The organism is Thioalkalivibrio sp. ALE22 (genome assembly GCF_000381445.1).
In the GTDB taxonomy this organism is placed as follows: domain Bacteria; phylum Pseudomonadota; class Gammaproteobacteria; order Ectothiorhodospirales; family Ectothiorhodospiraceae; genus Thioalkalivibrio.
The window spans coordinates 222,925-279,938 of record NZ_KB906502.1 but is presented as its reverse complement, the minus strand read 5'-3'; the positions used below and the strand labels follow the sequence as shown (position 1 = coordinate 279,938).

57 protein-coding genes (2 of these 57 only partly in view) are annotated in these 57,014 nt (G+C 66.2%); 45 read left to right on the top strand and 12 right to left on the bottom strand.

The features are described from left to right. From F793_RS0106135 to F793_RS0106125, 3 genes are all read right to left on the bottom strand, one after another. A protein-coding gene (locus F793_RS0106135) for a capsule biosynthesis GfcC family protein (protein WP_018878548.1) crosses the window boundary here: on the bottom strand, positions 1–483 show its 5' portion. It extends 282 nt beyond the left edge of the window; only the first 483 of its 765 coding nucleotides appear in the window; it begins with the start codon at positions 481–483; its stop codon lies beyond the left edge, outside the window. Positions 484–500: 17 nt separating this feature from the next. After that, complete coding sequence (locus F793_RS0106130; protein ID WP_026280825.1) at positions 501–1,040, bottom strand: YjbF family lipoprotein; 540 nt, start codon at positions 1,038–1,040, stop codon at positions 501–503. Between the two features lie 147 nt (positions 1,041–1,187). Continuing rightward, positions 1,188–1,526, bottom strand: coding sequence for a hypothetical protein (locus F793_RS0106125; RefSeq protein ID WP_018867559.1), 339 nt, complete (start codon positions 1,524–1,526; stop codon positions 1,188–1,190). A 275-nt stretch (positions 1,527–1,801) separates the two neighbouring features. On the opposite strand from F793_RS0106125, the gene F793_RS0106120 reads away from it, so the two are divergent. Beyond that, positions 1,802–2,257: an RT0821/Lpp0805 family surface protein gene (locus tag F793_RS0106120; RefSeq protein WP_038036983.1), complete on the top strand. Its 456-nt coding sequence runs from the start codon at positions 1,802–1,804 to the stop codon at positions 2,255–2,257. 142 nt (positions 2,258–2,399) lie between these two features. On the opposite strand, the gene soxB is transcribed toward F793_RS0106120, so the two are convergent. From soxB to F793_RS0106105, 3 genes are all read right to left on the bottom strand, one after another. Continuing rightward, on the bottom strand, positions 2,400–4,208 hold the full coding sequence (gene soxB / locus F793_RS0106115) for a thiosulfohydrolase SoxB (protein WP_018877062.1): 1,809 nt from the start codon (positions 4,206–4,208) through the stop codon (positions 2,400–2,402). 94 nt (positions 4,209–4,302) lie between these two features. Next, positions 4,303–5,724 (bottom strand): M48 family metalloprotease, encoded by a 1,422-nt coding sequence (locus F793_RS0106110; protein WP_026279301.1) that lies wholly within the window; start codon positions 5,722–5,724, stop codon positions 4,303–4,305. A gap of 76 nt (positions 5,725–5,800) precedes the next feature. Beyond that, positions 5,801–6,154 (bottom strand): hypothetical protein, encoded by a 354-nt coding sequence (locus tag F793_RS0106105; protein ID WP_018867555.1) that lies wholly within the window; start codon positions 6,152–6,154, stop codon positions 5,801–5,803. A 199-nt stretch (positions 6,155–6,353) separates the two neighbouring features. Here F793_RS0106105 and F793_RS0106100 point away from each other — a divergent pair, with 199 nt between their 5' ends. The 23 genes from F793_RS0106100 to F793_RS0105990 all read left to right on the top strand — a co-directional run bounded on the left by F793_RS0106100 (position 6,354) and on the right by F793_RS0105990 (position 26,894). Next, complete coding sequence (locus F793_RS0106100) at positions 6,354–6,683, top strand: rhodanese-like domain-containing protein (protein WP_018867554.1); 330 nt, start codon at positions 6,354–6,356, stop codon at positions 6,681–6,683. A gap of 137 nt (positions 6,684–6,820) precedes the next feature. Then, positions 6,821–7,051, top strand: coding sequence for a sulfurtransferase TusA family protein (locus F793_RS0106095; RefSeq protein ID WP_017941140.1), 231 nt, complete (start codon positions 6,821–6,823; stop codon positions 7,049–7,051). A 189-nt stretch (positions 7,052–7,240) separates the two neighbouring features. Continuing rightward, on the top strand, positions 7,241–7,915 hold the full coding sequence (locus F793_RS0106090) for a 4Fe-4S dicluster domain-containing protein (RefSeq protein ID WP_017941141.1): 675 nt from the start codon (positions 7,241–7,243) through the stop codon (positions 7,913–7,915). 43 nt (positions 7,916–7,958) lie between these two features. Next, positions 7,959–9,365: a heterodisulfide reductase-related iron-sulfur binding cluster gene (locus F793_RS0106085; RefSeq protein ID WP_018867553.1), complete on the top strand. Its 1,407-nt coding sequence runs from the start codon at positions 7,959–7,961 to the stop codon at positions 9,363–9,365. A 23-nt stretch (positions 9,366–9,388) separates the two neighbouring features. Then, positions 9,389–10,417 (top strand): FAD-dependent oxidoreductase, encoded by a 1,029-nt coding sequence (locus F793_RS0106080; RefSeq protein ID WP_018877060.1) that lies wholly within the window; start codon positions 9,389–9,391, stop codon positions 10,415–10,417. Further along, a complete protein-coding gene (locus F793_RS0106075) occupies positions 10,356–11,228 on the top strand; it encodes a hypothetical protein (RefSeq protein WP_019592785.1) in 873 nt (290 codons plus the stop codon). The genes F793_RS0106080 and F793_RS0106075 overlap by 62 nt, the downstream gene beginning before the upstream one ends. Before the next feature lie 49 nt (positions 11,229–11,277). Beyond that, positions 11,278–11,994 (top strand): 4Fe-4S dicluster domain-containing protein, encoded by a 717-nt coding sequence (locus F793_RS0106070; protein ID WP_018867550.1) that lies wholly within the window; start codon positions 11,278–11,280, stop codon positions 11,992–11,994. Continuing rightward, positions 11,987–12,898: a CoB--CoM heterodisulfide reductase iron-sulfur subunit B family protein gene (locus F793_RS0106065; protein WP_018867549.1), complete on the top strand. Its 912-nt coding sequence runs from the start codon at positions 11,987–11,989 to the stop codon at positions 12,896–12,898. The genes F793_RS0106070 and F793_RS0106065 overlap by 8 nt, the downstream gene beginning before the upstream one ends. A 110-nt stretch (positions 12,899–13,008) precedes the next feature. Beyond that, positions 13,009–13,455 carry a glycine cleavage system protein H gene (locus tag F793_RS0106060; RefSeq protein ID WP_018881837.1) on the top strand — a complete coding sequence of 149 codons (447 nt, stop codon included), beginning with the start codon at positions 13,009–13,011 and terminating at the stop codon, positions 13,453–13,455. 8 nt (positions 13,456–13,463) lie between these two features. Beyond that, complete coding sequence (locus tag F793_RS0106055) at positions 13,464–13,871, top strand: DsrE family protein (RefSeq protein WP_026279299.1); 408 nt, start codon at positions 13,464–13,466, stop codon at positions 13,869–13,871. Positions 13,872–13,907: 36 nt separating this feature from the next. Then, positions 13,908–14,345 carry a glycine cleavage system protein H gene (locus F793_RS0106050; RefSeq protein ID WP_081618657.1) on the top strand — a complete coding sequence of 146 codons (438 nt, stop codon included), beginning with the start codon at positions 13,908–13,910 and terminating at the stop codon, positions 14,343–14,345. A gap of 106 nt (positions 14,346–14,451) precedes the next feature. Next, on the top strand, positions 14,452–15,633 hold the full coding sequence (locus F793_RS0106045; protein WP_018877058.1) for a radical SAM protein: 1,182 nt from the start codon (positions 14,452–14,454) through the stop codon (positions 15,631–15,633). After that, entirely contained in the window at positions 15,626–16,720 is a 1,095-nt protein-coding gene (locus tag F793_RS0106040) for a biotin/lipoate A/B protein ligase family protein (RefSeq protein ID WP_018877057.1), read from the top strand. The genes F793_RS0106045 and F793_RS0106040 overlap by 8 nt, the downstream gene beginning before the upstream one ends. Positions 16,721–16,742: 22 nt before the next feature. After that, complete coding sequence (locus F793_RS0106035; RefSeq protein WP_018881835.1) at positions 16,743–17,825, top strand: NAD(P)/FAD-dependent oxidoreductase; 1,083 nt, start codon at positions 16,743–16,745, stop codon at positions 17,823–17,825. A 54-nt stretch (positions 17,826–17,879) separates the two neighbouring features. Continuing rightward, complete coding sequence (locus tag F793_RS0106030; RefSeq protein WP_018867543.1) at positions 17,880–19,052, top strand: radical SAM protein; 1,173 nt, start codon at positions 17,880–17,882, stop codon at positions 19,050–19,052. A 284-nt stretch (positions 19,053–19,336) separates the two neighbouring features. Then, positions 19,337–20,641, top strand: a complete 1,305-nt coding sequence (locus tag F793_RS0106025) for an OmpP1/FadL family transporter (RefSeq protein ID WP_018881834.1) — start codon at positions 19,337–19,339, stop codon at positions 20,639–20,641. 207 nt (positions 20,642–20,848) lie between these two features. Continuing rightward, entirely contained in the window at positions 20,849–21,802 is a 954-nt protein-coding gene (locus F793_RS0106020) for a hypothetical protein (protein ID WP_018881833.1), read from the top strand. Positions 21,803–21,956: 154 nt separating this feature from the next. Beyond that, positions 21,957–22,385, top strand: a complete 429-nt coding sequence (locus tag F793_RS0106015) for a hypothetical protein (protein WP_018867540.1) — start codon at positions 21,957–21,959, stop codon at positions 22,383–22,385. 3 nt (positions 22,386–22,388) lie between these two features. Continuing rightward, on the top strand, positions 22,389–23,432 hold the full coding sequence (locus tag F793_RS0106010) for a lipoate--protein ligase family protein (protein ID WP_018881370.1): 1,044 nt from the start codon (positions 22,389–22,391) through the stop codon (positions 23,430–23,432). Between the two features lie 51 nt (positions 23,433–23,483). Further along, positions 23,484–23,867: a hypothetical protein gene (locus F793_RS0106005; RefSeq protein WP_018881369.1), complete on the top strand. Its 384-nt coding sequence runs from the start codon at positions 23,484–23,486 to the stop codon at positions 23,865–23,867. A 55-nt stretch (positions 23,868–23,922) separates the two neighbouring features. Beyond that, positions 23,923–25,128, top strand: coding sequence for a glycine betaine/L-proline ABC transporter ATP-binding protein ProV (gene proV, locus F793_RS0106000; RefSeq protein ID WP_018881832.1), 1,206 nt, complete (start codon positions 23,923–23,925; stop codon positions 25,126–25,128). Position 25,129: 1 nt separating this feature from the next. After that, the gene (locus F793_RS0105995) at positions 25,130–25,972 is read left to right on the top strand and encodes a proline/glycine betaine ABC transporter permease (protein ID WP_018877051.1); all 843 of its coding nucleotides are present in this window, start codon (positions 25,130–25,132) and stop codon (positions 25,970–25,972) included. A gap of 52 nt (positions 25,973–26,024) precedes the next feature. Continuing rightward, the gene (locus F793_RS0105990; RefSeq protein ID WP_018879886.1) at positions 26,025–26,894 is read left to right on the top strand and encodes a glycine betaine ABC transporter substrate-binding protein; all 870 of its coding nucleotides are present in this window, start codon (positions 26,025–26,027) and stop codon (positions 26,892–26,894) included. A 605-nt stretch (positions 26,895–27,499) separates the two neighbouring features. Here F793_RS0105990 and F793_RS0105985 read toward each other — a convergent pair. Continuing rightward, a complete protein-coding gene (locus F793_RS0105985; RefSeq protein ID WP_018877049.1) occupies positions 27,500–27,817 on the bottom strand; it encodes a hypothetical protein in 318 nt (105 codons plus the stop codon). A gap of 219 nt (positions 27,818–28,036) precedes the next feature. On the opposite strand from F793_RS0105985, the gene F793_RS0105980 reads away from it, so the two are divergent. The 17 genes from F793_RS0105980 to arfB all read left to right on the top strand — a co-directional run bounded on the left by F793_RS0105980 (position 28,037) and on the right by arfB (position 47,070). After that, on the top strand, positions 28,037–28,897 hold the full coding sequence (locus tag F793_RS0105980; RefSeq protein WP_018867533.1) for a CbbQ/NirQ/NorQ/GpvN family protein: 861 nt from the start codon (positions 28,037–28,039) through the stop codon (positions 28,895–28,897). Continuing rightward, the gene (locus tag F793_RS0105975; protein WP_018881831.1) at positions 28,894–31,449 is read left to right on the top strand and encodes a nitric oxide reductase activation protein NorD; all 2,556 of its coding nucleotides are present in this window, start codon (positions 28,894–28,896) and stop codon (positions 31,447–31,449) included. The genes F793_RS0105980 and F793_RS0105975 overlap by 4 nt, the downstream gene beginning before the upstream one ends. Next, on the top strand, positions 31,446–32,663 hold the full coding sequence (locus tag F793_RS0105970; RefSeq protein ID WP_018881830.1) for an acetoin utilization protein AcuC: 1,218 nt from the start codon (positions 31,446–31,448) through the stop codon (positions 32,661–32,663). Before F793_RS0105975 ends, F793_RS0105970 begins: the two co-directional genes overlap by 4 nt. A 277-nt stretch (positions 32,664–32,940) precedes the next feature. After that, complete coding sequence (locus F793_RS0105965; RefSeq protein WP_018878535.1) at positions 32,941–33,837, top strand: hypothetical protein; 897 nt, start codon at positions 32,941–32,943, stop codon at positions 33,835–33,837. Positions 33,838–34,065: 228 nt separating this feature from the next. Next, complete coding sequence (locus F793_RS0105960) at positions 34,066–35,232, top strand: aldo/keto reductase (protein ID WP_018878534.1); 1,167 nt, start codon at positions 34,066–34,068, stop codon at positions 35,230–35,232. A gap of 149 nt (positions 35,233–35,381) precedes the next feature. After that, positions 35,382–36,965 (top strand): DNA mismatch repair protein MutS, encoded by a 1,584-nt coding sequence (locus F793_RS0105955; protein ID WP_018881829.1) that lies wholly within the window; start codon positions 35,382–35,384, stop codon positions 36,963–36,965. A 289-nt stretch (positions 36,966–37,254) separates the two neighbouring features. Beyond that, positions 37,255–38,973: a biosynthetic-type acetolactate synthase large subunit gene (ilvB, locus tag F793_RS0105950; protein WP_018878533.1), complete on the top strand. Its 1,719-nt coding sequence runs from the start codon at positions 37,255–37,257 to the stop codon at positions 38,971–38,973. Positions 38,974–38,995: 22 nt separating this feature from the next. After that, positions 38,996–39,490 (top strand): acetolactate synthase small subunit, encoded by a 495-nt coding sequence (gene ilvN, locus F793_RS0105945; protein WP_018867526.1) that lies wholly within the window; start codon positions 38,996–38,998, stop codon positions 39,488–39,490. Between the two features lie 85 nt (positions 39,491–39,575). After that, a complete protein-coding gene (ilvC, locus tag F793_RS0105940) occupies positions 39,576–40,592 on the top strand; it encodes a ketol-acid reductoisomerase (protein WP_018862774.1) in 1,017 nt (338 codons plus the stop codon). 61 nt (positions 40,593–40,653) lie between these two features. Next, positions 40,654–41,328 (top strand): phosphatidylserine decarboxylase, encoded by a 675-nt coding sequence (locus F793_RS0105935; RefSeq protein ID WP_018867525.1) that lies wholly within the window; start codon positions 40,654–40,656, stop codon positions 41,326–41,328. Next, a complete protein-coding gene (gene pssA / locus F793_RS0105930) occupies positions 41,325–42,149 on the top strand; it encodes a CDP-diacylglycerol--serine O-phosphatidyltransferase (RefSeq protein ID WP_018867524.1) in 825 nt (274 codons plus the stop codon). The genes F793_RS0105935 and pssA overlap by 4 nt, the downstream gene beginning before the upstream one ends. A 4-nt stretch (positions 42,150–42,153) precedes the next feature. Continuing rightward, the gene (locus tag F793_RS0105925) at positions 42,154–42,885 is read left to right on the top strand and encodes a uracil-DNA glycosylase family protein (protein ID WP_018878532.1); all 732 of its coding nucleotides are present in this window, start codon (positions 42,154–42,156) and stop codon (positions 42,883–42,885) included. Positions 42,886–42,993: 108 nt separating this feature from the next. Continuing rightward, the gene (rimI, locus tag F793_RS0105920; RefSeq protein ID WP_018878531.1) at positions 42,994–43,473 is read left to right on the top strand and encodes a ribosomal protein S18-alanine N-acetyltransferase; all 480 of its coding nucleotides are present in this window, start codon (positions 42,994–42,996) and stop codon (positions 43,471–43,473) included. Between the two features lie 169 nt (positions 43,474–43,642). Beyond that, complete coding sequence (locus F793_RS0105915) at positions 43,643–44,449, top strand: tetratricopeptide repeat protein (RefSeq protein WP_018867521.1); 807 nt, start codon at positions 43,643–43,645, stop codon at positions 44,447–44,449. Positions 44,450–44,581: 132 nt separating this feature from the next. Beyond that, entirely contained in the window at positions 44,582–46,174 is a 1,593-nt protein-coding gene (locus F793_RS0105910) for a peptide chain release factor 3 (RefSeq protein ID WP_018867520.1), read from the top strand. Between the two features lie 166 nt (positions 46,175–46,340). Further along, positions 46,341–46,646: a hypothetical protein gene (locus F793_RS0105905; protein WP_018867519.1), complete on the top strand. Its 306-nt coding sequence runs from the start codon at positions 46,341–46,343 to the stop codon at positions 46,644–46,646. 7 nt (positions 46,647–46,653) lie between these two features. Further along, entirely contained in the window at positions 46,654–47,070 is a 417-nt protein-coding gene (arfB, locus tag F793_RS0105900; protein WP_018867518.1) for an alternative ribosome rescue aminoacyl-tRNA hydrolase ArfB, read from the top strand. A gap of 261 nt (positions 47,071–47,331) precedes the next feature. On the opposite strand, the gene F793_RS0105895 is transcribed toward arfB, so the two are convergent. From F793_RS0105895 to F793_RS0105880, 4 genes are all read right to left on the bottom strand, one after another. Then, positions 47,332–49,152: an ABC transporter ATP-binding protein/permease gene (locus tag F793_RS0105895; protein ID WP_018881828.1), complete on the bottom strand. Its 1,821-nt coding sequence runs from the start codon at positions 49,150–49,152 to the stop codon at positions 47,332–47,334. Positions 49,153–49,264: 112 nt separating this feature from the next. Further along, positions 49,265–49,663, bottom strand: a complete 399-nt coding sequence (locus tag F793_RS0105890; protein WP_018881827.1) for a hypothetical protein — start codon at positions 49,661–49,663, stop codon at positions 49,265–49,267. Between the two features lie 78 nt (positions 49,664–49,741). Continuing rightward, positions 49,742–50,740, bottom strand: a complete 999-nt coding sequence (locus F793_RS0105885; protein WP_018881826.1) for a diguanylate cyclase — start codon at positions 50,738–50,740, stop codon at positions 49,742–49,744. A 13-nt stretch (positions 50,741–50,753) separates the two neighbouring features. Further along, on the bottom strand, positions 50,754–51,218 hold the full coding sequence (locus F793_RS0105880; protein WP_018881825.1) for a c-type cytochrome: 465 nt from the start codon (positions 51,216–51,218) through the stop codon (positions 50,754–50,756). Positions 51,219–51,394: 176 nt separating this feature from the next. Here F793_RS0105880 and recQ point away from each other — a divergent pair, with 176 nt between their 5' ends. After that, positions 51,395–53,284: a DNA helicase RecQ gene (recQ, locus tag F793_RS0105875; RefSeq protein ID WP_018881363.1), complete on the top strand. Its 1,890-nt coding sequence runs from the start codon at positions 51,395–51,397 to the stop codon at positions 53,282–53,284. A gap of 43 nt (positions 53,285–53,327) precedes the next feature. Then, on the top strand, positions 53,328–54,080 hold the full coding sequence (locus F793_RS0105870) for a DUF3581 family protein (protein ID WP_018867512.1): 753 nt from the start codon (positions 53,328–53,330) through the stop codon (positions 54,078–54,080). 252 nt (positions 54,081–54,332) lie between these two features. Here F793_RS0105870 and asd read toward each other — a convergent pair whose 3' ends face one another. Beyond that, on the bottom strand, positions 54,333–55,187 hold the full coding sequence (asd, locus tag F793_RS0105865) for an archaetidylserine decarboxylase (protein ID WP_018881824.1): 855 nt from the start codon (positions 55,185–55,187) through the stop codon (positions 54,333–54,335). An 84-nt stretch (positions 55,188–55,271) separates the two neighbouring features. Between asd and prmB the strand changes: the two genes are divergently transcribed. Beyond that, positions 55,272–56,165, top strand: coding sequence for a 50S ribosomal protein L3 N(5)-glutamine methyltransferase (gene prmB, locus F793_RS0105860; RefSeq protein WP_018867510.1), 894 nt, complete (start codon positions 55,272–55,274; stop codon positions 56,163–56,165). A gap of 96 nt (positions 56,166–56,261) precedes the next feature. Beyond that, on the top strand, positions 56,262–57,014 hold the 5' portion of the coding sequence (ruvB, locus tag F793_RS0105855; protein ID WP_018867509.1) for a Holliday junction branch migration DNA helicase RuvB. The gene runs 291 nt beyond the window's last position; the window shows 753 of its 1,044 coding nt (coding positions 1–753); it begins with the start codon at positions 56,262–56,264; its stop codon lies beyond the right edge, outside the window.

Below are 57,014 nucleotides of genomic sequence, written 5' to 3'. Positions count from 1 at the left end.
CGGCCGCCATTCGTAGCGCTGGACCCCCTCCATGGACCACAGCTCCACCCAGTCGGGTGGCTTGCAATAGCCGATGTGTGCCAGGTCGGCCGTGGCCGGCGCGTGGCGCAGGTTCGCCAGGAGCCAGGGCAGGTCGAGACGTTCCGCGCTGCGCGCCCTGGGTGCGGGCTCCATTGATTCGACAGTTCGGCTCCAGTCGTTGAGAGCGCGCGCCGTCTGCGGGCGTCCGGCGATATCCATGGTCTGTCCGATCAGTTCGATCTCGGCCAGCAGTCGCTTGCGCTCGTGGTCCACGGAACGTTTGTCGCGGCTGCGCAGGCCGAAGCTGTAGGCCCAGTCGATCGGTTCGGACCGCTCGCCCTGCCAGGCGACCCAGTGGTCGGGGAGGGGCGTCCCGGCCGGTGCCGTGTCGGCCTGGCCAGCCGCCGGGATCAGGACCAGCCCGCAAAGGACCGGCCAGAAAAGGCGCAATGGCTTCTGCATGAGGTCTCCAGCCGCGGCTACCACCAGGGGCGCGCCACCTGCCAGGCGATCGCGGGACCGTCCGGCCAGGCCTGACCTTCGTACTCCCAGAGATCGCGGGTTTCGGGATCGCGCCAGAATTCGGCGCGGGTGGTGCCGGCCTGTTTCCAGTCGATCCGTTCGCGACAGCGCTCGAGTTCCAGCGTGGCCAGGGGCAATTCCCGCGTGGTGGGGGCGCTGCATTCGAGCGTGCCCTCACCGACGTGGCGCACCACGGTCCCCGAGGCGTCGCGGACGTGGCGCTCGATGGCGTAGCCGGCGGGAGAGGTACTCCGCCAGGGGGAACCGTCCATGCCTGGGTAGTGGGTGCCGAGCAGGTCGCGACCCATACCGGCCGTGGCGAAGAGGCCCCCGTCGCGCAACTGGAGCGACAGTCCCTCGGCGCTTGGCCAGTACGTGTGCCCATTCGCCATCGCCCCAAGGATCAGCAGCCCGCGGTGGTTCTCGGTGTGGACCGCGAGGGATGCGTACGGGAGCTCCTCGGCGTGGGAGGTCACGTCCGGGCCTCCGGAAACCATCCCTTTCAGGGATGCCCCGAGCGGGGTGGGGCCCCCGCTGCCGCAGCCCGTGACCAGGCTCACGAAAATTCCCAGGCCCAGACATGCGAAAGCCGCCCGGAGGCGGCCTTCGCGAGGGAAGAGCGGATTGGTCCGCATGGGCTGGCGTTACCGGGTGCCCGTAGCCGGGGTGGTGCCGGTACCCGGGGTGGTACCCGTGCCCGGCGTGGTGCCGGTCGACGCAATCAGGCCGACCAGACGGCCGGAGCGGGTGGCGATGCGCGAGATCGCGCCCGGTTCGGACCGAGCGGCCGCGGAGATGCCGCCGGACGGAGAGCCGCCCGCCACCGGCGCATTGGCGCGGCCCTGCGGGGCGCTCGCGCTGGAACTGGCGCTGGACGGGGCAGCCGCAGCGGGGCCGCCCGTCGTACCGACGGATTGCGCCATCAGGGGGTTGGTTGCGAACAGGCCTGCAACGGCGGCCGTGGCAAGTATCTTCTTGATCATGGTCACGTTCCTCGCTTCACCGGGGGTGTCGGTTGTCGGGATGCAGTCTAGGAGGGGAGCGCACCCGCGGGCCAGAGCAGGGGGGTGATTTTGAGAGGTGAATACGGGGTTTCGCGTACGTGTTTTGATCGGGTTGGGAATTTTGCCCTCTGGAGGTCACATTCGGTCCCGGCTGCCGCATCGCGGGTCTCTTCACGAAGGGTTCAGCCAAGCAGGCCTAGGCTGGAATGGGTCAAGTGATCGCGTGGCCGGATGGCGGCGCAATGGAGGCACAGATGATGAGCAGAATCCTGATGATGCTGGCACTGGCGGGTGCGGTGGCACTGCTGGCGGGGTGTCAGACGATCAGCAAGCAGCAGACCGGGGCCCTGATCGGCGGGGCCGCCGGGGGCGCGATCGGCAGTCAGATCGGCGGCGGGCGCGGGCGTACCGCCGCGATTATTGCCGGCACCCTGGCGGGTGCGGCGATCGGCGGTTCGGTGGGGCGCAGCATGGACGATGTCGACCGGATGCGGGTGTCGCGCACGCTGGAGACGGTCCCGGACCGGCAGAGCTCGACCTGGCGCAATCCGAACACCGGGCATCAGTATCAGGCCACGCCCACCCGCACCTACCGTTCCTCGGGGCAGGACTGCCGCGAGTATCAGGTGCAGGCAACGATGGACGGATATCCGGAGACCATCACGGGCACGGCCTGCCGCGATGCCAGCGGGCGCTGGGTGAACGTCTGACGTCCAGGCGTGATCGCTCAGTCTTGGGTTCCGGTGGTAACCGGTCAAGCACGGCTGTCGAGAGCCGCGCAGCCACAAAAAAGCCCCGCATGAGCGGGGCTTTCTCGTTCCAGGCAAGGCCCGGACGGGTGCCGGCAACCGATCAGGAGCGGCGGTACATGTCCTCGGTGGTCGGAACGAAACCGAGGTTGTCCTCGCCGATACCCTTGACCTTGGGTTCGTTGAGGTCGCTGATGCGTACGTTGCCGTCCAGGCTGCGCAGGTATTCGGCGACACCATCCCAGATGTCGACCCCGACACCGCCCGGAACATTCTGCTGCACGCTGGCCCAGCCGGCGACGACGTATTCCTTGTCGGCATCCAGCTTGCGGCCGTCCAGTTCCATCTCGGAGATCCGGTTGCCGATCTCGGCGGTCGGATCGATGGCATATTTCAGGCCGCCGACGCGCACCATGTCGCCGCCCTGCTGGTAGAAGGGGTCGGCGTTGTAGAGGTTGTCCGCGACGTCTTCCAGGATGTCCTTGATCTGGGCCCCGGTGAAGGTGTTGCGGGTCATCTCCGGATAGGTCAGGCCGGTCTGGTCCATCACGTGCTCGAAGGTGATGGGCATGCCCGGCAGCACCGTGGTGCCCCAGCGGAAGCCCGGGGAGAAGGAGATCTGGGCGTCGTTGTATTCGATCAGGCCGTCGCAGATCAGCTGGTCGAAGGTGCCGTTGAAATTGCCGCGGCGGTAAAGCAGGTCGTCGGTGACCGCCAGTTCTTCGGACAGCTTTTCCTCCATGTTGAAGGTTTCGCCCTTCCAGGTGACCTCGCTGTTGCGCATGTTGTGGATGAACGAGGCCATGCCCGGGTGTTCCGGCAGCATCTCGGCGAACACCGGCACCAGGCGGTATTCCCAGTCCTGGATCGCGCCGTCGCGGAAGTCGAAGTCCAGCACGCCGACGAACTTGGCGTTGGAGCCGGCGTTGGTGACCAGGCAGGTGCCGCCATCGGGGCGCTCCACCGGCAGCGGCTGCGGCACGGCGTCGTGGGTGTGGCCACCCATGATGGCGTCCAGTCCCTCGACCATACCGGCCATCTTGATGTCCACGTCCATGCCGTTGTGCGACAGGGCGACGACGATCTCGGCGCCCTCCGCGCGGGCCGCGTTGACCTGTTCCTGCATGTCGTCCGGGCGGATGCCGAAGGACCACTGCTCCACCATCCAGCGCGGGTTGGCGATGGGGGTGTAGGGGAAGGCCTGACCTACGACCGCCACGTTCACGCCATTCATCTCGCGGATCACGTAGGGCTTGAAGATCCGATCACCCCAGTCCACGTCGCGCACGTTCTGGGCCACGAAGTCGATGCCTGCGTCGGCGAAGTCGCCGTTCACGACCTCTTCGACGCGGTCGGCGCCGTAGGTGAATTCCCAGTGGCCGGTCATGATGTCGATGCCCAGCAGCTTCTGTGCATCCACCATGTCCTGCGCGTTGGTCCACAGCGCGGAGCCGGAGCCGCCGCCCCAGGTATCGCCGCCATCCAGCAGGAGGGCGTTCGGGCGGGAGTCACGCAGCTTGTCGACCAGGGTCTTGAGGTGCGCGAAGCCGCCCACACGACCGTATTTCTCGGCCGCTTCCATGAAGTCGAGATTGGTGTAGGCGTGCGCGTAGATGCTGTCGCGCTCGATGTCGTAGTGCTTGAGGAAGTGCTCGCCCACGATATGCGGCGGGCGATTGCGCATGTCGGCCACGCCGAGGTTCATGTTCGGTTCGCGGAAGTAGATCGGCTTCAGCTGGGCGTGGCAGTCGGTGTAGTGCAGCAGGTGCACGTTGCCGAAGCGATCCAGCGCATCGTAGGGATCACCCGCGGTGCCGCCCTTGTTGTTGCTGCAGGCAGCGGTGCCCAGGGGGAAACCGGCGGCGCTGGCGGCGGCCAGCAACTGCATGAATTCTCGGCGTGAGATGTGCATGAGGAATCCTACCTCTCTATTCCGGGTTGGTGGTGAATGGCAGTAAAGACATTTTGCGACGCGAGGTAGACGATCCGTTGCCGGCGTGCATTCCCTAGCGCCGCCCCTCGCGGGCCTCGCGCGCGGTCTCGCGGGCGGAGTCACGCTTGTCCTCGATACGCTGGCGGTCCCGATCGCTGGCATCCGAGGCGTCCATGGCGGCCTCGAACTGGCGGACCGCTTCTTCATACTGAGCGCGGTGGAAGAAGTATTCGGCCATGGCTTCGCGGCTGATTGCAACATAGCCCGCGCCGTCCGCGATGTCGGCCTGCAGGCGCAGCAGCTCCGGGTTGGGGGCGGCCTCCTGGCGGACCATGTCCGACAGGATGCGGATCGCGCGATCGGGCTGGCCAAGATCCCGGTGTACGCGGGCGAGGCGTTCCCGGATCACCGGGTGGCCGGGGTACACCGCGTCCAGGTCCTGGAGCCGCTCGAGGGCCTGTTCATGTTCGCCCTCCTCGCGCAGCAGGGCGGTGAACGCCAGCTCGAGGGTCAGCCCGGGGGCATCGGCGGCATCGAGCCGTTCCAGTTGTTCGCGCGCGCGGGAGGCCTCTCCGCGCTCGAGATAGGCGACGGCTGCGCCATAGCGCCGCGCGGGGGATGGGGAGTCCGTCGCGCGAAAGCGCTCCAGGGTGCGGCGCGGGTCTTTCAGGGCCTGCACGCGGGCCTGCATCCATTCGAATTCGGGCCCGCGGGCGCGGGTTTCGGTCGCGGCCATCTGGCTGGCCCGGTTGCGGGCATCGGTGATGCGGTCGAGGGTTACCGGGTGGGTGCGCAGGTATTCCGGTACCTGGTCGCCGACCCCGCGCGAGAGCTCCTGCAACCGCTCGAAGAAATCCGCCATCGCGTGCGGGTCGAACCCGGTGCCTTGCAGGATCTGCATGCCGGCGCGGTCGGCCTCGGCCTCGTTCGCGCGGGTGAAGTTGATCTGCTGCTGGATGCCGCCGGCCACGCCGCCGGTGATGACCGCCGAGCCCAGCGTCGGGTCGACCGCGGAGGCGAGGATGCCCGCCAGGATCGCCAGGCCGGTGGTGAAGTTGATGTCGCGCCCGCGCGCGAACATGCGCGCCAGGTGACGCTGGGTCACATGGGCGATCTCGTGTGCCATGACCGCCGCCAGTTCGGCTTCATCGCGGACCTCGAGGATCAGTCCGGCGTGAATGCCGATGATGCCCCCGGGCATCGCAAAGGCGTTGACCTGGCCGTTGTCTACGGTCAGGAAGTAGAAGGGGCCGTCTGCACTGGGGGCGTTAGCCAGGAGCTGGCGCCCGAGCGAGTCCACGTAGAACACGACCTCGGGGTCGGTGACCAGCGGGGCGGTGCGGCGGATCTCGCGCAGCAGCGAGCGACCGAGCTCGCGTTCTTCGGCGGGGGTCAGGACGCCGCCGGAGGCCTCGCCGAGATCAGGGAGGGAGACCCCGCCGGAGTGGGCGGGCGGGGCCGCCAGTAGTGCCAGCGCCAGCAGCGCGGCGAGCAGGAAATGAGCAATAAACAGCAGGCCGCGAGGGCCGGCGGGCGCCGGCCCTGCATTGCGGCAATGCCGGGAGGCGTAGTTACTTGCCAAGCCCCGGGGCCGACGAATAGGTGCGCATGCTGTCACGGGTTTCCCACAGCTTCGGCTTGAGCATCGCCTCGGGCACCATGAACTTCTTGCGATCCAGTACCTTGTGAGTCCGGACCTTCTTGACGATGTCGTCGTAGCCCATCTTGAACAGCAGGCCGACGTCGCCACCGGAGGTGCGGCGCGCGATCATGTAGTCGTCCTGCATGTCGTGCACATAGATGTTGGCGGGGCGCAGCTTGCCGTTTTCGTCTTTCAGCGTGACGGCGTAATGGCCGTCCACCTGGAATTCGCTCTTGTCCACCGGGATATCCTCCGCGAAGCAATGAAGCTGATCAGTATGCATCAGCGTTTCCTGAAGCGGGAGCGACCATAGCAGAACTTTTCGCCACGGGCGACCATCCACCTGCCCGCCGTCGGACTTGTTTGCATTTGCGGCCGGTTTCGCTATGCTCCGCGCCCACTCTTGCGCTGTCAGCGCCGAAGGCATGCCGGCGGGAGTCGCGAGAGTTCGCATTCCACGACGAGACGACCCGGAGCACAGCGTGTACGGATTCAGCGAGATCACCCCGGACGAACTGGAGCAGTGGCGCAGCGAAGGCAAGACCTTTCGCCTGCTCGACGTGCGCTCGCCGGGCGAGACCGGGCGCGGGGTCATTCCGGGTGCCGAGCTGATCCCGCTGGCGACCCTGCCGATGCGCAAGGACGAGTTCACCGGCGACGACACGCCGCTGGTGATCTACTGCCAGAGTGGCGCGCGTTCCGCGCAGGCCTGTGCCTTTCTCGCCCAGCAGGGTGTCGACTGCGCCAGCAGCCTGCGTGGCGGTATCGTCGGCTGGGCACAGACGGGCAAGCCGGTGGTAAGCCCGGATTAGAATTCGGTTGTATTCCGATGCCGTTTCGCCTATAAGGGGGAATTCGGCAGGTAACTGTTCGGTCGAGGCTGTCGCGTTCAGGGCCCGATTCGGACTGCAGTACCCGACTGATAAAACGCACTCAAAGGAGAGAAACGATGGCCAACTTTGACCAAGAACTCGATGCTTCCGGCCTGAACTGCCCGCTGCCCATTCTGCGCGCCAAGAAGGCGCTCGCCGCGATGGACGCCGGCCAGGTTCTGCATATCATCGCCACCGATCCGGGCGCCGTGAAGGACTTCCAGGCCTTCGCCAAGCAAACCGGCAACGAGCTGATGGAACACAAGGAAGAAGGCGGCAAGTTCTACTTCCTCGTAAAGAAGGCCTGAAGCGTTTCAAACGCTTGATTCGGGGCGGCAATCCGCAAGGGTTGACCGCCCCGAATCCTGAATAACGACGGTTGCCATGCGGTAACTGGATTGGTGCCTGGACGAGGTCTAGGCTGGCTGCGCAAGGTTCACAAAGAAACCTGCATCGCCTAAAGCGAAGAGGTGTGAGATATGGCGACATACGCTGAGATGCAGCAAATCTTCGACGATATCCGCGGGGATTTTCGCTACGACCACGAGCTCAACGGCTGCCTGAACTGCGGGATCTGCACGGCCACGTGCCCGTCCGCCCAGTTCTACGATTACTCGCCACGCGAGATCGTCCAGCTGCTCTGGACCGAGAACGTCGAGCAGATCTACGACGCGATGCAGGAAAAGATCTGGGCCTGCGCCCAGTGCATGACCTGTGCGGCGCGCTGCCCGTTCAAGAACTCTCCCGGTGGCCTGGTCGCGATCATGCGCGAAGTGGCCATCAAGCACGAGATGCAGTCCGCGAAGGACGTACTCCGTCCGTTCGGCCGCGTGATGCTCAAGCTGATCACCACGGGTAACCAGCTGTCCCCCGACATGATCCAGCCCGATCACTTCCCTGACTGGGGCCCCAACATCCAGAAGGTGGAAGGCGATCTGCGCATCCTGCGCAAGGCGATTCCGGTGAAGACGCTGCAGACGGTCGAGACCGCCTGGGAAGTGTCCCTGAAGACCTCGGTCGAGATGTACACCATCTGGGAAATGACCGGGGTCCTGAAGTCCCTCGAACTGATGGACGAGAACCTCTTCGACGTGATCGAAGACTTCATCGACGAGAAGCGCGAGGACTACGAAGACTGGCTCGAGGAGCAGGAAGAGGAAGACGACGAATAAGTCGCTCGCCGAATCCCGCATCCAAGACATCAGGAGAAGCGTTATGAGTGAACAGACCCCAGGCAATCACAACCAGAATGGTGAAGGCGCTGGCGCCGGCACCATGAAGCCGGGCTACCACAACACCGACGGCCAGGGCATTGCCGGTCACGGTTCGTTCTTCCAGTCGACCGATCTGTCGAAGGAAGACGCGGTCAAGGCCACCGACTGGGTGCGCAAGCACGTCGACCGCCGCACCATCGATCTTGGTGATCGCATGGATGACGTCCGCGAGCATATGTACGAGCTCGAGAAGGACGGCCAGATCATCATCCATCGCATCGAGGATCAGCACGAGCCGATGTCGGTGAACACCCTGTTCGGCTGGGAGAAGAAGGTCCCGACCAAGCAGCTGTGGCACCACAAGTCCTGCGGCCAGTGCGGCAACATCCCGGGCTACCCGACCTCGCTGCTGTGGTTCATGAACAAGTTCGGCTTCGAGCCGGGCAAGGACTACCTCGACGAGACCGACCAGACCTCCTGCACCGCGTGGAACTACCACGGTTCCGGTATCGGGAACGTCGAGTCGCTGGCGGCGGTGTTCCTGCGCAACTTCCACCAGGCCTACGTCTCCGGCAAGCAGCACGGGCACGAGCTGGGTCACTTCTACCCGCTGGTCCATTGCGGCACCTCCTTCGGCAACTACAAGGAGATCCGCAAGTATCTGGTGGAGTCCGCCGAGCTGCGCGAAAAGGTCACCAAGATCCTTGGCAAGCTGGGGCGCCTGGTCGACGGCAAGCTGGTCATCCCGGAAGAGATCATCCACTACTCCGAGTGGGTGCACGTGATGCGCAACCGCATCGCCTCCGAGCTGCAGACCATCGACGTCTCCAACATCCGCACCACCGCCCACGTGGCCTGCCATTACTACAAGATGGTGCACGAGGACGCGGTGTACGATCCGTCCGTGCTGGGTGGCAACCGTACCGCGATCATCACCTCCACCGCCCAGGCCCTGGGTGCGCAGGTGATCGACTACTCGACCTGGTACGACTGCTGCGGCTTCGGCTTCCGCCACATCATCTCCGAGCGCGAGTTCACCCGCTCGTTCACGATGGATCGCAAGATCCGCGTGGCCCGCGAGGAAGCCAACGCCGACGTGATGCTGGCCAACGACACCGGCTGCGTCACCACCATGGACAAGAACCAGTGGATCGGTAAGGCCCACAACCAGAACTTCCAGATTCCGATCATGGCGGAAGTCCAGTTCGCGGCCCTGGCCTGCGGTGCGGATCCGTTCAAGATCGTCCAGCTGCAGTGGCATGCGTCGCCCTGCGAGGACCTGGTCGAGAAGATGGGCATGTCCTGGTCCGAGGCCAAGAAGACCTTCCAGGAGTACCTGAAGGAGGTCGAGGCCGGCAATATCGAATACCTCTACAATCCTGAACTCGCTTACGGGGGCAAGGTCTGATGCAGCAAGATACCGTTCTAGTAGTGGGTGGTGGCCCGGCCGGTCTGGCCGCCGCCGCGAATGTCACCTCGGCTGGCTTCAAGGCCGTGATGGTCGAGAAGGAAGACGTCCTGGGGGGCGCCCCGATCCTCTCGGGCTACGCCAAGCTGGTGCCCTCCGGCGAGTGGGCGAAGGACGCCATCGGCCGCATGGTCAAGCGTGTCGAGGATGACTCGAACGCCACCGTGCACAAGGGCGCCAAGGTCGAGAAGCTGGACGGCGAAGCCGGCAACTTCACCGCGACCCTGACCAATGGCGAATCGGTCCAGGCCGGCGCCGTGGTGCTCGCCACCGGCTTTACCCATTTCGACTCCATCAACAAGCCGGAGTGGGGTTTCGGGACGTACGAAGACGTCCTGACCACCACCCAGATGGAGCAGATGGTCGCCAGCGGCAAGATCGCCTGCCCGTCCGACGGCCGTGTGCCCGAGCGGGTCTGCATCCTGCTGTGCGTGGGTTCCCGTGACCGCCAGATCGGCCGCGAGTGGTGCTCCAAGATCTGCTGCACCGTGTCCGCCAACCTGGCGATGGAGATCAAGGAGATCTCGCCGGAAACCGACGTGTTCATCTACTACATGGACATCCGGACCTTCGGCCTGTACGAAGACAAGTTCTACTGGAAGTCCCAGGAAGAGTTCAAAACCAAGTTCGTCAAGGCGCGTATCGCCGAAGTGACGGCCTCTGGTGATGGCCGCCTGCTGGTCAAGGGCGAAGACACCCTGGTCAAGCGTCCGATCGTCATCCCGTTCGACATCGTGGTGCACGCGATCGGCATGGACCCGAACGCCGACAATCCCGAGATCTCGCAGGTCTTCGGTGTCGGGCTCGAGAAGCACGGCTTCCTGGAGCGCGCCGAGCAGTACACCAACACCTGTGGCACCACCCGTAAGGGCGTCTATTCCTGCGGTGCGGCCTACGGTCCCGAGACGATCGATGACTCGATCGCCCAGGGTGCCGCCGCTGGTGGTCGCGCGGTTGCGGATCTGCATGCGCTGGTTCAGAAAGCCGGCTGAGGTCGTTAGCGACGCGGCGGCTTCCGGGCTTGCCCCGGAGCCGCTGGAGGTCAGCTTCGACAAGGAGATCCTTGCGACGAAGCTGAACAGTCTGAACGAGGCCATCGCCGAGGCCGGCGGGGTCGACGGACTGGAGACCTTCATCGAGGCCCTGCGGTCGAAGCACGAGGTGTTTGCCGCGATCGTGGCCAAGGGCGACGAGATCGATGCCGAGGATGTCCGGACCCTTGGCGGTCTGGTGTTCTCGGTCCGGCGCAAGCTGGGCTCGTTGATGGCCGAGCGCCAGGGTGCGCTGGTCGACGGGGTTCGGGCGCTGGTGCGGCCCGATGTCGAGGTCAACGAGCGCCTTGCCGGGTTCGCGGACCTGGCGGCCGACGACAAGAAGCTGCGGCGGGCGATCTGGGACTTCGGCGCCGAGATCCTGCACTTCGCAGACCCCGAGGCCATGCCGCTGGCGTGTCGCTGGGTCTGGGATACGTCGACCACGACGGGGGCGCTGCGGGAGTTTATCCGCGGCAATGACACCCTCCGGTCGATCCCCATCGGGGATTCGGTCGGCTCGATCGAGGGGGCGCGGCGCTGGTTTTTCGATGCGCTGGCCGAGGAAGGCTTCTATCGGGACCTGCCGTTCGTGACGGACCTGGTCTGGGTGCAGGCCTATTCGGACTATGCCCGGTCGCTGTCGATGAGTCTGGGGATGATCGACAACCAGTTCGGCACCAAGCAGGACCCGCTGGAACTGGCTGTCAAGATGCTGGGGATCGACTCCCCGGAAGGTCGCCTGAAAGGAACCGATGCGTCGCTGCATTGAATAACGGAACGAACTTGAGCCTGGCTACACAGGTTTTCGGAGAGACGTCATGGCAATACATGAAAAGGCACTGATCGAGGACGAGCGCCTCCAGCAGCACGACGAGCTGGTGGTCGACGGGGTGGATGTGTCCGGCCACTGGAACACCATGATCGCCCCGCGCACGGTGCGCGATTACGACGACGATTTCGAATCGAAGATCCAGAGCTTCGCGGGTGGCGAAAACGTCCACCGCTGCTGGCAGTGCGGTTCGTGCACGAACTCCTGCACGATGTACGCGCAGAACGTGCAGTTCAATCCGCGCTACTGGATCTACCTGACCCGCCTGGGCATGAAGGAAGAGCTGGTCAAGGACAAGGACATCATCTGGCAGTGCGTCTCGTGCAACAAGTGCACGAACATCTGCCCGAAGGACGTGAAGCCGGAAGGTGTGATGAAGGCCCTGGCGCACTGGATGGAAGAGGAAGGGATTACCGAGAAGGCCCCGTCCACGCACTTCGACGAAGAGTTTGCCGACCAGATCTACAAGACCGGCCGCATCGAAGACGGCAAGGTCATGCAGAACTTCTTCAAGAAGACCGGCCAGCCGCTGGTGCAGGAATGGCTGAAGGTGTTCATCTTCCGCATGATGAAGCACCTGCCGGTGAAGCATCTGATGGCGATGGGCTTCAACACGATTCATACGCCGCGCACGAAGTCCTGGGGCAAGACCGGGGACGTGCTGAAGAATTACGTGCGCGAACAGAAGGAGGCCGCTCATGGCTAAGGTTGCTTACTATCCGGGTTGCGCGCTCGAGGGCTCCGGTGGGCCGTACGACCGCTCCACCCGCGTGCTGGTCAAGGCGCTGGGTCTCGAGATGGAGAACCTGCGGGACTGGAACTGCTGTGGCGCGATGGAGGTGAAGAACGTCCATCCCATGCTGCAGACCTACCTGTCCGCGCGGAACATGGCGATCGCCTCCGAGCAGATGGGCATGGACACCGTGATGGCGCCGTGCAACGGCTGCTACCACAACCTGAAGAAGGCCGAGTACGAGACCGCCACCTCCGAGGACGCGATGAATACCGTCCAGGATCTGGCACGCAAGTCGGACGACCCGGTCTACAGCGGCGACGTGCGCACGCTGCACCTGCTCGAGTGGCTGATGGAAGAGCTGGGTCCCGAGGGGATCAAGCAGAAGATGACCAAGAGCCTGAACGGCATCAAGGTCGCCAACTACTACGGCTGCATGTATACCCGGCCGCGCCAGATCTTCCCCGAGAAGGACAATGGTCCGGGTTCCGACTCCAGCTACCAGCCGCACTTCATGGATGATCTGCTGGGAGCCGCCGGTGCGGTGAACGTCGAGTATCCTCTGAAGACCTCCTGCTGCGGCGGGGCGCATACGCTGTCGGACTCCGACACCTCGACCCAGCTGGTGCTGAACCTGCTGCAGTCGGCCGAGGATTCCGGCGCGGAAGTGATCGCGACCGAGTGCCCGACCTGCCACTCCGGCCTGGAGATGCACCAGGTGCGCGCCGAGACCGAGTTCGGGATCAAGACCGACGTGAAGGTGCTGTACTTCACCCAGCTGCTGGGTCTGGCCATGGGCCTGTCCCCGCGCAAGCTGGGCATTCACGAAAACGTGAGTGACTCGATCGGTCTGCTGAAGGAGAAGGGGGTCATCTGATCCCCCGATCCATGCCCAGCATGGCCCATTGACGAGTTCAGAAGACGGGCGCCTGGCGCCCGTTTTTTGTGGAGGCACGGGTCCGCTCGGTCCCGGGAACGAGGCGAAACATGGATTGCAACGGCTGCGAGTTTCACCCTGAACTGTTCTACGACGACGAGTTCCAGATCTGGCTGCGCCGCGAGGACGACGACATCCTGACCGTGGGGATGACCGACCTGTCGCAGACGATCGCGGGGAAGATCATCCACGTGCGCGTCCGACGCCCCGGCACGCGGCGCCCCCCGGGCAAGCCGGTGGCGACCATCGAGAGTGGCAAGTGGGCAGGCCCGATTCCGAACTTCATCGACTGCAAGATCGTCGAGGGCAATGACGAGGTGCTGGAGAATCCGGTGCTGCTGAACTCCGATCCGTACAATGCCTGGATCGCCCGGGTCGAGCCGACCAATGGGGTCGAGGCGGCGCTGGAGGAGTTCCTCACCGGGGACAAGGCCGAGGAAGGCTATTGCAAGCGGGCCAAGGATGACGACATCCAGTGCCAGCGCAAGCTGCGGTGAGCGAAACCATGGCGAATCTCGACGACGACTACTACCTGGACAACGACGAGCAGACGGTCGTGATCATCATGACCTCGGGCCCGTCGACGCCGGGGCGCTGTGCCACCCCGTTCTATCTCGGTTCCGTGATGGCGTCCATGGACGTGGATGTCTATATCTTCTTCACTATGGAAGGCGTGCGCCTGATGGAGAAGGGGGTCGCGGACGACCTTCGGGCCATGGAAGACGGCAAATTGATCAAGGATTTTATTCAGGACGCGAAGCGCGCCGGAGTGCGGCTGCACGTTTGCCAGCCCGCGCTGCCGGGGTATAGAATCGACGCGTCTTCGGATCTCATCGACGAAGTCGATGAAGTGAATCGGGCGAGCGAACTAGCCGACCTGATACTACGCAGTGATAAAACGATAACGTTTTAATTTTCCCGCTTTATTTGAATATTCCTGGAGGAAGACATGGGTGCAGTTCGGGGTTGTGATATTCCGGAAGATCTGATGTACAACGTTGAAAACAACGTGTGGGTGCGCAAGGAAAGCGACGGTACCGCGACGGTCGGCCTGACTTCCTACGCCTGTTCGCTGGCGGGCACGATCGTGTCCTACACCCCGAAGAAGGTTGGCAAGACGGTCAAGAAGGACAAGTCCTGCACCACCGTCGAATCCGGCAAGTGGGTGGGTCCGGCGAAGACCCCGGTCACCGGTGAAGTCACCGAGACCAATGACAAGGTTGCTGCCAATCCGGGGCTGATCAACGAAGACCCCTACGGCGAAGGCTGGCTGATCAAGCTGAAGCCGGAAGACTGGGACGGCGAAGTCGGCGATCTGAAGACCGGCTCCGATGCCCTTTCGGCCTTCGAAGCCAAGATGGAAGCGGACGGTTTCGGCGGCTGCTGATCCCGGTTCCTGTCCGGGCCGCCGTTCCCTCGAGGTCGGCGGCCCCTTTTTTTCGGTAATACCCGAGTAAAACCTTCAAGAAATTCGCCGAACCCGGAGAACGCCCATGACGAGCTGGAACGATGTAATCCAGCGGGTCGAGCCCCTCGAGGACGTCCCTGTCGATCCGTCGCTGGTTGATGACCTCCAGCACAGCCTGCGACACAGCGGTGACCCGGGTTCGGTGCACTTCTACACCCCGACGTTCAAGTCCTATCAGTCGACGGAACTGGCCGATTGCGGCAAGAGTGCCTGGCCGGCCATGTCCATCACCGGCGGTGACTGCAAGCTGGCCTGCGATCACTGCAAGGCGAAGATCCTGGAGCCGATGATCCCCGTCCGCACCCCGGAGGACCTCTGGCGCCAGGTGAATGGTGTGATCGAGTCCGGGGCCCAGGGCATGCTGCTGACCGGAGGCTCCAACCATCGCAACGAGGTGGAGTACGACCCGTACTACTCCACCATCCGCCGGATCAAGGACGAGTTCCCCGAGTTCCGTATTGCCATGCACACGGCGCTGGTGGATGACGACATCGCGTTGTCCATGGAGCAGGCCGGCATCGACGCGGCCATGATGGACGTGATCGGGGCCCAGGACACGATCACGCAGGTCTACCACCTGCGGCGCAGCGTGGATGATTTCGAGCAGACCCTCGAGAGCCTGGTGAACACCAACATGAAGGTGGTCCCGCATATCGTGATCGGTCTGCACTACGGCAAGCTGCTGGGCGAGTGGAACGCGCTGGAGATGCTGGCGCGCCATCTGCCCGACGCGGTGGTGCTGGTGGTGGTCATGCCGTTCTACGCCCCGGCCAGCCGTCCGTTCGAGACCCCGGACGTGCACGCGGTCGGTCGCTTCTTCCACGATGCGCGCGAGCGCCTGGGCGATACGTCGCTGCTGCTGGGTTGCGCACGGCCGCCGGGCGAGGCCAAGAGCCAGATCGACAGCTACGCGGTGATGGCGGGACTGTCCGGCATCGCGCACCCGGCCGAGGGCGTGGTGGAACTCGCTGCGCGCCTGGGCAAGAAGGTCCGTGTTACGCCGGCCTGCTGTTCCATCGCGGTCGGCGACGAGGTCATGGCCGAGGACGCCGGCGTCGGCAGCGGCGTTGAGCTGGACCTCGACACCATCGTGGCGGAGGAGACCCGCCGTCGGGAACAGGAGCGCAAGGCGCGCCAGGGCCTGGGCGGCATCCGCATCGTGACCGAAGGCGGCGAAGTGGCATCCGGGGGTGGCTGTCATGCCTGAACGCGATCAGACGACCCTGCGCGTCCTGGACACCGGGCTGCGCCCGGCGGCCGAGAACATGGCCTTCAACCGCTCGTTGCTGGAGTGTCACCAGGAAGGCGTTTCCCCGCATACCCTGCGCTTCCTGCAGTTCGAGCCCTGCGCGCTGGTGGGCTTTCACCAGAACGTCGACCAGGAGATCAACACCGAGTACTGCAAGGAGCACGGGATCGCGATCCAGCGGCGCATTACCGGCGGCGGTGCGATCTATTTCGATGCCACGCAGCTCGGCTGGGAGCTGTACCTGGACAAGCGCTTCCTCGGCACGGCGGACATGGGCCAGATCGCCGCCCGCATCTGCAACGCGGCGGCCGCGGGCATGCGCTCGCTGGGCGTGGACGCGCAGTTCCGCCCGCGTAACGACATCGAGGTCGATGGCCGCAAGATCTCCGGTACCGGCGGCGCTTTCGATGGCGAGTCGATCATGTATCAGGGCACGCTGCTGATCGAATTCGATGTCGAGGACATGCTGCGCATCCTGCGCATTCCGGCCGAGAAGCTCTCGAACAAGGCGATCGAGTCCGCCCGGGACCGGGTCGTGAACCTGGCGACGCTGCTGGAGGAGATGCCGGCCCTGGATGTGGTGAAGGACGCCATCGCGCGTGCCTTCGCCGAGGAGTTCGGTGTGCGCACCGAGGCCGCCGATCTGCTGCCGGAAGAGCGTCGCGCCTTCGACGCGGCCCTGGCCGAGATCGATACCGAGGAGTGGGTGTACCAGCGCAACCGCCCGGCGACCGATGCCCCGATGTTCGAGAGCATCTTCAAGTCCGACGGTGGCCTGATGCGCGTGGGTGCGGCGCTCGATCCCGAGCGCAAGCGCCTCAAGCAGCTCTGGATTACCGGCGATATCTTCGTCAAGCCGGCGCGGACCATCGCGGACCTGGAAGCCGCCCTGCGCGATACGCCGCAGGCCGAGATGGAGGATCGCGTGCGCGCCTTCTTCGCGGAACGCGACGTGGAGATGCTGCAGCTGACGGCCGACGACTTCATCGCCGCCATCCAGTCGGCCCTGGCGCAGGCCGAGGTCGACTCGGCGGCCGCGCAGTGAGCCGCGCAGGGAGCCTTCGCTGATGCTGCCGTCCAGGGTCGATGTCCTGGTGGTGGGGCTGGGGCCCGGCGGGGCCTCCGCCGCGCGCGTATGTGCCGCGGCCGGGCTGTCGGTGCTGGCGGTCGAGCGCAACAAGGCGTTTGGCGAGCCGGTGCAGTGCGCCGAGTTTATCCCCAACCCGATGGGCGCTTATGCAAAGCCCGAGGGCGTTCTGCTGCAGCGCATCGATTCCATGCAGAGCTTCCTGCCCTCCGGCACCGTCGAGCATTCCGACTTCCCCGGCCTGATGGTGGATCGCGGCGAGTTCGACCGCGCCATCATCCGAGCGGCCGAGGCGAATGGGGCGCAGCTGGTCACCTCCACGCCGCTGATGGCGGTGGATGCCGAGCGTCACGTCGCCCGGGTGAAACATCAGGGCGCGGAGCAGGAGGTCGGCTATCGCGTACTGATTGCCGCCGACGGTCCGCATTCCCCGGTGGCCGAATCGCTGGGCCTGCCGGCCCTGCCAACGGTACAGACACGCCAGTACACCGTGCCGCTGAAAAAGGCCTATACCGCAACCGATGTCTGGCTCTCCGACGATTATCCGGGTGGCTACGCGTGGCTGTTCCCCAAGGGGGAATGGGCCAACCTTGGTCTGGGCGCCGACAAGCGGATCGCCGGTGACCTTAAGGCCCCGCTGGAGTCCCTGCACGCCCAGCTTGTGGAGCAGGGCCTGCTGGGCGAAGAGATCCGCTACCGCACCGGCGGGGCGATCCCGGTCGGCGGCCTGCGGGAGTCACTGGTGGCGGGGGATGTCCTGTTTGTCGGCGATGCCGCCGGGCTGACCCACCCCATCACCGGCGCCGGCATCGCCGCCGCCGTGGTGTCGGGCGAGGCAGCCGGCGAGGCCGCGATCGGCCACCTGGAAGGCGCTGCCGAGGCCTTTGCCGACTACGACGAGGAGATGCGCGACCAGTACGGGCCGGCGCTGGAACGGGCCTGCGAACGGCGTGCCTTCCTCAACGAACACTGGCGAACCCCGCGGGCGCAGGAAGACGCCACCCAGCGCCGCGGATGGATTGCATTTTCCGAGTATTTCAACGATGGTGACTGGGCCGCGTAATCGGACCCGGTCGACGGATGCCTGGCATCCCCGAGACAACGCTGGAGGAACCCCATGAGTGCAAGTGCAGAGGAGATGGTCGCGCCGATCAACTTTTACCGGCCCGACTATCACATCAAGACCCCGGACATGCGTTCGCCGGAGTACGTGCAGATGTCCACCGCGGCCGCGATCACGCTGGGCCTGGTGCCGGGCACCATGCATCGCACGTCCTGCACGCACTGCCTGAACCTCCTGGTGACCTATCCGGAAGGCTGCCGCGCCAACTGCTCCTACTGCGGTCTGGCCCGCCACCGCGAGGAATCGCGGGATTACGCCGATCGCAACTTCATCCGCGTCGACTGGCCGACCGCCAAGTACGACGAGGTGATCGAGCGCGTGAAGAATCATGCCGACGCCGGCCAGTTCGAACGCATGTGCATCTCCATGATCACGCACCCGAACTCCGATGCCGACACCGTCGAGCTGCTGGAGCGCTGGGTCGCCGAGGTCAACCATATCCCGGTGTCGATCCTGTCGAACCCGACCACCATGAGCTATGAAGACCTCCAGCTCCTGCGCGACAAGGGCGCGGACATCTTCACGGTCGCGCTGGACGCGGTGACCCCGGAGATCTTCGAGCGTACCCGTGGCAAGTCGGTGGAGAGCCCGCATACCTGGGACAAGTACTGGCAGTCCATCGAGTGGGCCGCCGAGATCTTCGGCCCGGAGAAGTTCGGCGCGCACCTGATCTGCGGCATGGGCGAGACCGAGGAAGAGATCCTGCAGGTCTGCCAGCGCATCCGTGACCTGGGCGGTCATAACCACATGTTTGCCTTCTTCCCGGAAGAGGGCTCGCTGATGGAAGACTGGAACCCGGTCCCGCGTGACCAGTGGCGCCGCGTGCAGCTGGGCCGCTTCGTCATCGACTACGCCGGTGGCCGCATCGACGACATGAAGTTCAATGCCGACGGCCAGGTGGTGGACTTCGGTCTGCCGCAGTCCGAGGTCGAGGAACTGATCGCCTCCGGCAAGCCGTTCCAGACCTCCGGCTGCCCCGGCAAGTCGGACGAGGAGGTCTCGGCCTGTAACCGTCCATATGGCGATTCCAGCCCGACGGACATCCTGTCGTTCCCGTTCGCGCTGAACAGCAGCGACGTCGGGTTCGTCAAGCGGCAGATGGCCGGGGAGGACGTCGGCACCTTCGACTTCGACGCCGACGAGGCGGAAGACGAGAAGACAGCCTGAAAACGATAGTGGTAGTATCCAGCGAAAGCCCCGGCATCCCCGGGGCTTTCGCACGTCAGGGGATCAATAAGACTTTTTGAATATTCAGGTTTCGAGCAGGGTTATCAAGGCCATTCCGAAGAGTGCCCTTGAACAGACCTGCCGAAAAACTCGCGCCACGGTCGGTCACCGTGGCGCGAGCCGTGGGAACACCATCAAGACCGGACCGGCGGCATTACAAGGGGGCCGCGCGTAACCGGGGTGTTCGCACAACACAACAAGAAGACCACCAAAGGAGATACAAAATGGAAGCACGCATCATTTGCCGCAGCCTGGTGACGATCGCGGTCGGCCTGGCCATGGGCTCCGCCGGCGTCGCGCACGCCACCAACGGCTACTTCGCCCACGGCTACGGCACCAAGGCCAAGGGCATGGGGGGCGTCGGGATGGCGATCTCCCAGGATGCCTACGCCCCGGGCATCAACCCCGCCGGCATCGCCGGCATGGAAACCCGCATCGACGGCTCGCTTACCTACTTCCGTCCCGAGCGCTCCTATGAAGTATCCGGTATGCCGTCTGGCCAGCAGGGTACCTTCGGCCTGGCGCCAGGGGAGGTCGATAGCGATAGCAATAACTTTTTCATTCCCTCGATCGGATTCGTCCAGCAGATCGACCAAGATCGGTCCTGGGGTATCGCGCTACTCGGTAATGGCGGGATGAACACGGACTATCCGGCATTCGATAATCAGTTCTGCCCAGCAGGCACGGCTGGTACAGGGCCGTTTTGTGACGGCACGGCAGGTGTGAACCTGGAGCAGTTGGCGATTATTCCCACTTACGCGCAGAAGTTTGCTGATGGGCGCGTGAGTGTGGGTTTTAGCCCGATCATCAGCTATCAGCGTTTCAGCGCGGAAGGGCTCGGTGCATTCGGTGATTTCGGGTATAGCTCGGATCCCGAGAATCTGAGTAGTGGCAGGACGGATTCTTCGTGGGGGTATGGTGGGCAGATCGGTTTCCAGGCCGAGCTGGCCGAAGGGGCTCGCGTCGGTGCGAGCTATCGCTCGAAGATCCGCGCGGGGGACTTTGACAAATATGCAGGCCTGTTCGCGAATGGTGGCGAATTCGATATCCCGTCGACCTATGGCCTGGGTTTCTCGCTCGATGTGACACCAAACATCACGCTGTCTGCCGATTACCAAAAGATTCGCTATTCTGAGATTGATGCCATTGCGAATCCGGTTGCCAACGTTCAGCAGGCTCAATTTGGGGCGGATGGCGGTCCTGGCTTCGGGTGGGATGACGTGAACATCTTCAAGCTTGGTGCCCAGATCGATGGCGGCAACGGCTGGACCTGGCGCGTGGGGTACAACCGCGGCGAAAACCCGATCTCTTCCCAGGATGTGGTGCTGAATATCCTGGCGCCGGCCGTGATGGAGGATCATTTCACGGCAGGGTTCACCAAGGAGTTCGGTCAGCACGAGCTCAATTTCGCAGCCATGTACGCCCCGCGTCAGCGGGTTTCCGGCCCGAATGCGTTGGACCCGGCTCAGGAAGTCGAGATCGAGATGCGTCAGTACGAGCTCGAGATCGGGTACGCGTACCGGTTCTGATTGGGAGGTCCGGGGGCGGTCGCCTGACCGCCGCGGAGCTTCGGTGTCACGCGCCCGGGAGGGGCGCGCCGACCTTGAGGGGAAGGTCGGATCCGCCAGGGAGGGCGGGTGATTCTGAAGTTCGTGACGCACCGGGGGTGCGTTCCGGGCCCTTCTTCCTGTCGAGCGTTCCGCTCGAACTTATTAGAGAATTCAAAGGAGGATGCCATGCGAGCAATCCACGCCTTGCGCGGGAGTGTCCGCGCCGTCGGCATGGTCGCGGCGGTTGCGCTGTTCGCGGCGAGCCAGACCGTGGCGGCGGACAACTACCGTCCGTTCGTGCTGGCCTACACCGAATCGGGGACGGATGTCTCCGCCGAGGCCGCCAGTGTGCGGGAACGCCTGGAGGGGGCCGACTTCCGGTTCCTGGGCGAATATCCGGTCAGTGACGACCGGCATGTGGTCGTGGTGACCCACGATGATCTGCTGGCGGTGGCCGGCTCCGAGGAACGCGGCGGCTACATCGCCCCGATCCGTGTGTCCGTGACGGCCGTCGATGGCGAACTGCAGGTGAGTTACAACAACCTGGAGTATTTCCGTCATGCCTACCGCCTGGATGCGCCGGTATCCGGCGTCAGCGACCGGCTGGCCAGTACCCTCGGAGCGGAGCGCGACTTCGGGTCCGAGGACGGCATGAGCGAGCGCGACCTGAATCGCTATCGCTACACCTTCGGCATGGAGCGCTTCGATGCGCCCTACGAGCTGGCCAGCCATGGCAACCGGAGGAGCGCGTTGAGCGAGCTGGACAGCAACCTGGGCAACCGGGTCGCGGGGGTCAGCGAGATCTACCGGGTGGATATCCCGGGCCAGGACGTGACCGTGATCGGTGTGGCCGTGCGCGAGTCCGACGGGGCGGCCCAGGACTCGGCCGATCTGCACCAGCTTGGCATCGTGGACGTGGGCGAGTTCCGCCATACCGCGACGGTGCCGATCGAGATCCTGGTCCGCGGCGGCGAGGTCGAGGCCCTGCACATGCGTTTCCGCAAGGCCCTGCACTTCCCGGATCTGCGCATGCTGGGTGACAACAGCTTCATGCGGCTGCGCAGCTCGCCCGGTGCGCTGGAAGAGACCCTGAAGGAAGTCGCGGGTTACGAAGAAGAGGATACCGGCTTCGAGTGGTAAGACCGCTGGAGACCGCCTGCGCCATGGAACGGCGCAAGGGTGCGCGGAATTCCCGCGTAGCCCACTCAAGAACCCCGGTCCGCCGGGGTTTTTTTACGATCCGGACATGCACTTGTTTTATGCTCCCGCAACATTCGCGGCAGGACGCACATCCATGAAATCGATGAAGATCGCCAACATTGGCGAGATCCGCAACGAACTCAACAAGTACAAGAAGGGCAAGAAGCTCGATATCCACCAGTTCAACCAGGTGGCGCGCCTGGCCTGGCTGGGCAAGATCGTGATGCAGCCGCTCGATCTGGAAGACCCGGACTGCAAGTCCTTCCTGGTATATATCCAGGAGCCGGAAGAGCTGGCCGCGCATTTCCTCGATACCGACCAGGAACTGACCGGCGGCATCCACATCATCGATGGCGAGCAGGCGATGGCAATGGTCGAGATCATGCGCAGCGGGGTCGAGGAGCGCGCCAAGCTGTACGAGGACCTCTCCCGCAGTGACTTCTATTTCCGCTATTTCTACCAGCCCGGCCAGGAGGACAAGGCAGACGACTCCAGTGCCGGACAGGACAAGCCCGAGGGCTGACACTTGGTCGCATCCACGGTAACCCCGGAGTGGATCGACGCCGGGGCCCGATCCGCCGAAGAACTCCACGCGCTGTATACCGGTCTTGCGGCCTCCACCGCTCCGGATGCGCCCCCGCGTATCCTGTGGGTGCACGCGCACGAGCCGCATATCTCGATCGGGGCCAGCCAGGACGCGGAATCCGACCTGGACCTGGCTGCCTGCGCCGAACAGGGTGTGCCGGTCGTGCGGCGTCCACTGGGCGGCGGCTCGGTCTGGGTGGACGCCGACCAGGCCTGTTTCTTCCTGATCCAGCCGCGCCAGGTGCTGGCCCGTGGGCATCGCCACCTCTTCGCCGTGGGACTGGGCATCGCCATGGATGTGCTGCGCGCGCTCGGTCTGGAGGGCGTCGAGGCCCGGGGCCAGGACGTCTGGGTCCAGGGGCGCAAGATCATGGGGACCGGGGCCGCAACGCTCGACGAGGGCTGTGTGTTCGGCGCCAGTTTCCTGCGACATTTCCCGGTCGAGCGCTTCCTCGCCTGCGTGTATGCCCCCAGCGAGGGCTACCGTGACTGGTTGCGCCCGGCGCTGGAGACGGGCATGACCGACTGCGCCCGCCAGTGTCCGCAGGTCCCCGCGCCCGCGCAGGTCGAGGCGGCCCTGCAGGATGTGCTGGCGCGCCGTTTCGGCATTCCGGCACGCCGGATCGAGCCGGACCGGGCGATCCTCGATCAGTGGCTGGCGCTGGGACGCGAGGAACTGACGGACCTCGCCGACGGGCAGGGATCGCCGTCGGTGCGCGATGGCATCCGCGTGAACCGCGACAATCACGTGTTCGAGACCCGCGGGGCCTGCGGGCGCCTGCGCCTGCACGTGGAGGGATCGCATATCGCGCGGATCTGGTGCGAGGATGCGGCCACCACCGCCATCCTGGAGGAGCGTCTGGTCGGTGAATCGCCGGAACGCCTGCGCGTACGCTCGCGCCTGAACGGCCAGCTCGATGCCCGCATGGTGGACGAGATCAGTGCCCGCATCGACGGGCTTTATCGCGGAATCGCAGCGGCCTGACAGACAGGCCCCGGTCCCGAGCCCCCTCCCCACGAACGCCGGAGAAGCCGCATGTCCGAACCGACGATCGAACGCCGCCTGGAGAAACGCCTGATCCTGATGACCCGGGACGGCGCGATGGCCGAGCGTCTGCAGGCCCAGCTGCCGCCGGAGTGGCAGTTGCACCAGGTCACCGACCTGGATGAGCTCGGGCCGTGGAACGAGATCCTGCTGTACCGATTCCTGCTGCTGGACCTGGACGAGATCGAGGCCTTTGATCCGCTCGACGTGATCCGGATGCTGCGCATGGAATACCAGATCAACCTTCCGGTATTCTGCTTTGGTGGCGATCAGGACATCCAGGATGAAATGCGCCTGGCCCGCGCCGATCGCTTCTTCGGGCGCGACGAGATGATCGAAAAGCTGCCCGAATTCGTCCGCCAGTACGACTGGTAGCCATCGGCCCGCGCGGGGCCTGGCGCCGCGAGGTGTATTGCAGGGAGATCGTCGAATGGACCCCATCATCCGGGTGCGCGAGTTGTACAAGGTCTTTGGCCCGAACCCGCAGGAGGGCCTGCGGCTGATCGAGGACGGGCTCGACAAGGACACCATCTTTGAGCGTACCGGCAACACGGTGGGCGTGAAGGACTGCAACCTGGATATCGCCGAAGGCGAGATCTTCGTGGTGATGGGGCTGTCCGGGTCCGGCAAGTCCACCCTGGTGCGGCTGCTGAACCGCCTGATCGAGCCGACCGCGGGGACCGTCGAGGTCCGCGGGCGTGACGTCACGCGCATGAGTCAGCGCGAGCTGATCCGGCTGCGCAGCGAGGATCTGGCGATGGTGTTCCAGTCCTTCGCGCTGATGCCGCACAAGACCGTGATCGACAACGCTGCGCTGGGGCCGGAGATCGCCGGTGTGGGCCGCGCCCGGCGCCGCGAGCGCGCGCTGGAGGCGCTCGACCAGGTTGGTCTGAAGGCCCATGCCCGCAGTTATCCCGACGAACTCTCCGGCGGCATGCAGCAGCGCGTGGGACTGGCGCGGGCGCTGGCGACCGACCCCTCCATCATGCTGATGGACGAGGCCTTCTCCGCGCTGGACCCCCTCATCCGTACCGAGATGCAGGACCGGCTGCTGGATCTGCAGCGCGAGCACCGGCGTACCGTGGTGTTCATCTCCCACGACCTGGACGAGGCCATCCGCATCGGCGATCGCATCGCCATCATGCAGGGCGGCGAGGTGGTGCAGGTTGGCACGCCCAAGGAGATCATCCTCGATCCGGCCAACGAATACGTGCGTTCGTTCTTTCACGGGGTGGACATCACCCAGGTATTCCAGGCCTGCGACATCATGGACAGCGACACCATTCCTGTCCTCGCGGCGGATACCACGGCTGGCGAGGCGCGCAGCCGCATTGCGCGCGTGCCCGGCAACGAGGCCGTGATCGTCGACGCCGCGGGGCGTTTCCAGTCCGTGGTCCAGGCCAAGCGCCTGGGCGAACTGACCGTGGACCGCCCCGCCAGCGAGGTGGCCGTGGAGGTCGAGCCGGTGGGCGAGGACACGCCTCTTGCGAATCTCCCGGGCCGGGCGGCGCAGGCGTCGGTGTCCATCCCGGTAGTGGATGCGGAAGGACAGTTCCGGGGGCTGGTGACCCTGCAGCGCCTGGTCGAGGCCCTGGATCGCAGCCGGACCGCGGCCGCCGCGAACGGAGATCACTGACATGGAAGGACGCATCAACATCCCCGTGGGGGACTGGATCGAGACCGCGGTCGACTGGATCCTCGACAATCTGGAGCCCGCGCTGGACGGCATCGCCTGGTTCCTGGGGCTGCTGACCAACTCCTTCGAGGGGGCGCTGCTGGCGATCCCGGCGTGGCTGCTGGTGCTGATCCTGGTCGGGCTCAGCTGGTGGCGGGTTAGCTGGCGCTTCGGCATCTTCGCCATCGTGGCGCTGGGTCTGATCCTGGGGATGGACCTGTGGGAGCCTACGATCAAGACGCTGTCGCTGGTGCTCGCGGCGACCGCCGTCGCGCTGGCGATCGGCATGCCGGTGGGTGTGGCGATGGCGCGCAGCGACTGGGTCGAGGCGTCGATCCGTCCGGTGCTGGACCTGATGCAGACCATGCCGCCGTTCGTCTATCTGATCCCGGCGGCGATCTTCTTCGGGCTGGGCACCGTGCCGGGTGCGATCGCCACGGTGGTGTTCTGCATGCCGCCGGTGGTGCGCCTGACCAACCTTGGTATTCGCCAGGTCAACCGCGAGCAGATCGAGGCGGGGCTGGCGTTTGGTTGCAATCGGCGCCAGCTTCTGACCAAGATTCAGTTACCTCTGGCGATGCCGTCCATCATGGCCGGCATCAACCAGACCATCATGCTGGCACTCTCCATGGTGGTGATCGCGTCGATGATCGGTGCCGGCGGGCTCGGCAATACCGTGCTGACCGGTATCCAGCGGCTCGATGTCGGGCTGGGGTTCGAGGGCGGCCTGGGCGTCGTGATCCTCGCCATCCTGCTCGACCGGATCACCCAGAGCGTAGGGCTGCGGCGCAAGGCGAGCGGCTGATTCGGGCTCGTGCGCGGCGCCATCCGTTTCACTCGAAGGAAGGAGTAGCACGATGAACAAGACACTGACTTCAACCCTGCTGGGCGGCGTGCTGGCCGCCTCCATGGGCCTGTCCACCGCGCAGGCCGACGATATCCAGATCGGCTGGACCGCATGGTCCGACGCCGAGTTCGTGACCAAGCTGGCCGAACGCGTCATCGAGGACGAGATGGGTTATTCGGTCGAACTGATCCAGACCGACATCGCCCCGCAGTATCAGGGCCTGGCCTCCGGCGATATCGACATGATGCTGATGGCCTGGCTGCCGGGGACCCATGCCGACTATATGGAACGTGTCGGGCAGGACGTGGTGAACCTCGGCCCGCTGTACGGCAATGCCCGCCTGGGCTGGGTGGTCCCGGACTACGTGCCCGAGGATGAACTCGGCTCTATCGAGGATCTGAAGAAGGACTCGGTCCGCGATCGCCTGGACGGCCGCATTACCGGGATCGACCCCGGCGCGGGCCTGACCCGGCTCTCGGAAGAGGCCCTCGAGACCTACGGCCTGGACGGCTACAGCCTGCAGATCTCCTCCGGGGCGGGCATGACCTCCGCGCTGGACCGGGCGATCCGTCGTGATGAATGGATCGTCGTCACCGGCTGGAGCCCGCACTGGAAGTTCGGCGCCTACGACCTGCGCTACCTGGAAGACCCGGAAGAGGCCCTGGGCGGCTTCGAGCGTATCCATGCCCTGGCCCGCGAGGGCTTCGCCGAGGAGTATCACGATGTCGCGATGATGATCTCGCGCATGCACCTGAACCTGGACGTGCTGGAAGAGGCGATGTTCTACGCCCAGGAGAACTCCTACGCTGAGGCCGTGGACCGCTTCATCGAGGACCACCCGGAGTACGTGCAGTACTGGGTGACCGGCGTGATCGACTGATCAGCACGGACTACCCGCAGCACCCGAAAGCCCCGCCCCGGCGGGGCTTTCTTTGTTCAGGCCACTGCATTTTGTTTCACCACGAAGCGCACGAAGGCACGAAGAAGGGCCAGGTTAAGGGCTTTTCACCACAGAGGGCACAGAGTTCACGGAGAAAGGAGCTAGCTTACCAAAGGGCAGGATGTGAAGCTGCCCGGTGCCCGGATGGATGCGTTTCGCGGCGCTCAACCGCATCCTGCTCGCAAGAACCTTTCACCAATCATCGTCATCCCGGAAACCGCTCCCACACTCGTCATCCAGGAAACCGCAAAGCGGTCGTCCGGGATCTCCCGGGGCTGGCGATGCGTTGGTGGCAGGCTCGAAAGATCCCGGCTCTCCGCTGCGCTGCGGCCGGGATGACAGGAGGGTAGGGGGGGCGGCCGAGATGACAGGGTTGCGGAGGGGGCTGCCGGGATGGTGGCGGTGCCAGCCGTATGTCTAGGTTTGTTGTTGGGGCGTGGGCCACCGGTGCACCCGGCCCGGAACGCGAAAGGCCCCGGGCGGGTCGCCGCGGGGCCTTTGAGTGACGCGCCCCGGGACGAGCCGCGGGGTGGGGCGATCCGGGATCAGCCGATCCAGGCGTGTTCCAGCACGTCGATGCGGATCTTCTCGTGGAAGGTCTCGCCATTGCCCTCGATCACCAGGTCGCCAATGCGGGTGCCGGCGGTATCAAAGCTGAACTTGCAATCGAAGGTACCCGGCAGGGACACGCTGCCCTCGCACAGGGTTTCGCCTTCCACCGAGAACTTGCAGCTGGCGCTGCCGGAGCCGTTCAGCATGGCCTGGACCCGGAATTCCTCGTTGATCGGACGGCGGTACACGTTCGGGTCGCGGTTCGGGTTGTACTGCAGGTTGTTCAGCTTGACGAGTTTGACAAGTTTCATACCGGGTCCTCTGTTGAAGCGCTGAATCCGAGTGACGGGCGCCTTTGCACGCCCAACCCCGCAGCCGTGGGGCGTTTGGTTCATGCAAGTGCGCAGGTTCGATAGAATATAAACAGCAAATGATACAACAAAGCCTGCGCGAACACGATTGGCCGCCCGCCCAGCGCGCTGGAGGGTAACGCTGCGCACGCGCATACACCAGTCCCTGCCGGAGATCCCATGAAGAACCTGATCAACCGCATCCGCGGTGTGGAACGCGATGTCATCGAGAAGCCGGGGGACGCGGGCGGTGCCCCCTTCTACAAGCCCCAGGGTGACGAGATCGAGATCTTTCAGGCGGCGTACTCGAAGCGCCTGCCGGTGATGCTCAAGGGCCCGACCGGCTGCGGCAAGACCCGCTTCCTGGAACATGTCGCGCACACCCTCGGCCAGCCGCTGGTGACCGTCTCCTGCCACGAGGACCTGACCAGCTCCGATCTGGTCGGCCGCTTCCTGCTGGAAGGCGAGGAGACCGTCTGGCAGGACGGCCCGCTGACCCGTTCGGTCAAGGAGGGCGCGATCTGCTACCTCGACGAGATCGTCGAGGCACGTACCGACACCACCGTGGTCATTCACCCGCTGACCGACCACCGCCGCCAGCTCCCGCTGGACAAGAAGTCCCAGATCATCGACGCGCACGAGGACTTCATGCTGGTGATCTCCTACAACCCGGGATATCAGACCGTGCTGAAGGATCTGAAGCCCTCGACCAAGCAGCGCTTTGTCGGCATCCACTTTGACTACCCGGCCGAGGATGTCGAGCGCGAGATCGTGGCCAAGGAATCCGGCGGCCTGGATGCCGACCGCGTGGAAAAACTCGTGGCGGCCGGGCGCAAGGCCCGGGCCCTGAAGGACCATGGGCTGGAAGAGGCGACCTCCACCCGAGCACTCGCCTATGCCGGCGAACTGATGCAGGCCGGTCTGAGCCCGCGTGTGGCCTGCCGTGCCGCGATGATCGCCCCGATCACCGACGACCCCGAGCTGATCCAGGCGCTGGAAGAGATCTTCGACGCCCACTTCCCCGAGTCCGAAGCCGCGTGAGCGATATCGCGACCAACGGCGGCGCGAAACCGGAGGCGGAAGAACTCGTCGAGATCGAGGAAATCCTCCAGCACCTGGAGGACATCAGCTTCGTCGCCCACCGCGACACGAAGGAAGCCCTGCCGGCTATCCGCCCGTTCGGCGCCACCATTGCGCGGCGCTGGATCGAGACGGCCCGCGACCTGTTCTTCCATGACCGGGAGTCGGGCAAGAGCTTCATGCGCCACTCGGCGCGACTCGCCGAGCACATGCAGACGGTGGAGCTGTGGCTGGAGCAGGCGGCCCGCTTCAAGGAGTGGGTCAACTCGAACTATGCCCTGGAAGGCTTCATGGCCCAGGCCGATCGCGTGTATGACGCCTGGGGCGAGGCCGGCGAGCGCGAGTGGGCCGAGATCGGCCTGCGCTGGTGCGCGCGCAGTCTCCCGGATGCCCGGGCCTATTTCGAGACCGACTTCGAGAAGCTCGCCGGCGGGCGTGGCATCGACGGCCTGCGCGCCCTGATCGAGCCGGCCGAGACCCTGTTCGACGAGCGCGGCCTGACCCTGGATGCCTACCTCGAGGGTGCGCCGATCGCCCGCAACCTGGTCGGCGACCAGGGCCTGCTGTCCTGGGCGCGACGCGGCGCGGACCTGCTGAAGGCCGGGCGCTCGCGCGGCGAGGCGTACTTTCGCCTGGAGAGCGACGAGAGCCTGAAGCTGCTGCTGGAGGCGTTGCCGGGCTTTCGCCCGCGCATGCACGGGCGCTTCCTGCGCCTGGTGCTGATGGCCTGGCTGGACGCCGACATCCCGCTGGCCGATTCCAGCTGGAAGCCGGGCGAGGGCCGTCCGATGCTCGAGACCGATGGCCGGCGCCTGTTCATGCCGGCGGTAATGGACTCGCGCGAGGAGGCGATCGTCGCCACCCAGCATGCGGCCGCGCATCTCGCCTTCGATACCTATGCGCACAGCGAGGTGGAGCGGCTGTTCGCACGCGCGGGTGCCGAGCATCCACCGCTGGACGACAAGTCGCGCATCACCTGGCGCCCGCTGTTCGCGCCCTTCGAGGCGCGCATGTTCCGCTTCCAGGTGCTGTTCGACCTGGCCGAAGACCTGCGCGTAAACGCGCGCCTGGCCCCGCGCATACCGAACTTCCTGCCACGCCTGGTGGCGCTGGCCGAGGTCCACGGTCGCCCGGAGGGCGTGGCCGGCGTCTATTTCGACTTCGCACTGAAGGCCCACCAGGCCCTGCTGCGCGACGAGCCGCAGGACCCGCGTCTGGCGCGTGTGCTGGAGCCGGACGCGGACGTCGTAACCGCCTGGGCGGTCGGCGAGGAGCTGTTCGCCGACGAGGCCTTCCCCGGGATCACCATCGAGGATCGCGCCGAGGCCTATCTGCCCGGGCTGTCGCTGAACCAGTCGCTGCCGGTGTATCCGCAGCGCAAACGCGACGGCAGCCTGGCCGACTTCCGCGACCACGAGGCGCACGACGAGCACAAGTTCGAGCACCAGAAACAGGAAGAGCAGCCGCAGCAGGCCCCGGAGCAGGCGCAGAAGGATCCGGACGCCGACATCCGGACCCCGCAGCAGGAGACTTCCGGCACCGGCGGGCGCATCGGCACCGGTATCCCGCAGCCGGCGCAGGTGGCCAAGCGCGCCGCCCCCTACACCCCGAAGAAGGACGGCATCCCGTATCCGGAATGGGACTACCGCGAGCAGCGCTACATCTCCGACTGGGTGAATCTCTACGAGCGGGTGCTGGACGACGAGGACCCGGCGCGGGCGGCCACGATCCTGTCGGAGAACGCCGATACCCTGAAGCGCCTGACCCGCGGCCTGGAGATGCAGCGCCCGATGCGCCTGGCGCCGCTGAGGAAACAGCTCGACGGTGATGAACTGGATACCGAGGCGGTGATCGACTACATCGCCGACAAGAAGGCGGGGCTGTCGCCCAAGGCCTTCATCTACCGTCGCCGTGCAGTGCAGCACCGCGATACGGCCGTGCTGATGCTGGCGGACATGTCCACCTCGATCATGGCGCGCCACCCGGGCGGGCGGGGCAAGATCGTCGACCGCGTGCGCGAGGGGATGATGCTGTTCGCCGAGGCGATCGAGAAGGTCGGCGACCCCTACGCGATCTCCGGCTTCGCCTCCAAGCAGCGCGACCAGGTCAACTACTACTGGCTGAAAGACTTCAACGAGGACCTGAACGACACCGTCCGCGCCCGCATCGCCGGGGTCTCCGGGCGCCTGGCCTCGCGCATGGGCGCGGGCATCCGCCACTCGCTGGAGGCGTTCCGGCGCAGCTCGGCCCAGCGCCGGCTGCTGCTGATCCTGTCCGACGGCCGCCCGGCCGACTACGACGACGGCGGTGACCAGCGCTACCTGCACGAGGACACGCGCATGGCGATGAAGGAGGCGGTGGACGCCGGCGTCCACCCCTTCTGCATCACCCTGGACCCGTCCGGCTCCGAGTACCTGCCGGCGATCTTCGGTCCCGGTCACTACACCATCATCGACCACGTGGACGAGCTGCCGCGCCGTCTGCCCGAGATCTACCTGAGGCTGCGACAGTGAGTGCCACCCCCGAATCCATCGACGCATCCACCGGGGCCGCGGCCCGGCACCCGGAGCCGGCCCGTCGTCATGCCACGCTGTTGCATGCCCCGCGCTATCGCGGGCACAGCTACGGCGACAACCACCCGCTCGGGATCCCGCGCGTCTCGCTGACCATCGACCTGATCGAGGCCTACGACGCGATCACCCCGGTGGAGATGGCCGTCACCCGCCGCGCCCAGCCGGCCGAGCTCGAGTGGTTTCACACCCGCGAATACGTGGCCGCGATGCAGCGCGCCGAGGCGCTGGGCAAGGTCTTCCAGCGCTACCGCGACCGCCACAACATCGGCAACTTCGAGAACCCGTTCTTCGCCGGTTTCTTCGCTACTCCGGCGACTGCCACCTGGGGCTCCATCCAGGGGGCCGAGGTGGTGCTGGGCGGGCGCATGGCCTTCAACCCGGCCGGTGGCATGCATCACGCCGCCCCCGACCAGGCCCGTGGCTTTTGCTACTTCAACGACCCGGCGCTGGCGATCCTGCGCCTGCGTCAGGCCGGGCAGCGCGTGCTGTATCTGGACATCGACGCCCACCACGGCGACGGGGTCGAGGCCGCGTTCACCGACGACCCGGATGTGCTCACCGTCTCCCTGCACATGGACACCGAATACGGCTACCCCTTCGAGGGCGGCCGCATCGAGGACACCGGACCGCTGGGCAACGCCGTGAACCTGCCGCTGCCCAAGGAGACCAACGACACGGAGTTCCGCGCCGCCTTCACGGCCGTCTGGGAGGCCGTGCGCACCCGCTGGCAGCCGGATGCGGTCGTGGTCCAGGCCGGGACCGATGCGCTGCTGCCGGACCCGCTCGGCAAGTTCGGCATCTCCACCCAGTGCTTCCTCCAGTGCATCGACGACGTAATCGAGACCAGCCCGCGCCACGCCGACGGCACGCCGAGGCTCCTGGTGCTCGGAGGCGGCGGTTATCACCCGCTGGCGCTGGCGCGCTGCTGGACCGGGGTCTGGGCCCTGCTGACTGGCCGCGAGCTCCCCGCCGCGATCCCGGAGGCCGGCCAGAACCTGCTGCGCGAGGTCGACTGGGACATGGACGAGGAGGAGGACTGGTACGAGAACCTGTTCGTCTCCCGCCTCGACGCCGACCGCTCGGGCCCAGTCCGCCCCGAGCTCGAGGCGCGACTGGCGCAGCTGCGCGCCACACACCCCTTGCTGCGCGGCTAGCGCGGGCGGCCTGGCCCTGCGGCGGCAGGGGCGGCGTCCTTAGTGGAGGACCGGTCCCCTCGGTCCTCGGTGTAAAGATGTCCGACGCCTCTACGGTGGATATTCGGCGTTCAGCGTCGGATCTTTTTACATAACAGCCTCTCGGGGTGAACATATTCACGAAAACGCATAAACAAACTAGGCGCTTACGGATTTGGTCCGGCGTTTGCTTTGTATTCCAGCAAGGGGCGATGGGCGCCCTCGAAGGCCGCGGGGCCGGGAGCTGGAGGTGGGTGCGATGCGCAAGTGGTGGGCGAATCAGGTTGCAGTGCTTGCGGGCGTGATGCTCGCGGGATCGGTGGCGAATGCCGCCATCATCGAGCTTCCGGGTATCGATGAAACCTACGACGGGATCCCGGTCGCGCTGCAGTACAACGACTTTTATTCCTATTCCGGTTCCCTGCTGTACCAGTGGGGCTTCCTCACTCAGAACCAGTACACCGGTCAGGGCACGGGATCGCTGGACCTGATCGTGGGCACGGGATCCAGTGGCCAGGACAATCAGAACATCGGGCCGGGGGGTAGCTACAGTTTCGAGAGCCCCATGCCTTTCCCCAGCGGCAATACCTCGGAGTTTGACGGCACCTGGGGCATGGGCACGCAGGCCAATGGCCCGGTCCTGGTGGATAATCTGCTGGCCTACCTCGACGCCATCAATCCGGGCGCGACGATTCCCACCTTCATTTTCGACCACAACCAGACTGGGGGCTCCCCCGATCTGTGGGTGCAGGCCGAGGTCTTCATCTACGACCCCGAGACCGGGGAACGCGTGGCCCGCTGGATCTTCGACGATGGCAACGGCAACCCGGCGCTCTCGCCCGGTAACGTGGAGGTGATCGGCGAATCCGGCACCGTGTACGAGGCCAATGCTAATGTCGGGAGCGGCCGACTGGACTACATCGTGTTCGCGCCGACCATGGACCTCAGTCTGTTTGCCGGGGCCGGCTATCTGTTCGGGATCGATTTCTTCATGAATGACCTGAACAATGGTTTCGAGGAGCTCTACCTCAGTGGCCGGTTCACCAACGGTACGCCGGTGTCGCTGCCCGGTTCGTTCCTGCTGCTGGGGCTTGGCCTGGCCCTGCTGGTGGTAGCCGTGCGCCGGCGCGGTCGCGCGGGTCCAGCAGCCCACTAGGCGCCCGGCCCCTCTCGGCCTTTCCGCGCTTGACCCTGCGCCCCGGCATATGCCGGGGCGCAGTGCATTTGGGGTGAAACGGCGCAGTAGTGGCCCGCTCGCGTTGCGGGTTTTCGCAAATCCTGGCCGCTGACGTAGGATTCCTCCCGCGCCCGGACCCCGTTCGGCCCGGGTCGGCCAGCCCCCGCTGGCCGGATGAGGGATGGCTGCGACCGAGCGAGGAAACGCATGGAGTCCGAGCAGAAACTGATACCCGGATACGCCAACGCCAAGGCAACGCGCCGCTACGCGGAGCAGTTCGTGTCCGAGGGCAAGGCCGCCGAGGGGCATTACAGCGAGTTCTCGCGCGCGAAGATGCGCCTGTCGAGCCTCGGAATCGGCACCTTCGGCGGCGCGGCCACCGCCGAGGTGGACGCGCAGATCTCCGCGATCGTCGCGCGCGGGCTGACCGAGGGCGTCAACGTGGTGGATACTGGCGCGCACTACCGGTACGGGCGTTCGCTGGCGGCCGTCGGGGCGGGTGTGCGCACCGCGCTGGAGGCCGGGGTCCCGCGCGAGGCGATGTTCCTGATCTCCAAGGGCGGCTTCCTGACGCTGCGCGGCGGGCCGCCGGAGGACATGGAGGCCTGGTTCCAGCGCGAGATCGAGTCCCAGGGCATGGGGACGAAGGACGACCTGGCCAAGGGCGCGCACCTGCTGACGCCGGAATACATCCACTACCAGATGGAGCTGTCGCGCTCGCTGATGGGGGTGGAGACGCTGGATGCCTTCATCATCGACCAGCCCGAGGTGCACATCCACGAGATCGGCAAGGAAGCGACCAACCGCAAGCTGGAGCCGGTGTTCGAGGTGCTGGAGCGGGCCGCGCGCGAGAAGAAGATCCGCGCCTACGGCATCTCCACCTTCGAGGGCTTCCGCGAGGAGACCGATGCCGCGGTGTTCCAGTCGCTGACCTCGATGCAGGGGCTGGCCGAGCGCGCCGCGCAGACCGTCACCGGCGACGACCATGCCCGGCATCACTTCAAGATCGCGATGCTCCCCTTCAACCAGGTGATGCTGGAGGGGTTCACCCGCTTCAACACCGCCACCGGGCAGGGCAACGTGGCGAGCCCGCTGCAGGCCGCCCACCAGCTCGAGGTGTACATGATTGCCTCGCACTCCATGCTCAAGGGCCATCTGGCGCAGCAGTCGGTGGAGGTGGTCGAGCAGCAGCTGGCCAGCCTGCCTAATCCGGCCCAGCGCGCGATGCAGTTCAACCGTTCCACGCCGGGGCTGGGCACCTCGCTGGTCGGCATGAGTACGCCGGCGCACCTGGACGACATGCTGGCGGTGATGCGCGAGCCGATGATGGATAAGAAGGCCTACCTTGGCATGTTCAAGAAGGCCGAGGAGTAAGCCGGAGCCGGGTCTTTCCCTGGTGGGAGCCGGCTTGCCGGCGAAGCCCCTGCCTGCATCCGGCTTTGGCAGGGGCTTCGCGTGCAAGCACGCTCCCACAGGGTCCCGGGCCCCGGCTGCAATCGCGAATTCATGCACAAGGGTATGCCATGCAGGTTGATCTGAAGGCCCTCGAATTTCCCGCGATCCAGCGCCTGCTGGAGCGCCTGACTGCCACCCCCTACGGTGCCGATGCCGCGCGCGGCCTGGAGCCGGCGCCGAACCTGGATGCCGCCCGGGCCCTGCAAAAGGCGGTAACCGTGGCGCGCCAGCGCCTGGACGCCGGCACCCTGCCGCGGCTGGGCCAGCTTCCCGACGTGCGCGCGGCGCTGCGCCAGGCGGCCAATCCCGGCGCGGCCCTCCCGGTGCAGGCGCTGCACAACCTGCAGACCATCATGCGTCATGCCCGCGAGCTGGCGGACCAGCTCGCCGATACGCCGGAGATCTACCCGGCCGACCTGAACAAACTGTATCCGCCCGAGGTACTGGAAGAGCGCCTGTCCGCGTGCCTGAATCCTGGGGGTTCGCTGCGCGAGGACGCCAGTGCATCACTGGTCGAGGCCTTTGGCGAGCGCAACCGCCTGCGCGGCGAGGTCGAGGCGGTGGTAAAGAAGCGTCTGGAGGCCTCGGATGTCGCGCAGAAGGGCGAGGACGCGCTGAAGGTTCAGTGGCACCAGGAGCGCGCCGTGATGGTGCTGCGCGGGGATGCCGCCGGCGCGGTAAAGGGCGTGCGCCGAGGCACGGCCATGGGTGGGCGCGACCAGATCGTGGAGCCGATCGAGGCGGTGCCGCTGAACAACCAGCTGGATACGGTCAACGGTCAGATCAACACCGAGCAGCAGCGCCTGCTACGCGAGCTGACCGATGTGGTGCGCCAGTACGGCGAGCCGCTGGAGCTGATGCTGACCGCGCTGACCTGGATCGATCTCGCCTCGGCCGCGGCGCAGCTCTCGGCCCAGATGAATGCCCACGCCCCGCGGCTGGAGGCCGAGGCGGGCGTGGAGCTGGTCGAGGCCTACCATCCGCTGCTGCTGTTGCAGTTTGCCGAGGGCAACGGCCCGCAGCCGGTGCCGCTGTCGATCCGGCTGGATGGCGAGCAGCCGCTGTTGCTGATCACCGGGCCGAACACCGGTGGCAAGACGGTCGCGCTGAAGACCCTGGGCCTGCTGGTCACCATGGCGTGGTGCGGGCTGCATATCCCGGCCGAGCAGGACTGCCGCATCGGGCGTTTCGATCAGGTGATGGTGGATGTCGGTGACAACCAGAGCCTGTTCCACCACCTGTCGACCTTCGCCGGGCATGTGGAGGTCCTGAAACGCATCCTCGAAAACGCCGGCCCCGAGAGCCTGATCCTGCTGGACGAGCTGGGCACGGGCACCGACCCGGACGAGGGCGCGGCCCTGGCAATGGCGATGCTGGACGAACTGCGTGCGCGGGGCACGCGCGGGATCGTGAACACCCACCTGGCGCCGCTGAAGGACTACGCCGCACAGCATGCGGGCATCGTCAACGCCTCGATGCAGTTCGACGCGGAGACCCTGTCGCCCACCTACCGCCTGCTGATTGGCGAGCCCGGCGTCTCCTTCGGTCTGACCATCGCGGAGAAGAACGGCCTGCCGCCTCAGCTGGTGGCCCGCGCCCGCGAGCACTTCGCCGAGCTGCCCACCGCGCAGGCTGGGGCCGAGCACAGCTGAGCCTTGATCCGGGGTGCTCCCTGGAGATCGCCGCGGCGCTGCGCGCCTCGCGATGACGATTATTTTTCGTGCCGGTCATGGCGAGGCCCCGCCGGGGCCGTGGCCATCTCTGGGCACAACCCCAACGCGGGTTGCGGCAGGCTCCTCGGCGTTGCATGAATTGCACCGATTCCGCGCGTCATGGCGTGAAATGGGGGCGATTTCATATTAGGATGGTGGGCTATTTTGATTTGTGGTGCATGATCGCTCGACGATCGTGCACAAGCCCCCGGTAAGGAAGTCGACCATCATGTCCGAGACCGCAAGTTCCTCCACCGCCATCACCGGCGCCGAAATCTTCTGCCGCAGCCTGCAGGCCGAGGGCGTTGAGGTCGTATTCGGCTATCCCGGTGGCGCGGTACTGCACATCTACGATGCGCTGTACCGGCAGGACAAGGTCTCCCACGTACTGGTGCGCCACGAGCAGGGCGCGGTACATGCGGCCGAGGGCTATGCCAAGTCCTCCGACAAGCCCGGCGTGGCGCTGGTCACCTCCGGCCCCGGCGCGACCAACGCGATCACCGGGATCGCCGATGCGTACATGGATTCCGTGCCGCTGGTGGTGTTCACCGGCCAGGTGCCGACCAGCCTGATCGGCAATGATGCCTTTCAGGAGGTCGACACCGTGGGGATCACGCGTCCCTGCGTGAAGCACAACTTCCTGGTCAAGGACGTGAAGGACCTGGCCACCACCATCAAGAAGGCCTTCTACGTGGCGACCACCGGTCGCCCAGGCCCGGTGGTGGTGGACATCCCGAAGGACGTGACCGCCGACAGCTGCGAGTTCGAGTACCCGGAGAGCATCCACATGCGCTCCTACAACCCGGTCTCGAAGGGACACACCGGCCAGATCCGCAAGGCGGTGGAGCTGATCCTGTCGGCGAAACAGCCGATGATCTACACCGGCGGTGGCGTGATCCTGGGCAAGGGTTCCGAGGCGCTGACGGAGTTCACCCGCAAGCTGGGCTATCCGATCACCAACACCCTGATGGGGCTGGGCGGCTACCCGGCGTCGGACAAGCAGTACCTCGGCATGCTCGGCATGCACGGGACCTACGAGGCCAACATGGCCATGCATCACGCGGACGTGCTGATCGCGATCGGTGCGCGCTTCGACGATCGCGTGACCGGCAACATCGAAAAGTTCTGCCCGCACGCGAAGATCGTGCATGTGGACGTCGATCCGTCTTCCATCTCCAAGAACGTGAAGGTGGACGTGCCGATCGTGGGCGAGGTGGAGCCGGTGCTGCGCGAACTGATCAAGGGGCTGAGCGAGAACGGTGGCAAGCCGGATGCCGAGGCTCTGGCCACCTGGTGGAAGCAGATCGAGGAATGGCAGGCGCAGGACTGCCTGAAGTACGACCAGAATTCCGAGCTGATCAAGCCGCAGTACGTGGTGCAGAAGTTCTGGGAGCTCACCCAGGGCGAAGCCTTCGTGACCTCGGATGTCGGCCAGCACCAGATGTGGGCCGCGCAGTTCTACCGCTTCGACAAGCCGAACCGCTGGATCAACTCCGGCGGCCTGGGCACGATGGGCGTGGGCTTGCCGTTCGCGATGGGCGTGCAGTTCGCGCACCCGGACGCGACGGTGGGCTGCATCACCGGCGAGGCCAGCATCCAGATGTGCATCCAGGAGCTGTCCACCTGCTTCCAGTACCAGCTGCCGCTGAAGATCCTGAACCTGAACAACCGCTACCTGGGCATGGTCCGGCAGTGGCAGGAGTTCTTCTACCAGGGCCGCTACGCGATGTCCTACATGGATGCCCTGCCGGACTTCGTGAAGCTGGCCGAGGCCTATGGCCATGTCGGCATCCAGGTCACCCAGCCCGGCGACGTCGAGGGTGCCATCAAGGAGGCCCTGGCGCAGAAGGAGCGCCTGGTGTTCCTGGACTTCATCACCGACCAGTCCGAGAACGTGTATCCAATGATCCCGGCCGGTGCCGGCCAGAACGAGATGATCCTGGTCTGAGCCGGGTACAGGGAAGAGCCGTATGCGTCATATCATCAGTGTCCTGCTGGAAAACGAAGCCGGTGCCCTCTCGCGGGTGGCCGGGCTGTTCTCCGCGCGTGGCTACAACATCGAGTCGCTGACCGTCGCGCCGACCGACGACCCGTCGCTGTCGCGCATGACCATCGTCACCAGTGGTTCCGACGAGATCGTCGAGCAGATCACCAAGCAGCTGAACAAGCTGATCGACGTGATCAAGCTGCTGGACATGACCGCCTATCCGCACATCGAGCGCGAGATGGCGCTGGTCAAGGTCCGCGTGCCGGAGGCCGCCGATCGCGAGGAGGCGAAGCGCCTGGCGGATATCTTCCGCGGCCGCATCATCGACGTGACCCACGACACCTATGTCGTCGAGATCACCGGCGAGGGCTCCAAGCTGGATGCTTTCCTCGAGGCGCTCCAGCCGTTCCCGGTGCTGGAGGTCGTGCGTTCCGGCGTCATGGGCATCGCACGCGGCGACGTCAGCCTGCAGATCTGAATCCCCGGGTCCGGCCCCCACTGGCGGGGCCGGACCCGTTTGTTTGCCATGGGCCCCGTACGGGGTTGATATCAAGGAAATTGTGATGAATCTCTACTACGACAAAGACGCCGATCTCTCCATCATCCAGGGCATGAAGGTGGCCATCATCGGCTACGGTTCGCAGGGCCACGCCCATGCGAACAACCTGAAGGACTCCGGCGTGGACGTGACCGTGGGCCTGCGCGAGGGCTCCGGTTCCCGCGCCAAGGCCGAAGAGGCCGGCCTGAAGGTCGCCGACGTCGACGCCGCGACCGCCGGCGCCGACCTGATCATGGTGCTGGCCCCGGACGAGTACCAGGCTGCTCTGTATCGCGACGTGCTGGAACCGAACCTGAAGCAGGGCGCGACCCTGGCCTTCGCCCACGGCTTCGCGATCCACTACAACCAGATCGAGCCGCGCAAGGACCTGGACGTGATCATGATCGCGCCCAAGGCCCCGGGCCACACCGTGCGCTCCGAGTTCGTGCGTGGCGGCGGTATCCCCGACCTGATCGCCATCCAGCAGGACGCCTCCGGCAAGGCCCGTGACATCGCGATGTCCTATGCCTCCGCGATCGGCGGCGGTCGCACCGGCATCATCGAGACCACCTTCAAGGACGAGACCGAGACCGACCTGTTCGGCGAACAGGCCGTGCTGTGCGGCGGTGCGGTGGAGCTGGTCAAGGCCGGCTTCGAGACCCTGACCGAGGCGGGTTACGCCCCGGAGATGGCCTACTTCGAGTGCCTGCACGAGCTGAAGCTGATCGTCGACCTGATGTACGAGGGCGGCATCGCCAACATGAACTACTCGATCTCCAACAATGCCGAGTACGGCGAGTACGTGACCGGCCCGCAGGTGATCAACGAGGAGTCCCGCTGGGCCATGCGCGAGGCGCTGAAGAACATCCAGAACGGCGAGTACGCCAAGCAGTTCATCCTGGAAGGCGCCATGAACTACCCGTCGATGACCGCCAACCGCCGCCTGAACGCCGCCCACGAGATCGAGCAGGTGGGCGAACGCCTGCGTGCGATGATGCCGTGGATCAAGGCCAACCAGCTGGTCGACAAGTCCCGCAACTGATGCGGCTCCCCGCGGCGGGCGTTCCGGCCCGCCGTGGTCCTTCATTCCTGCCGAGCGCCCGATGCTGTTTCCGCTAGCCCCTGAAGGCCGCCTGTTCGTGATCATCGCCGCGTGGATGGCGGTTATCACGTTGCTGGTCGGGGAGGCGGAGCTGGGCCTGTTCATGGTGATCCTCACCGTGTTCCTGATGGCGGTGTTCCGTGACCTGCGGCGCAAGGCCCCGGCGCCGGCCCTGGGCGTAATCGCCCCGGCTGATGGCACCATCGAATCGGTCGCCGAGGCCCGCGACCCGTTCACGAAGAAGCCGGCGGTCTGCATCCGCCTGCGCCAGCGGCGGCTGGGCGAGTACAACGTGCATGCTCCGCAGGAGGCCGAGATCCGCGAACGGGTCTGGCCGGGCAAGGAAACCGACGAAGCCCCGGATGCGCAACTGGAGGGCCGCCTGGCCTACGCGCTGGAGACCGACGAGGGCACGCGGCTGACCCTGGCCCTCAGTGTCGATCACTGGCCGCGGATGATCCGCATGCAGAACAACGTCCCGGGCAATCGTCTGGGGCGCGGCAAGCGCATGGGGTTCGCCGGCTTTGGTGGTACCTTCGAGGTGTGGCTGCCGGCCGGGTCGCAGGTGATGGTCGAGCCGGGGCAGCGGGTGCTGGCTGGTTCCGCCCTGCTGGGCGGGCTGCCGGAGTCCGAATCGACCGGGGACGCCGAGGGGGCCGTGGAGATGCTGCAATGAGTACAGGCGACGAAGGCGACCGGCGCGCGGAACCCGACTACATCGAGGGCGAGGACACCATCGCCGACGACCAGCCCCCGCATCGTCGGCGCCGGCGCGGCGTGTTCCTGCTGCCCAACCTGTTCACCACGGGGGTGCTCTTCTCCGGCTTCTTCGCCATCGTCTCGGCGATCAACGGCGAATACATCACCGCTGCCATCGCGGTCTTCGTGGCCATGGTGCTGGACACCCTGGACGGGCGCGTCGCGCGCATGACCGACACCCAGAGCGAGTTCGGCGCGCAGTACGATTCGCTGTCGGATCTCGTCTCGTTCGGTGTTGCGCCGGCGCTGATCGTCTACCTGTGGCAACTGCATGACCTGGGCAACTTCGGCTGGGTGGCGGCGTTCTTCTTTACCACCGCCGCCGCGCTGCGCCTGGCGCGCTTCAACAGCCGCCTCGCGGTCAGCGACAAGCGCTTCTTCCAGGGCCTGCCAAGCCCCGCCAGTGCCGCGATCCTGGTCGGTATGGTCTGGGTGCTGGAGGATTGGGGCATCCCCGCCGAGCTGGCCGATCCGTACGTGGTCGGCATCCTGGTGGTTACCGTGCTGTCCGGGGCGGCAATGGTCAGTAACCTGACCTACTTCAGCTTCAAGGACATGGACTTCAAGCACCGGGTGCCCTTCCTGGCGATCGTCGGCGTGGTGGTCGCGCTGATGCTGCTGGCCCTGGATCCGCCCAAGGTCCTCCTCGCGGGCTTCGTGATCTATGCCCTGTCCGGTCCGCTGCTGACCCTGGAGCGCTGGCGCCGGCATCGTCGCCGGGCGCCCTCGGGGGAGTAGTCGCGTGTCGCTGTCGGTGCGCCAGCGCCGCATCCTCGCGGATATGGGTATCCCGGTGTGGCGGTCGCGGGTCGCGGCCGCCCCGGCGATCGAAGCGCCGCCGGGCGAACCGCTGGCCCCGGCCGCCGAGGTGCCGTCCGGGGCGGCGGATGCGGGTGGCGGGGGGCAGGACGCCGCCGTCGCGACCCTGGACTTGGAGGCCCTCCAGACACGCGTGCGTGACTGCCAGGCCTGTGCCGAGCTGGCGCGCGAACGTACGCAGACCGTGTTCGGGGTGGGCGATCCGCGCGCCCGCTGGCTGTTCATTGGCGAGGCCCCCGGCGCGGAGGAGGACCGGCGGGGGGAACCCTTCGTCGGCCGTGCCGGACAGCTGCTGGACAACATGCTGCGGGCGCTGGGGCTGGAGCGGGGCCACGATGTCTTCATTGCCAACGTTCTGAAGTGCCGGCCCCCCGGAAACCGCGACCCGAAACCGGAGGAATCGGCGGCCTGCCGCGCCTACCTCGATCGCCAGATCGCCCTGATCCAGCCCCAGGTCATTGTCGCCCTGGGACGGATCGCGGCCCAGAGCCTGCTGGCATCGGAGGAGCCCCTGGGACGCCTGCGCGGGGCGCAGCACCGCTATCAGGGCGTGCCGCTGGTGGTGACCTATCACCCGGCCTACCTGCTGCGAAAGCCGGGAGACAAGGGCAAGGCCTGGCAGGACCTGCAGCGCGCCCGGGCCTTCCTGGAGTAACCCGATTCCCGTTGTGGAGATGGGAACCCGGGCAGCATTCCCGGGCTCGGAACTCCCGGAAGCGCCCCGTATCCCCTTCGTTCACCCCGTTCAGGAGGAAGCTGCGACATGAGTGCCGAACCCCGCGTCCAGCCCGAGTTGCGCCGTATGCAGACGGCGGATGTGGAGGGGGTGATGCGCGTGGAACGCGAGGCCTATGACTACCCGTGGACCGCCCGCATCTTCGAGGACTGCATCCGTGTGGGCTATGACTGCTGGGTGCTCGAGGTGGATGGCCGCCAGGTGGGCCACACCGTGCTGAGCGTGGCCGCGGGCGAGGCCCACCTGCTGAACCTGACGGTGGACCCGCGCTGGCAGGGCAACGGGCTGGGCCGGTTCATGGTGCGGCGCTTGTTCGACTATGCCTGTGAGCAGGAGGCCGAGGCGCTCTTTCTGGAGGTCCGTCCGTCGAACGTGGCCGCGGTCCAGCTCTACCGTTCGGAGGGCTTCGAGCATGTCGGCACCCGCCCGCGCTACTACCCGCTACCCAGCGGCCGCGAGGATGCCTGGGTTCTGACACGTCGCTGCAACGCCCCGGCCGGGGCCTGACGGGTTCCGCTGGCGGCGTGAAACCGGTCACAGTCCCGGGTGACCTTTGCGTGATGTGCGCCCGTTTTGCCGTCATCGGTTCTCGTCCTGCCACCCCCGCGTTGTGACGGCCCGCCCCCCGGACTATGATCAAAACCGGTATTCGCCCCGACACCGGATGAGGTAACCCATGTCCCGATCCCTGCGCGCACTGTTCGTTTCGCTCCCTCTGGCCCTGCCACTGGCGCTGTCCGCCGGGGCCGTTCAGGCCCAGCAGTCCTTTGGTTATGACGAGGCCGAGCGCCAGCAGGAACTGCTGGAGGTCTGGTACGAGATCCGCGAAAGCAACGCGCAGAAGGGCAATACCGCGGCGATGTTCGACGTGGGTATGGCCAACTACTCCGGGCGGGGTACGCCAGTGGACCACGACCAGGCCGTGCGCTGGTTCGCCCGCGCAGCGGATGCCGACCACGCCGGGGCCCACTACTACCTGGGCTATCTCCTGGCGGCCGGCAAGGGCGCCCCGGCGGACCCCGAGCGCAGCCGCGAGCACTACACCCGCGCCGCCGAACTGGGACATGCCGATGCCCAGTACTGGCTAGGGAGCCACCTGGCCAATGGCGAACAGGACCCGGCCGCCGGTCTCGAATGGCTGACCCGGGCCGCGGATCAGGGGCTGCCCGCCGCCCAGTACTACGTCGGGTTGCTGCACGAGAACGGCCAGGGCACCACGCGCGATGCGGCTGCCGCCGCCCGCTGGTACACCGCCGCGGCGGAACAGGGCTACCGGCATGCCCAGATCGGGCTGGGCCGGCTGCACCAGAACGGCCGCGGGGTCGAGCGTGACCTGGTGCAGGCGCATGTCTGGTACAGCCTGGCCCAGGACGAAGAGCGCATTGCTACGCTCGAGGCCCGCATGAACAACCGCGACCTGGTGACCGCGCGCGGGCGTCTGGAGGAGCAGAACGCGGCGATCCAGGCGGCCGCCGCACGCTGAGCCCGCAGCGGCCAGTGTGGGGTTGCACAACGGCCCCGGCTTCCGGGGCCGTTTGCGTTTCGGGGGCATCCGGCTGAACCGGACCCCCGATTTCGCGTTAAACTTGCGGGCTGTTCCCAGCGGCCCGAATGCATGTCCTTTATCGAGGAAACCCGCCGACGCCGGACCTTCGCGATCATCTCGCACCCGGACGCCGGCAAGACCACCATGACCGAAAAGCTCCTGCTGTACGGCGGCGCGATCCAGCTCGCCGGTACGGTCAAGGGGCGCAAGTCGTCGCGCCATGCCACCTCCGACTGGATGGAGATGGAGAAGTCGCGCGGGATCTCGGTCACCTCGTCCGTGATGCAGTACCCGTACAAGGGGCGCATGGTGAATCTGCTGGACACCCCCGGGCACGCGGACTTCTCCGAGGACACCTACCGCACGCTGACCGCGGTGGACTCCGCGTTGATGGTGATCGACGCGGCCAAGGGCGTGGAAGAACGCACCATCAAGCTGATGGAGGTCTGCCGGCTGCGCGACACGCCGATCATGACCTTCGTCAACAAGATGGACCGCGAGGGCCGCGACCCGATCGAGCTTCTCGACGAGGTCGAGGAGGTACTGAAGATCGAGTGCGCCCCGGTCACCTGGCCGATCGGCTCCGGCAAGCGCTTCCGTGGCGTCTACCATATCCGTCGCGACGCGGTGCACCTGTACGATCCCGAGCAGGGTGGGAAGAAGTCCACCGGCGAGATCATCGAGGGCCTGGACAATCCGCGCCTGGACGAGGTGCTGGGCGATCAGGCGCAGGAGCTGCGCGAGGAGCTCGAGCTGGTGCAGGGCGCCTCGCACGCGTTCGACGCGGACGCCTACCTGCGCGGCGAGCAGACCCCGGTGTTCTTCGGCTCCGCGATCAACAACTTCGGCATCGAGGAGTTGCTGGACGATTTCGTCGAATACGCCCCGGGTCCGCTGCCGCGTCCGACACACTCGCGCAAGGTCGAGCCGACCGAGGAGAAGTTCACCGGCTTCGTGTTCAAGATCCAGGCGAACATGGATCCGAATCACCGTGACCGCATCGCCTTCATGCGCATCTGTTCCGGCACCTTCGACAAGGGCGCGAAGCTGCGTCACGTGCGGATCGGGCGCGACGTGAAGATCCCGGATGCGCTGACCTTCCTGGCCTCCGACCGCGAGCATGTGGAGACCGCCTATCCGGGCGACATCATCGGCATTCACAACCACGGCACCATCCGCATCGGGGATACCTTCACCCAGGGCGAGGACCTGACCTTCACCGGCGTGCCCAACTTCGCCCCGGAGCTGTTCCGGCGCGCGCAGCTGAAGGACCCGCTGAAGATGAAGCAGCTCGCCAAGGGCCTGCAGGAGTTGTGCGAGGAGGGTGCGACCCAGCTCTACCGCCCGCTGACCAACAACGACCTGATCCTGGGCGCGGTCGGCGTGCTGCAGTTCGACGTGGTCGCCGAGCGCCTGCGTACCGAGTACAAGGTCGAGGCGCAGTTCGAGAACGTGAACGTCCAGACCGCGCGCTGGGTCGAGTGCGACGACCCGAAGAAACTCGAGGAGTTCAGGGAGAAGGCCGCGGCGAACCTGGCGATCGATCACGGTGGCGATCTGGTCTATATCGCCCCGACTCGGGTGAACCTGCAGATGGCGATGGAAAAATGGCCGGAGATCCGCTTCGAGGCGACCCGCGAGCACGGCCAGCCGACGGAGTAGATCGCCGCTCCGGGGTGCACTGGAACCGCCATCGGGAGGAGCGAAGCGACGTGGCGAACTCCATCCGAAATCAGCGGCCCCGGGCTTGATGCCAGCTTGAGGCGATTGCCACGGTGTCTTCGACGCCTCGCAATGACGGTGCAGTTGTGTGGTGCAGGAGGAGAATATGGCGTTTCGATTCTTGTCTGTGATTGGCGTGGTCGTGGCGCTGGTGGTTGGCGGCTGCGCGGTGCACAAGACCGAGACCCGGGGCGATGGACCCGAGCCGCGACCGGGTACGGTCGAGCGGATGAACCCGTTCCTGCACTTCCTCGAGAGTCGGCCGACGCCCGAGGAGTTCGAGCGCGTCTACCCCGACGTGATGCTGGTGCTGCCCGGCGACATCGTGACCCAGGAATACCGCACGGATAACAGCCGCTTCTTCGCCGAACTGGACGCGGATGGCCGCATCCATGGCGGCGATTTCCGCTGATTCCCCGATGCTGCGCATTTCCAACAGCGTGAGCGTCCCCGAGCACGAGATCGAGCTGACCGCGATCCGTGCCCAGGGGGCCGGCGGGCAGAACGTGAACAAGGTGGCCTCGGCCATTCATCTGCGCTTCGATATCCGCGCCTCCAGCCTGCCCGACGTCTACAAGGAGCGCCTGCTGCGCCGCCATGACCAGCGCATCACCAAGGACGGCGTGGTCGTGCTCAAGGCGCAGCAGTACCGTACTCAGGAAGCCAACCGCGAGGATGCGCTGGAGCGCCTGGCGGAGCTGCTGCGCGAGGTGGGTCGCCCGATCAAGGCGCGCAAGCCGACGCGCCCCACGCGCGCCTCCAAGCTGCGCCGCCTGGAGGGCAAGACCCACCGCGGCCGCAAGAAGGCCCTGCGCGGCCGCGTCGATCCCGACTGACTGCCAAGAGCTCTTTATTCACCACGAAGCACACGAAGGCACGAAGAAGGGCCAGGTCAATGGCATAAAAGCGGACAGGAAGACGGGAAGGTCGGAAGGATTTCTGGTTGGGGCGCCGGGCACCGGCTGGCCACATCCGCGCGCCCGGGCATCAGGGGCTCTGGGAGACGCACCCTATTCATCTTCCCGTCTTCGTACCTTCCTGTTAACCGCCCTTGAATTCCTTCGTGCCTTCGTGTGCTTCGTGGTGAATAAAAGGGTTCAGGTCCCGGCATTCGGGCGCGGATCGACGGGCGCGGGTTCGTGTTCCTGCTGGTGTTGCCACAGGCGGGCGTAGGCGCCGCCCGCCGCGAGGAGTTCGCGGTGGGTGCCGCGTTCGACCACGCGTCCCTGATCGAGGACCACGATCTGCTCGGCATCCTTCACGGTCGACAGGCGATGTGCGATGACCAGCGTGGTGCGCCGCGCCGAGACCTCGTTCAGCGCCTGCAGGATCGCCTTCTCCGAGCCCGAGTCCAGGGACGAGGTGGCCTCGTCGAAGACCAGGATCGGCGGGTCCTTCAGCAGCATGCGGGCGATGGCGATGCGTTGCTTCTCGCCGCCGGAGACCTTGAGGCCGCGTTCGCCGACGACCGTATCCAGGCCGTCGGGCAGGCGCTGGATGAAATCGTCCAGGTGCGCCAGACGCACCGCGCGCCGGATGGCCTCCTCGGAGGCCTCCGGATCACCATAGGCGATGTTGTAGCGAATGCTCGCGTTGAACAGCACGGTATCCTGCGGGACCACGCCGATCGCTCGGCGCAGGCTTTGCTGGGTTACCTCGCGGATATCCTGGCCGTCGATAGTGATGCGCCCGTCCGTCACGTCGAAGAACCGGAACAGCAGGCGAGCGAGCGTGGACTTGCCGGCCCCGCTGGGCCCGACGACCGCCAGCTTGTGCCCGGCCGGGATTTCCAGTGATACGTCCTCGAGGATCGGGCGCTCCGGCTGGTAGTGGAAGGCAACCTGCTCGAAGCGCACATGCCCCTCCGCGACGTCGAGATCCGGCGCGCCTGGCCGGTCCTCGACCTGTACCGGTTTTTCCAGCAGGCCAAACAGGCGCTCGATGTTCGCCAGCGACTGCCGGATCTCGCGGTAGACGAAGCCGAGGAAGTTCAGCGGCATGAACAGCTGGATCATGTAGGCATTGACCATCACCAGATCGCCCAGTGACATCTGCCCCGAGGCCACCCGGCTGGCGGCCAGCAGCATCATCACGGTGATCGCGGCGGCGATGATCAGGGCCTGGCCGGAGTTCAGCAATACCAGCGACAGCACGTTCTTGGTGCGCGCCTGCTCCCAGGTGGCCAGGCCTTCGTCGTAGCGCCGGGCCTCGAAGCCCTCGTTGCCGAAGTATTTGACCGTCTCGTAGTTCAGCAGCGAGTCGATCGCGCGGGTGTTGGACTCGTTGTCGCGCTGGTTGGCCTCGCGCACGAAGCGGGTACGCCACTCGGTAATCCATACCGACCAGGCGATGTAGGCGGCCACCGCGAGGATCACGGTGACGGTGAAGACCGGACCGACCGCCACCAGCAGGATCACCGCGACCAGCGCGATCTCGATGATGGTCGGCAGGATGTTGAACACCATGAAACGCAGCAGGAAGCTGATGCCGCTGGTGCCGCGCTCGATGTCGCGTGCCAGGCCACCGGTCTCGCGCGCCAGGTGGAAGCTCAGCTCGAGCCGGTGGAGGTGCTCGAACACCCGCAGGGCCGCGCGCCGCATGGCCCGTTCGGCCACGCGCACAAAGACCGCGTCGCGCAGCTCGCCGAACAGGGTACTGCCGAAGCGCAGCAGGCCGTAGGCGATCACCAGCGCCACCGGGACTGCGACCAGCGCCTCGGTGCCGCCGTCCTCGAAGTGGTCGACGATGTACTTCAGCGCCAGCGGGACCAGCACGGTCGCCAGCTTGGCCAGGCCCATCAGGCCCAGGGCCAGGAACAGCCGGCCGCGGAACTCCGCGAGATAAGGGAACAGGGAGCGAACGATGCGCCAGTTGATCGCGTCGTCGGGCGCATCGTGCACGCTGGAGTGACCGCGCATGGAGGAATCCGGGGCTGGGTAGGCTGCCTACTTTAGGAGGTCCCCGCCGGGTACGCACATGGGCGCGCGTTCCGTGGCGGCTCCCCGGCCCGGTGCGGCCCGGCCGCGCATCTCACCGGTGGATGCGGTAGCCGTCGCCCCGGTCCTGTTCCAGGTCGATCCGCAGGCGCTGGTGACTCCAGCCGTCCTGCGAGCAGCGGGCCTCGATCTGCAGGAAGCGCGTGCCATCGGGGATCGACAGCCGGCGCAGGCTGCGGGTAAACGGCTGCTCGTTGACATGCGGGTGGTGCAGTATGCGTTCACCGAGGACGTTCCCATCGGCGTCCAGCGCACGCCAGGCATCGGCATAGTGATCCCAGCCGGTATCGGGATGCTCCTCGGTGACGGCGACCCGCCACTGGTTCGGGCCGCTGGCATGCAGCTGGGCCTCCAGGATGTCGACCGGGTCTGCCTGGGCGGGCAGGGCCAGAAGGCCCATAAGGGTGGCGAGGGTCAGTCTCTTCGTGCACATGGCAAGGCTCCTTTTGCCGATCGGGGTGAATGCGTTCCTGCGGTTACCGGGCGGGACGCCCCCGGGGCCGGATTGATTTCACGCGCCCTGGACCCGGTTGCGCCCGGCGTGCTTGGCCGCGTACAGGGCACGGTCGGCCCGGTCTACCAGGGACTCAGCGCTCTCGCCGGGCTCCAGCTGGGCGACGCCGAAGCTGGCGGTCAGTGGCTGTCCGGTCTGGAAGTCGTGGATCTCCAGGCACTGGCGCAGGTCCTCGGCCAGCCGGACTGCGGCGGCGATGTCGTCTTGCGGGCAGAGAATGAGGAACTCCTCGCCACCCCAGCGCGCGGCCCGATCAGTGGCGCGGATGCGGCCCGTGATCAGCCGCCCGACCGCGGTCAGTACCGCGTCGCCGCGGCCATGTCCCAGGGTGTCGTTAATCGGCTTGAAGTGATCAAGGTCCAGCAGGATCACGCTGAGCGGGCTCGCGTGACGCTCGGCCCTCAGGATCTCTTCGGCCAGGGCCTCACTGGCCTTCATGCGGTTGTTCAATCCGGTCAGCGGGTCGGTGGTGGCGAGGTGTTCCAGGTGTTGCTGGGCGGCCTCCAGGGAGTGCGTGCGTTCCCGTACCAGGCGTTCCAGCACCTGGGCGCGCTCCTCCAGCTCTTTCACCGGGTAGGGCTCGTCGTCTCCATGGACGCTCGCGGGGAAGGAGCCATGCAGGTGCGCCAGGCGCCAGCCGTCGGCGGTCGCGTGCAGCACCAGGCTGGCGCGAAGGCCGTTCAGTCGGACCCGCTGCCCGCGGGTGTCCAGCATCATGTCGAAGATCAGCATGACCAAGGCCACGTCATCGGTCAGCAGTCGGACGTCCTCGCGATGAATGGTGTAATCGAAGGGTTCCGGTACCTGTTCGATGTCGCGCCCGACGATGCGCCCGACCTCTTCCGGGGTGAAGGCGGCCTCGTCGGCACCAGTGCCAAAGCCGCTGACCGCGGGGGTGTGAAGGCGCAGCAGGGCCGCGAGGTCGCGCTGGCGCAGCCAGGCGTCCAGGTAGGCGTGGACCGTGCCGCGGATCGCCTCCGTGCGTGGATCTGTCATGTACGGGTTGAGTTCAGTCGATGCCGACGGCGCGCTGCTCCTGGCGGATCCAGGCGATGATATGGGCGGTCTCCTCGCCGGTGACGCCGGCCACCGGCGGCATGTCGCCAAAGTCCCAGTGGTGCGCGTGCACGCCCAGGGCCACCGCGCGATGGAAGGTGATGTCCGGGTGGTGCGAAGGCTCGTAGATGCGGTGGATCAGCGGCGGGCCCTGGTCGGTGCCGCGGGCGTCCTCGCCGTGGCACTGCATGCAGTTGGCGCGGAACAGCGAGCGCCCGGCCTCGGGGTCGGCGGCGAAGTCCTCTGGCGGCAGGCTGTAGTCGAGCTGCGCGGTGGAGCCGGAGGCCGCGCTCGAGTCTTCGCCGGATGCCTGCGCAGGCGGCTCGGCGGCGGTGTCCGGTTCCGGGGCGTCGGAACAGGCGGTCAACGCGAACAGGGCCAGCAAGGCGGCGGGCAGGAGGCGGGCGGTTGTCGGCATCGGGCGTCCTGGATTTTGGTATTCAGGCGGGGAGTTTATCGCGGCGGGTCACGGCGGGCGACTGCGCACCGGGAGGGATTGCGGCCGGCGCGGGGCGGTTGTGGCGCTGGTGGCTTGCAGCAGTGGCGGGCATTCGGCAGTCTTCGTGGCTTGTCTTCCCGTCTGGAGTACGTCCATTGGAACCCTCGGGTCTTGCAGCTGGAGAAGCGCAGGGAAGCGCTCCGGCGGCGGCGCCACTGGAGATCCTGCGCGAGACCTTCGGCTACACGGAATTTCGCGGTCAGCAACAGGCCATCGTCGAGCATGTGACCGCGGGTGGCGACGCCGTGGTGCTGATGCCCACCGGCGGTGGCAAGTCGCTGTGCTACCAGATCCCCGCGCTGGCGCGGCCCGGGTGCGGCATCGTGATCTCGCCGCTGATCGCGCTGATGCAGGATCAGGTGGCGGCCCTGCGCCAGAACGGCGTGGCGGCCGCCAGTCTGGATTCCGGCCAGAAGGCGGACGAGGCCCGCTCCGTGCTGGCCGCGCTGCATGCGGGCGAACTGGATCTGCTGTACATGTCGCCGGAGCGCCTGTTCGCCGCGGGCATGCTGGAGCGCCTGGAGGGTATCGAGCTGGCGCTGTTCGCCATCGACGAGGCCCACTGCGTCTCGCAATGGGGGCATGACTTCCGCCCGGAGTACAGCCAGCTGGCGGTGCTGGCCGAACGCTTCCCGCAGGTGCCGCGTCTGGCCCTGACGGCGACGGCGGACGGGCCCACTCGCCAGGAGATCCGCGAGCGGCTGCGCCTGGAGCAGGCCCGTGCCTTTGTCAGCTCGTTCGATCGCCCCAATATCCGCTACCGCATCGCCCAGGCCGACGGGGGGCGCGGCGGTTCCGCACGCGACCGGCTGCTGCGCTTCATCCGCGAGGAACACGCGGGCGAGGCCGGTATCGTCTACTGCCTGTCGCGCAAGAAGGTCGAGGCCGTGGCCGAGTGGCTGGTGGAGCAGGGCATTACCGCGCTGCCCTATCACGCGGGTCTGCCGGCGGCGACCCGCGCGGCTAACCAGACCCGATTCCTGCGCGAGGAGGGCGTGGTGATGGTGGCGACCATCGCCTTCGGTATGGGTATCGACAAGCCGAACGTGCGCTTCGTGGCTCACCTGAACCTGCCCAAGAGCCTGGAGGGCTACTACCAGGAGACCGGCCGCGCCGGGCGCGACGGCCTGCCCGCGAATGCCTGGATGGTCTATGGCCTGCAGGATGTGGTCACCCTGCGCCAGATGCTGGAGGGCTCGCAGGCCGGCGCCGAGCGCCAGCGCATCGAGCAGCAAAAGCTGGAGGCGATGCTCGGGTTCTGCGAGATCACCAGTTGCCGGCGCCAGGCCCTGCTTGCCTACTTCGACGAGCGCATGCCCGAGCCCTGCGGGACCTGCGACAACTGCATGCAGCCGCCGGCCACCTGGGATGCCAGTGTCCCGGTGCAGAAGCTCCTGTCCTGCATCTACCGCACCGGCGAGCGCTTCGGCGCGGGGCACGTGATCGACGTGCTGCGCGGCTCCGCGAGCGAACGCCTGAGCCGCCTCGGTCACGACCGCCTGAGCACCTTCGGGATCGGCAAGGAACTGGACAAGGCGCAGTGGCGCGGCGTGGTTCGTCAGCTGCTCGCCCGCGGTCTGCTGCGTCTGGACGAGGAGGGCTACGGCGGGCTGAAGCTGGACCCGGCCTGTCGCCCGGTGCTGCGCGGCGAGGATTCGATCCACCTGCGCGAGGAGGTGGCGCGCCCGGAACGCGAGGCGCGCACGGCCCGCCCGGCCCGCCGCGACACCGCCCGCAGTGTGGCGGCGATGGACAGCGAGGACCGCGCGCTGTGGGAGGCCCTGCGCGCATTGCGCACCGACCTTGCGCGCGATCAGGGGGTGCCGCCCTACGTGATCTTCAGTGATGCCACGCTGCTGGAGATGGTTGCGGCCGCCCCGCGCAGCCGTGACGAGATGGCCGGGATCTCCGGGGTCGGCCAGCACAAGCTGGAGCGCTATGGCGATGCCTTCATCAAGGCCATCGAGGGGCATTTCGGGCTATAGTGGTGCGAAAAACCACGCCGCAATACGATTTCGGGGAGACCGCGTGACCGACAAAAGCTTCCTTGAGGATTTCTACCGCCATCGCGACGGTCAACTGGTCGTGACCCCGGAGCAGGGCAGTGACTTTGCCAAGACGCTCGCCGGCGATTTCAATCCGATTCACGATGCCGACAACCGGCGCTTCTGCGTGCCGGGCGATCTGCTGTTCGCGCTGGTGCTGGATACCTACGGCGCGAGCGCGAACATGCACTTCCGCTTTACCGGCATGGTGGGGGGCAACGTGCCGCTGATCTTCCCGGAGGCCCCGGGCGAGGCCTTTGCGATTACCGACGACAATGGCAAGAGCGTGATCGAGGTCGAGCGCTCCGGCGCGGTGATCGACGAGCCCAACGCGATTGAATCCCTGATCCGCAGTTATGTGAGCTTCTCCGGGCAGAACTTCCCGCATGTGCTGGTGCCGCTGATGGAGGAGCACGGCGTGATGGTGAACCCGAAGCGCCCGCTGGTGATGTACGAGCGCATGGGCTTCCGCCTGCCCGAGCCGCTGGCCGCCAGCGCCGGGGTGCCGGAGCCGCGCCTGAAGGATGCGGTGATGACCGTCAACGGCAAGCGCGGCGAGATCCGCCTGGACTACGAGCTGGTGATCGATCAGTCCGTAGTCGCCGACGGCAGCAAGCACCTGGTGCTGAGCGGCCTGCGCCCGTTCGATGCCGCCGACGTCGAGCAACTCGTCGCCGACTACGAGAGCTGGAAGGCCGCCTACTTCAACCAGACCGCAGCCCGCGCCCACGCCTGAACGTTTTTATTCACCACGAAGCGCACGAAGGCACGAAGAAGGTCAAGGGCTTGGAGCGGACAGGAAGGCGGGAAGATCGGAAGAAAGGCAAGATACGGCTGATCCGGGCGATGCAGTTAATAGCCCTCGATGGCCGGCCGCCCCCCGAGTCCACCTAACCGATCGTTTTTACTTCTAGTCTTCCCATCTTCCTGTTAACCGCCCTTGACCTGGCCCTTCTTCGTGCCTTCGTGTGCTTCGTGGTGAAAAAAGTCAGTAGAACTGGCCGAGTGCGGAGCGGACCTGGACCTCGGTCTCGGGCGTCAGGTGGTCGGCGAGCTTCAGCGGATGGTCGGGCAGCAGCACCACCACCGAGGACCCGAGGTTGAAGCGGCCCATCTCGGCCCCGCGTTCCAGGGTGATATCGCGGTCCGGATACTCGCTTACGCTGATCTCGCGCCCGCGCGGCGGGGTGACCTCGCCGGCCCAGACGGTCTCGATGGAACCGACGTTCTGGGCACCGATCAGGGCCATGGCCATGGGTCCGACAGGCGTGTCGAAGCAGGCCACGACCCGCTCGTTGCGGGCGTAGAGCCGCGGTACGTGGCGCACGATGCGCGGGGCCACCGAGAACAGCCGCCCGGGCACATGGATCATGTGGGTCAGGGTGCCGGTCAGCGGCATGTGCAGCCGGTGGTAGTGGCGCGGTGACAGATACAGGGTGACGAAGTGTCCGTGGCGGAAGGCCTCCGCCAGATCGTCCTCGCCACCCAGCAGCTCGCGCACGGTGTAGTGATGGCCCTTGGCCTGGAAGATCTGGCCGGCCTCGATGCGCCCGGCCACGCTGACGCGCGAATCGGCCGGGCTGACCACCGTGTTGGCGTCCCCCTCCAGCGGCCGCGCATCCTCGCGCAGGGCCCGAGTGAACAGTGCGTTGAAACTGGCATAGGCCGCGAGGTCTGGCTCGGCGGCCTCGTCCAGGTTCAGGCCGAAGCGGCGCACGAAGGCGCGCAGCAGGGGCTGCAGGCGCGGCGACTCGATGCGCGCCAGCCAGTGCACGCCGCGCGAAAGGGCGTGCTGGGGCAGCAGGTGCGACAGACGCGCCAGCCAGGGGTCGATCTTGCTCATGTGATGTCCGACGGGAAGGGTGGCGTACAGGCCGGGTTCGAGACGGTATGATGACCGCCCTCGCACGTAACGGAAAGACCGGGCATGGATTCGACCACCGGATTGCGCAGCCTGCGCGACTTCATTCGCTTCGGCGCCAGTCAGTTTCGCGGCGCCGGCCTGAGCTTCGGGCATGGCACCGACAACGCCTTCGACGAGGCCGCCTGGCTGGTACTGCACACCCTGCATCTGCCGCTGGATCTTCCCGAGTCCTGGTGGGATGCGCGCCTGAGCGAGGTCGAGCGCACGCGGGTGGTCGCGGTGCTGCGCGAGCGGGTCGCCACGCGCAAGCCCGCGGCCTATCTGACCCGCGAGGCCTGGTTCGCCGGGTTGCCGTTCTATGTCGACGAGCGCGTGCTGGTGCCGCGCTCGCCGCTGGCCGAGCTGATTGCCGCTGGTTTCGAGCCCTGGGTCGACCCCGATGGCGTGACCCGCGCGCTGGATCTGTGCACCGGGGGCGGGTGTATCGGGATCGCAATGGCTCTGGCGCTGCCGCAGGCGCAGGTGGACCTGGCGGATGTGTCGACGGATGCGCTGGCGGTGGCGGGGATCAACATCGAGCGCCACCGGGTGGGCGATCAGGTGCGCGCTGTGCAGTCCGACGTGTTCGACGGGCTGGAACCCGGGGATCGCTACGAGCTGATTGTGTCCAACCCCCCATACGTGGATGCCGAGGACATGGCGGCCCTGCCGGACGAATACCGTCACGAACCCGCGCTGGGGCTGGCCGCTGGCGGCGACGGACTGGATATCGTGCGCCGGATCCTCGCTGGGGCCCGTGGACACCTGAAGGAAGACGGCGTGCTGATCGTCGAGGTCGGCAACAGTCAGGCCGCGGTGGAGGCGGCCTTCCCGGAGCTGCCGCTGATCTGGCTGGAGTTCGAGGCCGGCGGGCACGGGGTGTTCCTGGTCTACGCGCGCGATCTCCCCGGCGCCTGAGGGCGCTACGGGCGGGAACGCTCGAACGCACGCGAATCCGAAAACCCGCCGGACGGCCCTGTAAACGGCACCGGTGGCGATGCATACTGCGGGGCTATGGAATCACGTCTGGTGGATATGCAGAGTCGGTCCGAGGAAGAGCGGGCCGAGGTCAGCCTGCGCCCGAAGCGGCTCGCGGACTACACCGGCCAGCCCCGCGTAGTCGAGCAGTTGGGGCTGTTCATCGAGGCCGCCCGCCGGCGCGACGAGGCCCTGGATCACACCCTGGTCGCCGGCCCGCCCGGGCTGGGCAAGACCACGCTGGCGCACATCGTCGCCAACGAACTCGGCGTGGGCCTGCGCCAGACCTCTGGTCCGGTACTGGAACGCGCCGGTGACCTGGCCGCCATCCTGACGGCCCTGGAGCCGCGCGATGTCCTGTTCGTCGACGAGATCCATCGCCTGCCGACGGTGGTGGAAGAGGTGCTGTATCCGGCCCTGGAGGACGGCCAGCTGGACATCGTGATCGGCGAGGGCCCGGCAGCGCGCTCGATCAAGGTGGACCTGCCGCCGTTCACGCTGGTGGGCGCGACCACCCGCGCGGGGCTGCTTTCGGCCCCGTTACGTGACCGGTTCGGTATCGTGCAGCGTCTCGATCATTACACTGTCACCGATCTCGCGCATATTGTGGATCGCGCGGCCGGTTTGCTGGGCGTGGGGATCGAGGCCGAGGGAGCCGCGGAGATCGCCCGCCGGGGCCGCGGCACGCCGCGGCTGGCCAACCGCCTGCTGCGGCGGGTACGGGATTTCGCCCAGGTCCGGGCCGATGGCGTGGTGACCCACAACGTGGCGGCGCAGGCGCTCGACCTG

Coding starts and splice junctions, on each gene's coding strand:
- F793_RS0105895 (WP_018881828.1), bottom strand. CDS start 49,152: ATGCGCGGTCACTCCAGCGTGCACGATGCGCCCGACGACGCGATCAAC.
- F793_RS0106055 (WP_026279299.1), top strand. CDS start 13,464: ATGGCGAATCTCGACGACGACTACTACCTGGACAACGACGAGCAGACG.
- F793_RS0106125 (WP_018867559.1), bottom strand. CDS start 1,526: ATGATCAAGAAGATACTTGCCACGGCCGCCGTTGCAGGCCTGTTCGCA.
- F793_RS0105910 (WP_018867520.1), top strand. CDS start 44,582: ATGTCCTTTATCGAGGAAACCCGCCGACGCCGGACCTTCGCGATCATC.
- soxB (WP_018877062.1), bottom strand. CDS start 4,208: ATGCACATCTCACGCCGAGAATTCATGCAGTTGCTGGCCGCCGCCAGC.
- F793_RS0106005 (WP_018881369.1), top strand. CDS start 23,484: ATGTCCGAACCGACGATCGAACGCCGCCTGGAGAAACGCCTGATCCTG.
- F793_RS0106070 (WP_018867550.1), top strand. CDS start 11,278: ATGGCAATACATGAAAAGGCACTGATCGAGGACGAGCGCCTCCAGCAG.
- F793_RS0105935 (WP_018867525.1), top strand. CDS start 40,654: ATGCTGTTTCCGCTAGCCCCTGAAGGCCGCCTGTTCGTGATCATCGCC.
- F793_RS0106065 (WP_018867549.1), top strand. CDS start 11,987: ATGGCTAAGGTTGCTTACTATCCGGGTTGCGCGCTCGAGGGCTCCGGT.
- F793_RS0106105 (WP_018867555.1), bottom strand. CDS start 6,154: ATGCATACTGATCAGCTTCATTGCTTCGCGGAGGATATCCCGGTGGAC.
- F793_RS0106030 (WP_018867543.1), top strand. CDS start 17,880: ATGAGTGCAAGTGCAGAGGAGATGGTCGCGCCGATCAACTTTTACCGG.
- F793_RS0105915 (WP_018867521.1), top strand. CDS start 43,643: ATGTCCCGATCCCTGCGCGCACTGTTCGTTTCGCTCCCTCTGGCCCTG.
- F793_RS0105965 (WP_018878535.1), top strand. CDS start 32,941: ATGCGCAAGTGGTGGGCGAATCAGGTTGCAGTGCTTGCGGGCGTGATG.
- F793_RS0106060 (WP_018881837.1), top strand. CDS start 13,009: ATGGATTGCAACGGCTGCGAGTTTCACCCTGAACTGTTCTACGACGAC.
- ilvN (WP_018867526.1), top strand. CDS start 38,996: ATGCGTCATATCATCAGTGTCCTGCTGGAAAACGAAGCCGGTGCCCTC.
- F793_RS0105980 (WP_018867533.1), top strand. CDS start 28,037: ATGAAGAACCTGATCAACCGCATCCGCGGTGTGGAACGCGATGTCATC.
- F793_RS0106015 (WP_018867540.1), top strand. CDS start 21,957: ATGAAATCGATGAAGATCGCCAACATTGGCGAGATCCGCAACGAACTC.
- F793_RS0106120 (WP_038036983.1), top strand. CDS start 1,802: ATGATGAGCAGAATCCTGATGATGCTGGCACTGGCGGGTGCGGTGGCA.
- pssA (WP_018867524.1), top strand. CDS start 41,325: ATGAGTACAGGCGACGAAGGCGACCGGCGCGCGGAACCCGACTACATC.
- F793_RS0105985 (WP_018877049.1), bottom strand. CDS start 27,817: ATGAAACTTGTCAAACTCGTCAAGCTGAACAACCTGCAGTACAACCCG.
- F793_RS0105885 (WP_018881826.1), bottom strand. CDS start 50,740: ATGACAGATCCACGCACGGAGGCGATCCGCGGCACGGTCCACGCCTAC.
- F793_RS0105955 (WP_018881829.1), top strand. CDS start 35,382: ATGCAGGTTGATCTGAAGGCCCTCGAATTTCCCGCGATCCAGCGCCTG.
- F793_RS0105990 (WP_018879886.1), top strand. CDS start 26,025: ATGAACAAGACACTGACTTCAACCCTGCTGGGCGGCGTGCTGGCCGCC.
- F793_RS0106025 (WP_018881834.1), top strand. CDS start 19,337: ATGGAAGCACGCATCATTTGCCGCAGCCTGGTGACGATCGCGGTCGGC.
- F793_RS0105890 (WP_018881827.1), bottom strand. CDS start 49,663: ATGTGCACGAAGAGACTGACCCTCGCCACCCTTATGGGCCTTCTGGCC.
- F793_RS0106050 (WP_081618657.1), top strand. CDS start 13,908: ATGGGTGCAGTTCGGGGTTGTGATATTCCGGAAGATCTGATGTACAAC.
- ilvC (WP_018862774.1), top strand. CDS start 39,576: ATGAATCTCTACTACGACAAAGACGCCGATCTCTCCATCATCCAGGGC.
- asd (WP_018881824.1), bottom strand. CDS start 55,187: ATGAGCAAGATCGACCCCTGGCTGGCGCGTCTGTCGCACCTGCTGCCC.
- F793_RS0106090 (WP_017941141.1), top strand. CDS start 7,241: ATGCAGCAAATCTTCGACGATATCCGCGGGGATTTTCGCTACGACCAC.
- F793_RS0105880 (WP_018881825.1), bottom strand. CDS start 51,218: ATGCCGACAACCGCCCGCCTCCTGCCCGCCGCCTTGCTGGCCCTGTTC.
- ilvB (WP_018878533.1), top strand. CDS start 37,255: ATGTCCGAGACCGCAAGTTCCTCCACCGCCATCACCGGCGCCGAAATC.
- F793_RS0106085 (WP_018867553.1), top strand. CDS start 7,959: ATGAGTGAACAGACCCCAGGCAATCACAACCAGAATGGTGAAGGCGCT.
- proV (WP_018881832.1), top strand. CDS start 23,923: ATGGACCCCATCATCCGGGTGCGCGAGTTGTACAAGGTCTTTGGCCCG.
- F793_RS0105960 (WP_018878534.1), top strand. CDS start 34,066: ATGGAGTCCGAGCAGAAACTGATACCCGGATACGCCAACGCCAAGGCA.
- arfB (WP_018867518.1), top strand. CDS start 46,654: ATGCTGCGCATTTCCAACAGCGTGAGCGTCCCCGAGCACGAGATCGAG.
- rimI (WP_018878531.1), top strand. CDS start 42,994: ATGAGTGCCGAACCCCGCGTCCAGCCCGAGTTGCGCCGTATGCAGACG.
- F793_RS0106045 (WP_018877058.1), top strand. CDS start 14,452: ATGACGAGCTGGAACGATGTAATCCAGCGGGTCGAGCCCCTCGAGGAC.
- F793_RS0105995 (WP_018877051.1), top strand. CDS start 25,130: ATGGAAGGACGCATCAACATCCCCGTGGGGGACTGGATCGAGACCGCG.
- F793_RS0106095 (WP_017941140.1), top strand. CDS start 6,821: ATGGCCAACTTTGACCAAGAACTCGATGCTTCCGGCCTGAACTGCCCG.
- F793_RS0106020 (WP_018881833.1), top strand. CDS start 20,849: ATGCGAGCAATCCACGCCTTGCGCGGGAGTGTCCGCGCCGTCGGCATG.
- F793_RS0106130 (WP_026280825.1), bottom strand. CDS start 1,040: ATGGTTTCCGGAGGCCCGGACGTGACCTCCCACGCCGAGGAGCTCCCG.
- prmB (WP_018867510.1), top strand. CDS start 55,272: ATGGATTCGACCACCGGATTGCGCAGCCTGCGCGACTTCATTCGCTTC.
- F793_RS0105905 (WP_018867519.1), top strand. CDS start 46,341: ATGGCGTTTCGATTCTTGTCTGTGATTGGCGTGGTCGTGGCGCTGGTG.
- F793_RS0106035 (WP_018881835.1), top strand. CDS start 16,743: ATGCTGCCGTCCAGGGTCGATGTCCTGGTGGTGGGGCTGGGGCCCGGC.
- F793_RS0106040 (WP_018877057.1), top strand. CDS start 15,626: ATGCCTGAACGCGATCAGACGACCCTGCGCGTCCTGGACACCGGGCTG.